This window comes from Marinimicrobium hydrolyticum (genome assembly GCF_030848505.1).
GTDB lineage: Bacteria > Pseudomonadota > Gammaproteobacteria > Pseudomonadales > Cellvibrionaceae > JAVDDU01.
The window spans coordinates 113237-170790 of the sequence record NZ_JAVDDU010000007.1; the positions used below are offsets into that span (position 1 = coordinate 113237).

Sequence of the window (57554 nt, forward strand, 5' to 3'; positions counted from 1 at the left end):
GCCTGAGCGCCGTGATCGTGGTCGTGATCATGAGGATCTTCGGGAGGCACTCGATCCAGTTCCGTGAAATTAGTACTGCTGCCACCGCAGGCGCTTAATAGCAAAGCGGATGAAAGCAATAAAGGGTAACTCAGTTTTTTAAATAAGCCTGAAGTTTCCATGTTGACCTCTGGGTTTTAAGGTTGGTGTCGAAGCGAGGAAAGGTAACCTTTCCGTTTTCGTGGTGTAGTTTGTCGATTATTAAAAAGTCGAACGAATTCCCGCGGCGAAAGAACGCCCCGGTAACGGCGCACGGTCTTTAAGGAACGATGTGTGTGGCCGCGCTTCCTGGTCGGTAAGGTTATTACCCCGAACGTACAGGGTGATGTTCTGCCGGCCGGCGGTAAAATCGTACCCCGCTTGAGCTTCCAGTAAGGTGTAGCCTTCGGTTTCTGTTTCCAGTGGCGCCGTTCGGCTTTGATCGAAGTAATGTGTGGCAGCCAGTTCGGCGCTGTAGTTGCCCGATGCGAAATTCAACTGAGCGCCCAGGCGCAGCGGTGGAATACGCGGCAGATCTTCACCGCCGCGCAGAGATGCGCGGGTGTAGTCGGCGAAACCTTTTAGGCGGAATTGATTGTTGATTTGCCATACGGCTTGGCCTTCAAAGCCATAGAGTCGGGCATCCTGTGCGGTAAACACATAAACCGGCAGGCCTTCGTCGTCGCCATGGTCGTGTCCGTGGTCGTGGCCATGACCATCGTCGGCGTGCAAGCCGGTTTCACTCAAATAGTAAAAATCGTCGATCTGGTTGTAGAAAGCATTCAAGGTGAAACCAAAGTCACCCTCAAATTTTTTCAGAGACACGTCGATGTTGTTTGATGTTTCCAGTTCAACCGGATCCATATTCAGGTCAACGTGAATGTCTCCGTCTGTACCCTCGTACACGTCAAATAGGGCGCCCACTTCAAAGGCACCTGTGCCAATGTGGGCACCGTACGACAAAAGCTCGGCGGCTGAAGGTGCCCGCTGTGAGTGGGAGATGGAGGCGGCGACATTGTAGCCCGGGGTGAAATCCCAAACCGCACCGGCAGAAAGGCTAACAGGCTCGAAAACACTTTTGACGCTGAGCACTGAGAGCAAACCATCCGTATCGTGATCATCCAGGTCCATAATGACTTCTGGAGCGCGGACTTCCACCCGCTCTATGCGCCCACCCAGTTGAACCTGTACGGGGCCAAAGTGCCTTTCCTCAACCAGTGCAAGGGCCAGACTCTCAGTGATCGAAGGAGGAGTAAATGCCTCAATACCTTCAGCCGCAAAGTCTTCATGCTTGTAGTGAACGCTCAGAGCACCACGCCAATGGGCTAAAGGGTGGTGCTGCAACTCAACCCGGGCTTCCGATACGGTGCTGTCAAAGGTCGTAAGCGCTTCACCGGCTTCGATTTCGTGATGTGTGTACTCGGTGTAGCCAAGGCGAGTGTTTAGAGAGCTGAAAATGTGGTGGTTCAGGGACAATTCACTGTGCAATTGAATACGGTCCTGGGTCAGATCCGCGTAAACGCCATCGTCATCGTCGTGGCCGTGACCATGGTCGTGTTCGTGGCCGGGAATCCCATAAGTCCGATCCAGCCGGCCATAGGAAATCCCAACAAAACCGTTGTCCAGCAAATAGCTGCCGCCCAGGTTGAAGCCACTGGCATCGTAGGCGGAATCATCCAGGCGATAGCCATGTCCGTGGCCATCGTCATGATCGTGATCATGGCCGTCGTCATCGTCGTGATGGCGCTCGGCGGGTACAGGAATGCGGTAATCGCTGGACTCGCGCCAGAAGCCGTCCGCATGAAAGGCAAAGTTGTCAAACCCGCTGGTCAGGCTACCCGAAATCATGTTTTCGTCTGCCACTGTATCGTGCTGAATTTGCCAGCTCCCCACCGTGGCGTTGTCTTGAGGTACGCGGCTGTCAACGACATTAACCACCCCGCCAATAGCCCCGCTGCCGTACAGCAAAGTGGCTGGGCCGCGTAGAATTTCGATTTGCTGGGCGGTGGAGGTTTCCGTGGCCACGGCGTGATCCGGCCCCACCCGGGAGGCGTCACCGGCGTCCAGGCCGTTTTGGGTAATCAGCACACGCGGGCCTTCCAGGCCGCGAATTACTGGGCTGCTGGCGACCGGGCCGTAATAATTGCTGTGCACGCCTAATTGCATTCTCAGCGTGTCGCCGAGGGTTGCCGCTTGTCGGTTACGCAGGGCATCACCAGCCAGCACATCCACGGGCATGGCGGATTCCAAGTCGGAGGCGTGCCAGGGCAGAGCGGTGACATCGATGATTTCCAAAGGACTGCGGGCCAAAGTAAATTCGACGGGTGTGTCGGCATCCACATTAATTCGACGGTTGAGATGGGTGTGGTAGGGGGCTTTGACGTGCAGTTCAACTTGATCGGTGCTCAAGTCACGCAGCACGAATTCACCTTGCGCATTGGCGGTGACCCTTTGGTTGGTGCCGACGACTTCCACAATGGCTCCGGGGATTGGTCGACCCTGGGAATCGTTGACGGAACCGGCTATCTCGCCAGCCAAAACGCTATGGCTGGCCAGTAGTAAGGAGCCCAGCCAAATATGGGGTTTGCGCATAATGCCTCCGCGTGTGCGTAGTCTTAGTATGGGTAAAAAGAGTTATACTATAACATAACAGGCGCGAATTAAAACATTGCAACAGTGATTGGTAAAGAAGGCAAAGGCGGGGCTGGTGCTTTTGGCTGGATTTGCGACTGAGCGTTTAGGGGTTGAGGTAGGCCTTGCCGTCCGTCAGTGTAAAGTCCACTGCTTCGAGGCAATCCCCCAGGCATGGGCCAGCGACACACTCACCGGTTTCAATGGTGAACAGCGCCCCGTGGTTGGCGCATTCGATCAGGGTGCCGCTGGTATCCATGAATTGGTCCGGTTCCCAGTTAAGGGGAATGTGGTCGTGGGGGCAATTGTTGCGGTACAGGTACAGTTGGTCGCCTTTGCGCACCGCAAACAACTCTTCGCCATTGCTATTGAGGCCAATGCTGCCCCCGTCAGGGATGTCTTCAAGTTGGCAAACCGGTTCCGATAGTGCCATGCCAGATTACTCCGGAGCAGCCAGGGTAAGGGTTCTTTGCAGGGTTTTGCCCTCGCGGATAAAGGTCAGGCGGATTTCATCACCCGCGTTGTACCTTTCCAGGGCCGTCATCAGCTCGTCGTAATTGCGGGTAGCGTGGTCGTCGATGGCGGTAATGACATCCCCCAGGATGGTGGCGCCACGACGGTTGCGTTGAACGCCTTGCAGCCCCGCCTTGTCCGCGGGCATCCCTTCGGCGACTCGCAGTATGGGCACGCCTTGAATCCCGATCCGCTGAGCCCAATGGTCGGGTGCAATATCGATTCCAATCACTGGGCGCACAATGCGCCCGTGCTCAATCAATTGCGGCACAATGTCCTTCACGGTATTAACCGGAATGGCGAAACCTATGCCCGCACTGGCGCCGCTGGGACTGAAAATCATGGTGTTTACACCCACCAGCTCGCCTCGGGAATTCAATAGCGGGCCACCAGAGTTACCGGGGTTAATGGCGGCGTCGGTTTGAATCACATTGCGAATCCGACGCCGGTTGGGCGCGTCGATCTCGCGGCCCAAGGCGCTGACCACCCCTGTTGTGAGTGTGGCGTCCAGGCCGAAGGGGTTGCCGATGGCGAGCACCTTGTGCCCCACGGACAGTTTGCTGGAGTCGCCACGCAGCAAGGGATGGAGTTGTTTTTCCGGAGCGTCGATACGCAGCACTGCCAAATCACGCTCGGGCGCCAAACCAACCACTTTAGCCGGCCAAGTGCTCTGATCGGGTAGGGTAATGATGATCTGCCGAGCACCTTCAATGACGTGGAAATTGGTAACGATATAGCCGTCCTCATTCCACACGAAACCGGTGCCTGCTCCGCGCGGTACGGTCTGCAGGTTGAACGAGCGTGGGTCGCGCACCAACTGTTGGTTGGTCACGTACACCACGCTCGGGCTCGCGTACTCGAAGATTTCGATGGTGTTGCGCTCGTCCTCGGTGGCGAAGTCGGGCAGGGTATCTGCCTGAGCCACCGGAATACACAACAGTAAACCGACCAGTAACGCGCGTACCGACATAAAGAACTCCGTCGTTTACTTAGCCCCGGCTGAGCGCCGCAATGCGGACGTCCAGCGGCGGATGGCTGGAGAACAGCTTGCTCATATTTTGCTTAAAGCCGCCACTGATGCCAAATGCTTTCATGCTGTCAGGCATGGGGCTTTCGGCGCCGGCCTGTACTTCCGCCTGCAAGCGCTTAAGGGCGCTGATCATTGAGTTTCGACCCGCCAAGTTGGCGCCAGCGGCATCGGCGCGGAATTCCCGGTAGCGGGAAAACGCCATGACGATCATGGAGGCGAGTACCGCCAGGACCATCTGAGCCACAATAGTGGTGACCCAGAAGCCGATGCCGTGGCCGCTCTGGCTTTTAAACACCAGTCGGTCCACGGTGTGGCCAATAATGCGGGCGAAGAACATCACAAAGGTGTTCACCACGCCCTGGACCAGGGTCAGCGTCACCATGTCCCCGTTGGCCACGTGGCCGATCTCATGGGCCATAACGGCGCGAATTTCTTCTTTGTCAAAACGTTGTAGCATCCCTTCACTCACCGCTACCAGGGCAGCATTGCGATTCCATCCGGTGGCAAAGGCATTTGCCTGGGCTGCCGGGAATATGCCCACCTCTGGCGGTTTAATGTTGGCTTTGCGCGCCAGGTCTTCCACGGTACGCACCAGCCACTGCTCGTCCGCGGTACGGGCCTGCTCGATGATCCGCGTGCCGGTGGTTTTTTTGGCAATGAACTTGGACATGAACAGGGAGATAAAGGATCCGGCAAAACCGAAAACGGCACAGAAAATCAGCAGAGTCGTCAGATCTATGGCCCCGGTTTCGTCCAGGTAGTGACCCACGCCAAGAATATTCAGAACTATGCCCGCCACCAGCAGTACGGCGAGGTTAGTCATTAAAAACAATCCAATTCGAAGCACTGTAGTGTTCTCCTGAGCAATTTTAGAATTGAGTAGACAGCATTATTGCAGGTTATATGCGTGCGCTGGCGGAAATTTCAATATCGGGGCGGCAAAATCGAGGTGCCTTGGGGGTGTACGAGCGGCCTGTCTCAGCTTAAGCCTTACTCTGAAGTGCCAGCATCTGCGCGTTTAATTGGTTGATTTTCGCGGCCATCTCTTCGATCAGACCGACACAGATTTGGGGCTGGAGGTCGACCAGATCGATAAATTCCTCCTTGCGCACCGCTAATACGGTACAGTCACTGGCCGCCACGACCGAGGCCATGCGCCGCTGACGGGTAAATACAGCCAAAGCGCCAAAAATCTCGTCCGCTCGAATATCGCCCACTTTCACTCCGTCGCACAACGCCTCCGCCTTGCCTTCCAATAGTGTGTACACCCGATCCGCCTCTGTCCCTTGCTGGATGATGGTTTCTCCGGCACTAAAGTGCATAAAGCCCGCGGAGGGCTGAAACTCGGCCCGAATTTCCTGGGCCAGGGCGGCTCGATAAAAACAGCTCGCGCACACCAAGTGGCGAGTCCACTCCTGGCACTGGGTGGGAGACTGTGCTGCCAGTTCCAGCAGGTGCGCCAGGGAGTAGGGGGTCAGCACCAAAGACTCGTCGGTGCCGTATTGACCGCCAGACAAGCCCAGTGCCTGACTTAGGCCGATTAAGTCCCCGGTATCCAGGCGCAGTACCAGCTTGCCGCCCTGGCGAAAGTAAGCCTGGCCCTGGGTGATCAGATACACTTGCTCGGTGGTTTGGGTAGCGAGTAAATCCTGGCTCTTTGAGAGCGTAATAGGTTCGCCTACGGGTGTGAGACGGGAGAGCAGGCGCCCGGTAGACTCGCGCAGCTGCATACCCAGGTCGGTGAGTAAGTTGGATTGTTTGTGGGGTAAATGCATGCGATCCTCTGCCTGTCGTGTAGGCATAGGAATATAACGGCTGTGGCCAGCGGCGCCAAGTGCGCTGGCTAAGTTGTTCGAATAATTAAGAGGTGGCGAGTTAGGCTTGATGCATGTTGGATCGCTCGGCCTCTTCCACCAGCTGACGTTTCATATCCGGGGGCAGGTCGTTCCAATGCACGTCCATTAAGGCTCCCTGCAGGGCGTACAGCATGACTTTGGAGACATTGATGTCGCGGGAGCGAATGCGCTGGTAGGCACCCACAGCACCGACTTGGCGCAGATCCGCGTAGGTGTTAATTCCAATGGCATGGAGAATGTTTACACTGGCCATGCCGAGGTTCTTCAGTTGGAGTAATTCGCTATGACTGGCGGTCATAAAAGTCCAGCTCCATGTGTCAGTTATCATTATAATATTGCGTCCAGCTAACCTCGCTGCCTATAGCTGTGGGTTATATTACATGCTTAGATGGTCAGCGCAAAATTTTGTGTACGCCGCACATATTCGTGACGCCAGCGGGCGTGTAGGGAACTGCCCTGCTAGAGGAGCAATCAGGTGACAATGAATGTACCCCCAGTAGACCGACTGTGTGGCCTGATTACCACAGATCTAGTGACGTTGGAACGCTGGTCTAGCCAGTTGCATTCGGCACTCCTCACCCCTCTACAAACCTTAGACGACGCAGCCACGGAAGCGGGTTTTCGCTTCGAGGTGGCCAGTGGTTTTCGCAGCTTTGAACGTCAACTGGGTATTTGGAATGCCAAAGCGCGGGGGGAGAGACCGGTCCTGAACGATCAAGGAGAGCCCTTGGATATCAGCCGGTTGAGCGAGCGCGAGTGTGTTTTCGCGATTTTGCGCTGGTCCGCCTTGCCGGGCACATCCCGCCACCATTGGGGGACGGATTTGGATGTGTATGACAGCTCCCGTTTCTCTCCCGGTTACCGGCTGCAACTGACGCTGGATGAGACGCAGGGGCAGGGTCCTTGCGCGGATTTTCATGCCTGGCTTAGTGACTATTTGTGCTCTCCAAGCAACCCCGGGTTCTTTCGACCTTACGATCGAGAGCGCGGCGGCGTGGCGCCGGAGCCCTGGCATTTGAGCTATGCCCCCGAGTCGGATTTACTGGCCGCGCATATGACGGCGGATGTGGTCAGGCCTTTGTTAGTGCGCAGTGAGTTGTTGTTGAAAAATGCAGTTTTGGACAATCTCGAAGAGATTGTCGAGCGTTTCGTGCGCGTGCCCGGCCCATCCGGCACCCGCTAAAAAGCAAGGAGTGAAATCAATGGCAGACGCTGCCAAAGAAGAAGATGTGAAACAATTCGGCTTGATGCGCGAACGGCGCTTTCTACCGTTTTTTATTACCCAGTTTGGGGGCGCATATAACGATAACTTTTACCGCAGTGCCCTGTTGGTTCTGTTCACCTATACCGATATCCATCTCATGGGTCTAAGTGTAGATGTCACTAACAATCTGGTGGCGGCCACACTGATTATTCCTTTTCTGCTCTTTGCCCCCCTCGCCGGACAGTACGCGGATAAATTTGAAAAGTCGTCGTTCATTCGCTCGATCAAAGTAGCCGAAATTATGATCATGCTGCTGGCAGCACTGGCGTTGTGGTTAAACAGCGCCACACTGCTATTGCTGGTGGTATTTTTAACCGGCACCCAGTCGGCCTGTTTCAGTCCACTAAAATACGCCATATTGCCGCAGCATATGCATAAGCGCGAGCTGGTGGGGGCCAACGGACTGGTACACAGCGGTACCTCGCTGGCTATTTTACTGGGGATGATCGGCGGTTCTCTGGCCATGGCGTTTGCGCCTGGCCGCTGGTTGGTGGCGGGTGGAGGCTTGCTGATAGCGCTCATTGGTTGGCGTGCCAGCGTGTACATTCCTCGCGCGGAGCCGGCCGATGCCGACATAACGCTCAAACTGAACCCCTATTCTCAAGGTATGCGCAGCATTGGTTACGCGCGCGAAAACGCCATGGTGTTCTGGAGTATTATCGGCGGTTCCTGGTATTGGTTTTTGGGCACTTTCTATCTGACGCAGCTGCCAAACTTTACGCGCAGTACCCTGTTCGGTGAGGCGCAGGTAATCAGTGTGCTGTTAGCCGTATTTATTGTAGGAATCGGTATTGGTGCGCTTTTATGCGAGCGACTGAGCCGGCGTCAGGTGGAACCCGGCGTAGCGCCTTTGGGGGCGCTGTTGGTGCTGGTGTTTGGCGTAGATTTGGCGTTCGCAGGCTTGTCCTTCGCAGCCACCCATGCCCCCTCCGATTCTGATCAGTTGTACAGTATCGCTGAATTGTTTGCGATGCCTCACTGGTGGCGAGTGGCGTTCGATGTGACTTTTCTGGGCGTAGGCGGTTCTCTTTACATGGTTCCTTTGTTCGCTTTAATGCAGAATCGCAGCCGGCCTGAGCGCCGCGCTCAAATCATCGGCGCTAACAACGTGCTCAACTCCTTGTTTATGATCGGCGCAGCCTTAACCGGTATGGTGGGCCTAGGTGTAATCGGCTTATCAATTCCGCAGCTTTTCTTGGTCGTAATGGGGCTGCACGTATTGGTGTGCGTGGGAATTTTTTTCCGGATGCGCGAGTTTTGGGAGCGATTCCGTCGACGTTTTTTGCCCGGTGGTGGGTGACGTTGGCTTCCTGTGCGACAATGAGGGTCATTTGAAGAGGGTTGGGTTTGAAAAAGTTGAGTGCAGTGGACGACATGTGGCAGACGATTCGGAGCGAAGCGGCTCAAGCCAGCTCGGAAGAGCCTGTGCTGGCGAGTTTTTTTCACGCCACGATTCTTAACCACGACAGCTTTGCTTCTGCCATCAGCTTTCACTTGTCGAACAAGCTCGACAGCCAAGCGGTACCGGCCATGATGATTCGCGAAGTGTTTGACGCGGCCATGGTGAAAGAGCCGAACATCGAAGCCGCCATGCGCGCGGATATTAGCGCCTACCGGGAGCGGGATCCCGCTTGCGATCGCTACTTCATGCCCTTTTTGTTTTTTAAAGGTTTCCACGCCCTGCAGGCGTATCGTTTCGCTCACTATCTCTGGGTGCGTGAGCGCCGCTCCCTGGCACTCTACTTACAGAATCAGATCTCCCAAACCTTTGGCGTGGATATTCATCCCGGCGCACGCATTGGCAGCGGCATTATGATCGATCATGCCACCGGTGTGGTGGTGGGGGAAACCGCGGTGGTGGATGACAACGTGTCTATGCTGCACGCGGTAACCTTGGGGGGCACAGGGCGTCAAAGCGGTGATCGACATCCGAAGATTCGCCAGGGCGTTTTAATCAGTGCCGGGGCAAAAATTCTTGGCAATATTGAGGTGGGTGAAGGCGCCAAAGTCGGCGCCGGTAGTGTGGTTTTGGATTCAGTGCCGCCCCACACCACGGTAGCGGGTGTGCCGGCGCGGATCGTGGGGCGCCCTCGGGGTGAAAGTCCGGCCCGGGATATGGATCACGACCTTAATGGGAATGACGATTGACGAGCTTAGGCCCCTATGGAATAAACGTTATGCTGTTTGTCAGCCCCTGCTCCTCGGCCATGCTGGAACCATTTGAGCACAGATAAACGGCTGTCCAGCATGGTTTGGTAGGTATCTATTACCACCCGGTTTGGTCTGGGTTGGCTTTTCAATGCGGCGATGCGGTCCGTCAGAAACTCAATATCTTGCTCCACTTTCGAACGCACCGCCTCGGTATTGGCCAGTCGCTCAGTCGCTTCAGCTTTGGGTATTTCGTACATTTTCTCCACCCCCTTTATCCTTGTGTGTAGTCAGGCCCCTTGTGTGTTCTCCGTTTTAACTATTGGCTTTTGGTCTCGTCCGGTAAAGTCAGTTTTCATAGTATGGAATGATGGAGCTGGGCTCGCCACCCCAGAACCATATTGTTTCGTAACTACCAGCGGCCTGCATATTGCGATGAAGTGCTATTATTTCCACAGTGGCGGCTGAATCATAGGTGAGGTATGGAACCAGAAAAATTTGATCTGATCTTTCGGGGTGATATTGTCCTGGGCCATGCTCTGGATGACGTCAAATCACGCTTGCAGCAGTTGTTTAAGGCCGATGCTCAGAAAATTGACGCACTTTTCACGGGCCGCCCAGTCGCGATTAAACGGAACCTGGACAAAGCCACCGCGGAAAAGTACAGCCAAGTGCTGTACAAAGCGGGCGCTCAGGTGCGCTTGGCACCTACCGATCACACCAAGGCGTCCGGTGGCCGAACTCAGGCCTCAAGCGGCCCTCAAGCCGCCGCCAAGACAAAAGCGCCAGCTCAAGGGCTCAGTCTGGCCCCAGCGGGCGGCTATTTGGTGAAGCCAGAGGAGCACCGGCGCTTGACCCCCGTCTCGGTGGATACCAGTGGTTTAAGTTTGCGTGCCCCCGAAGGCGAGCTTCTGGACGCTGAGGAGCGAGCGGCTGTACCGGATGCGGATCTAACCATTCCGGATTTCGATCTGGCGGAAGCGGGCGCCGACCTGCTGGGCCCAAATGAACGCCAGGAACTCCCTTTGGTGGCCGTAGAGCCGGAGGACTGGGGTTTGGCCGACGCAGGCGCGGACCTATTGTCGCCCTCCGAGCGACCCAAGGTCGAACCGGTTGTGCCCGCCAGTACAGATTTTGATTTAGCGCCAGTAGGCAGTGATATGGGGGAGAAGAAAGAAGAGGTGAATGCCCAGGTGCCGGATATCAGCGGTATTCGCCTGGTAGACCGGGATTGAGCTCATCAATCCCGGTCAGTGCAAAGTTTATTGGCCTTGCTGATAGCGCTGAGCGGATTCGGTAATTTCACGACGCGCCGCGTCGGCGTCCTCCCAGCCCTCAACCTTAACCCATTTGCCTTTCTCCAGATCCTTGTAGCGCTCAAAGAAATGGTTGATCTGTGCCAGGGTAATCTCTGGCAGGTCGGTGGCGTTTTTAATGTGGCTGTACAGGGGAGTGACCTTGTCCACGGGCACGGCAAGCACTTTGGCATCTTCGCCGGATTCGTCAGTCATTTTCAGTACGCCCACGGGGCGGCAGCGAATGACCGAACCCGGTGGCAGAGCATGGGGGAAAATCACCAGCACATCAACGGGATCACCGTCACCGCACAAGGTATGCGGCACGTAACCATAGTTGCAAGGGTAGTGCATGGAAGTGCTCAATAGGCGGTCAACAAAGATGGCGCCGCTGTCTTTATCAACTTCAAATTTTACTGGCTCGCCATTCATGGGGATTTCGATAATGACGTTGATATCATCGGGCAGGTTTTTGCCGGAGGCGACTTGATCTAGGCTCATGGTACGTTCCTGTAAACGGTGGGTGAAAAAATTGGCCGGAATTCTACCATAGCCCGGCGGGCAGCAGACAGGGAAAACCCTGGCGAGAAGCGGGCTCAACGAGGGCCTAAATCCAATACAGGCCGCCGATCAGCAAAATGGCGGTGACAATCAACACAACCCAGAGCCAGAGTTCCTGACGTTGATGGGGTTTGGGTTCCTCACGGTTACCGGGGGAGGTGGGGCGGGTCTTCCAGCGTTTGGGGGTGTGCACATCGGGTTTCACTCGTGCCAGAGGCTTGAGGTTCGCCAGCGGGGTAAACGTGGACTTGGGACGGGCTGCATGTTCGGGGCCCACAATCCGAAAGCTGTAAACGTCTATCCGCAGCCGGTCGCCGCTGCGAGCCGGGGTGCGGCTCGCCAACTGTTCGTTTACATAGGTGCCACTGACTGAGTCCAGGTCCTCAACCAGTAACTGGTCGCCTTGAACCTGCACCTGTGCGTGGCGACGGGATAAATGGGATCCGGGAATGACAATGTCGTTAACGTCGGCGCGGCCAATGGTCGCCGGCCGGTCCCGGGGAATGGCGTAGCTTTTTCCGGCCAGCCAGCCACCGTCGGCGACCAGGTGCCACTCGAGTGCTGGTGCTTCATTGGCCGCTTCGGTGGGTGCCAGTACTTCCAGCTCAATGCTTCCCAGTCGGATTACATCGCCCGGCTGAATTTCCTTTTGAGTGATTCGCTGTTCGTTAACATAGCAACCAAAGGGACTGTTGTTGTCCTTCAGGTAGACCTTGTTGGCTGTGGTAATCAGACGCGCATGCACTGGGGATATGCTCTCGTCCGGCAAAACGAGATGGTTGTCGGGAGCGCTGCCAATGCTGTACAGCTTCTCCGCGACCCAGACAGGGTCTTGTCGTCGATCCTTAAGTTGAAGCTTGAGCATGTCGTTTTCCATCGCCCGATGACACTCTCTGGCCCATAGTTTGTCTGAGGCTGGCCTGGAGTCACATGATTATATCGACATTGGCGAAATTGACACTACCATAGCTGCCAGCAACAGCTGCTAGTGCTTAAGCGCATAGGGTACACTATGCGCCACTACACCTCGGGAAGAATAAGGTTAATTTATGTTATCAGGTCTAGCCCGACTCTATCGGGCTGTTATTCTCAGGCATCCAGTGTTGGTTTTGACGCTAGTGGCACTGATCAGTGCGCTCGCCGCGTTTGGGTTACCTAACTTTAAGTTGGACGCTTCGGCGGACTCCTTGACACTGGAAAGCGATCGCTCTCTGGATTTTTTCCGCGAAATCAACCAACGCTACCGGACGGGCGATTTTCTGGTCGTCACCTACACGCCGCACGCGGAGATGTTTTCCGACCAGTCATTGGAGGTGCTTAAATCCCTGCACGATGACCTCGAGCAGGTGCAAGGTGTGGAGAGTGTGAATTCCATCCTCAACGTGCCCCTGTTGTACAGTCCCATGCGCAGTTTGGCTGAGCAGCAGGAGGAGACGCGTACCTTGCTGAGCGAGGATGTAGATCGGGAACAGGCCAAGCAGGAATTTCTGAACAGCCCCATTTATCGCGACATGATTTTGAGTGAGGATGGTCGCACCACAGCGCTACAGCTCAATTTGGCAGTGGACGATAAGTACTACGAGCTGGTCACTGAGCGGGACAGTCTGCGGGTCAAAGCGCGGGAAGAAGGTTTGACGGATAAAGAGCAGTCGCGCTTGGATGAAGTCAGCCAGGTGTTCCGGGACTACCGCACTGAAGTGACCGCTCGGGATCACGCCCGTGTCGAGGAAGTACGCGGCATCCTTGCTCAGTACGAGGACCACGCCGAACTGTTTTTGGGCGGCGTAAGCATGATCACCTCCGATATGATCGCCTTTATTCAAAGCGACCTAATGGTATTCGGAACGGCTATCTTGGTCTTTATCATTGCCATGCTGGCGTTTATCTTCCGTCAGTGGCGTTTTGTGTTGCTGCCTTTGGCGACCTGTGTGCTAGCCGTGGTGATCGTGTTGGGTTGGCTCAGCTGGATCGATTGGCGCCTTACGGTTATCTCATCAAATTTTGTTGCGCTATTACTGATCATGACTCTCGCGCTGACCATCCACCTAGTGGTGCGATACCGGGAGACTCACGCCCAACACCCGGACTGGAGCCAGGAAGAACTGGTCGCGGACACAACCCGTTTTATGGTCCGTCCATGCCTTTATACCGCACTGACAACGATTGTGGCCTTTGTGTCTTTGGTGGTCAGTGACATTCGGCCGGTAATCGATTTTGGCTGGATGATGACCATTGGGTTAAGTGTGGCGTTCGTACTGGCATTTGTGATTATCCCTGCCGGCTTGATGCTGTTGCCGAAAGGCGAACCAAAAGACAAAGGCGATCAGTCCGGTGCCGTAACGCTGAAGTTTTCCAAAGTGGCAGAAAACCACGGCGGCACGGTTGTAGCTGTAGCGTTGATCGCCGCTCTAATTAGTGCCTATGGCATGACGAAGCTGGAAGTGGATAACCGCTTTATCGACTACTTCCAGGAAGACACGGAAATCTATCAAGGTATGTCGGTGATCGACCGGCAACTGGGCGGCACCATCAACCTGGATATCATTCTGGATGCGCCAGAACACGTACGGGAGAGCGAATTTCACGGGGAAGACGATCCCTTTGCTGACCCCGAGGAAGACCCCTTCGCTGACGATGCCGCTTGGCACGACGAGGACGACCCTTTCGCCGATCCGGAAGACGGAGCAGGGGAAACTGCGGAAACCAGCTATTGGTTCACACGTGCTGGTTTGCAGGATATTCAGGCATTGCACCAATACCTGGAGTCCCTACCAGAAGTGGGTAAGGTTCAGTCACTCAGTATCGCTTATGACGTAGCGCGGGATATTAGCGGCTCAGCGCTCAACGATTTTGAACTGGCGGTTATGCGCCGTTCTATGCCCCCGGAGATCTCCGAGGTACTGATCGACCCCTATTTATCGGATCAGCATCAACAGGCGCGAATCACCCTGCGTGTGAAGGAAACCAGCCCTGAACTGGAACGTATGCAGCTGGTGGAAAAAATTCACACGCACGCTCATGAGGAGTTGGGTTTTGACCCGGATCAGGTGCGCTTTACCGGCATGCTGGTGCTGTACAACAATATGTTGCGCAGTCTGTTTAACTCGCAGATTGTCACTCTAGGGGCGGTGTTCGTGGGCATTATGCTCATGTTCCTGGTGCTGTTCCGTTCCTTCCGCATTGCCATTATCGCCATTCTCCCCAACATGTTGGCGGCTAGCGTGGTGCTCGGTGGCATGGGCCTGGCGGGTATACCGCTGGATATGATGACTATCACCATTGCCGCCATCACTGTCGGTGTTGGGGTGGACCACGCGATTCACTATCTGTACCGATTCCGCAAAGAGTTTTCAGAGCGACGCAATTATGTTGACGCCATGCACGCCTCCCACGCCTCTATTGGGAGAGCCATGTACTACACGGCCATCATCATCATCGTGGGTTTCTCCATACTGGCGTTATCGAGGTTTATTCCTTCCATCTACTTCGGACTGCTCACCGCTCTGGCCATGTTTACGGCGATTGTGGGCTCGTTAACGTTGTTGCCGAAGTTGGTGTTGATGACTAAGCCGTTTGGATCAGAGTCGAAGGATTGATTTAAATCCACGGATTGGGCTGGTGCAGTTAGCGTTAGTTAAGCTTTAGCCTTGGTATTGCGGTCTATTGGCTGTTCTTGCGTAGTCGTATCAAGGGTACTGCTGCCTAATCAGCTAAGACAGTGATGACGAAGATCGGCTACCGAAACTTGCATGCTTTGGTGTGTAGGAGGGGAGTTTCGTTCTTCAGAACAAGGCTTAGTGTGGTTGGCGAAGCTGGACTTGGTGTTCGATCCCACCGGAGTTTGTAGGAAAGGTAGACATAAAAAAACCCGGCATATAGCCGGGTTTTTTTATGTGATCCGCGCAGTGGCGGCGATTAACCGCCAACCGCATGGACCAGCTTAACGTTGTACGTAAACGCCATCGGCCATGTTGACTCTGAGGCGAGTAATAGTCACGGTGCCTTCGGGTGCGCCATTTGGTTGCATACCGAATTTGATGCCCGGAGCGTGATCTTCATCCGGGTCAACCGCATTCATATCGAAGCCTGAGGGCAGCGGGCCGCAATCGAACGAGATGACTTCCCCAGCACCGGCGTCAGCTATCGCACTGCCATCGATCCAGCAATCATGCCATGCCCAAGAACTATACGTCAGCTGTGCAATAGGCTGTAGAGCAGCTCCACTGTCGACGAACGCTTGGTCCACAAAAAACCTGATGGACAAGGTGGCGCCAGCGTAGTTCTGAACTCCCTCAACGTCGTAAACCATTTGCTGTCCACCTGCAGCGGGCGTCCACAAAATGCCGTCATCAACGTATTCGAAGGCGTTACCCTCTCCTTCGGTACGCCAGCCTTCTTCAAGGCTCGCAGTAATAGAAGTGGGCAGCTCAGGGAGGTAAACACCATCAGCCAGGTCAACAACCATACGCGTTACTGTAACGGTTCCACCGCCACTGCCGCCATTGGGTTGCATACCAAACTTGACTCCAGCGGCTTCTTCATCTCCTGGGGCGTGCTCTGTAAGATCGAAGCCACCTGGGAGCGGTCCACACTCGAAAACAATCGTTTCGCCCGCCTCAACTGCTGATATATCGCTGCTATCTATCCAGCAGTCATGCCATGCCCAGCTGCCATAGGTTTGCTGCGCAATTGGTTGAAGGGCGGCACCACTGTCGATAAAGTCTTGGTCTACAAAGAAGGACACAGTCAAGGTCGCGCCGGCCCAATTAATCTGACCCTCGACGTCGTACACGAGTTGCTCACCAGCAGCGGCAGGTGACCACAGAACGCCATCTTCGGTGTATTCAAACTCACCGTCGCCTTCAATGCGCCATCCACTTTCCATGGCCGCTCTGAATCTGGTTTCGCCTTGGGGCTCGTCATCCGGACAGTCATCCTCAACAGGGAAAGTCATGCGAACGCGCTTGACCAGGATCGGCTCCATGGTCTGGTTCGAGGGAATGTTAGAGATTTGGATGCCAAAGTGCGTGGCTCCAGCGGCGGCGCCAACGTTCCAGGTTATGGTATTGTCGCCCGCTTCAAGATCGGCCGAACCAGTCCAGCCGTTATCGGCGTAACCTTCGCCCTGAATGATTAACTGCATGCCCCAGCCGTCGTCTTCCAGGTATTCACCGGGAACATACAGATCTACACGGACGGTCACGCCGCTCATGTCTACGCTTTCTTCTTCTGGGTCTTCGACAAGCGCTACGCGTGCTTGACGGCGCCAGTTCTCTTCAGCGGTATCCCAGTGGATTGGCGTCATACTCATGGCGCCTTCTGCGTCCACGTAGTCGAGGACAACATTTTGTCCATCGCCGTTCATGAACCATTCGTCCACAGCTTCCTGGGAGTCAAAATTGTAATTGACGACTTCCGGAGCGGGCGGTACACATTCATCTTCTACTGCTGGTGGTGGTGGCAAGTCCCTGACCGTCTCCGATGAGGAGGAGCTGCTGCCACTACAAGCCGACAGCAAGGACACGGCAAATAAGGCTATGAGTAGTTTTTGTAACATTTTTCAACCCTCTATTTTATTGTAATCTTTCAGCGAATCATGACCGAATTCTGCTGCCCCTTAGGCACCGCCTTGTCGAAGTCGAGGGCCCACTGACGCAGATGATCTATTTTGGCAGCTGAGAGTGCGAGTAGCGCACTGCTGACGCGCGCTACGGCGTTTAACATAGCACAGATGTATTCCCGCTGACCATAACTAGAGTCGATTTTTTGAGGGGGTTAACTGAGGCTGGCCCCGTCTTTAAGAGACGAAAAGTGGAATAGGCGCCAGCTTTTTTATACCAAAAAAGTATTTGAGAGCCTCAACGTGGCTCGTGGAGTAAAGGCACTAGCGCTGGGGTAAGATGCTCTGCCCATATTCGGTAGCCGGCCTCCGAAAGATGTAGATAGTCAGGCATGATGTCTGGGCTGATATGGCCCTGATCGTCAACTAGCTGGGCGCCGATGTCGAGAAGGTGTACTCGCTCACGATCGGCCAGTCCGCGGATCATTGCGTTGGTACGTTCTAACCGGGCCCGGTCAGGATGTTCGGGGGATTCTTGGTAGGGAAAAATGGTGTGGACCAGTATGTCCGCTGTGGGAAATACGTCCAGAAGCTTTTCAACCAAGGCGCTCACACCCAGGTAGACATCTTCGGCCGGGTGATCCGCCAACCCAAAATTGTTGACGCCAATCAAAAGTGACACAGCCCGGGGCTGTAGCTGCCCAACAGCCCCATTTTCCAGTCGCCAGAGTACGTTTTCGGTCCGGTCACCGCCAATGCCAAAGTTGGCGATTCGGTAGGCGCCCAAGTATTCCTCCAATAAGGCTTCAGGCCAGCCCTCAGTGATTGAATCTCCCAGCAGCAACAGCTCAACATCCTCTGTCCTAGCAATGTCCGTATGGGCTGCATGCATGGATTGCCAACGCTCAATGGACATCCACTCATATTCCTGCAGCCGTGGTTGTGGATCAATGGAGGCAGGTTTGTGGCTACTGCAGGCAGCCAGGGCAGTGACCATAATAAGAGACAGCAATAGGGTGCGAGTGAAAATCATGGGCTTAGACCTACGATGAGGTGACACTTAATGGTCCAGCTTCAGACTCAACCGGTCGTTGCTGGGATGGAGGCTGCGCACGCCAGCCACGTTTAGCGTGAGATCCAGCAGTTCGTCCCAAGGGCTGGCATTGCGCATGCCCTTGATGGCTTTGTCGATGCCATTGGCCTTGCGCAGTAACTGTTGTGCTTGGGCCGGCTTCAGGCGTCGTAGGGCGGACTGGAGGAGTGGCTTTTGCTGCTCCCTGACGCGGGCCTGCTGTGCGGCTCGTTCAAAGGACACGCCTTGACTTACGGATTGACCAATTTGTACCAATAGCCGAATTTCTCGCGTCAGAGCCCAGAGTAGCGCAAGGGGTTCGGTGCCCTCGCCCCGTAGCCCCTGCAGAGTTTTTACGGCCCCGCGCGCGTCGCCGCGCAGGGCTTTGTCAGTGAGCGCAAACACATTGTAGCGCGCGCTGTCGGCCACCACTGAAGCCATCAGCTCGGCGCTGACGCTCTGGTCTGGCGCTAAAAGTTTCAGCTTTTCGATTTCCTGGGAGGCGGCCAGCAAGTTGCCCTCCACGCGTGAGGCCAGTAGGTCGATGGCGCTACTTTCTGCCTTGAGACCTGCGGCTTGTAGGCGTTGGCCGATCCAACGGGGTAGTTGCGCCGGGGGCAGGGGCCAGACTTGAATGTGAGTACCCACTTGCTCTAGAGCCTTGGCCCACTTGGTGTTCAGGGCGCTCCTGTCCAGTTTTCCGGCGACCAGCAGCAAGATGTTGTCGGGAGAGGGAGCCTTAGCGTATTCCTGCAAAACCTTACTGCCTTTGTCGCCGGGTTTGCCAGTGGGCAGGCGGACCTCCAATAGCTTTTGCTCCGCGAACAGTGACAGGCTGTTCGCGGCGCTGAGTACCTGCGTCCAGTCAAAGCCGGCGTCCGCGTGATACAGCTCCCGGTCTTTAAAGCCAGCTTGGCGGACAGCCTGGCGAATAGCGTCGCAAGCCTCCTGAACCAGCAGCGGCTCGTCGCCACTGACCAAGTAGATGGGGGCCAGGCCTTTGCTCAGGGCGGGGGCCAGTTGTTCGGGGCGCAGCCTGGCCATGGATCAGTCCGTAGCCGTGGGTTGGGCCGCTTCGGCGGCATTAATCTCGGCTTGCAGTCGGCGCAAAATCTGCTGAGCCAGCTCGGCCCGCATTTCACGCAGTAGCATGGCCTCCTCTCGGGCGCCGGCACCAGCAGCCACCACATCGGATTCATAGGAGCGGGTCACAATACTCGACAGATCTTCTGCGATGGGCTCTCCGAGTAGGCCAAGAATGTCATAGCGCACCTCGAGGGTGACTTCATAAGAGCTGGCTAGGGAATCCACCCCGACCCCGGCCACCCTTGAGTCCTGCAACTGCTCCGTGATGGCCAGAGTGTAGGGTGCACCCACTTGCGCCGGCGCCAGCTCTACCCCGCTGGCGATCAGGCGCTGTTGCAGTTCAGCCACCATGGGGCTGTAGGGGTCGTCCGCGCTTAAGTACAGCCGCTCAATCGTGCTGGGCAGGGTCACGGTGCCGCGCAGATGCCAACCGCAGGCGGTGGTCAGCAGTACCAACACAAAAATACACAGGTGTTTCATTTAACAGCCTCTTGTGCGCTTAACCGCTAGGTGTCCCTTGGGACTAGTTGGCGACAATGTTGACCAATTTATTCGGCACCACGATGACCTTGCGCACTGTGACGCCGTCCAGGAAGCGCTGCACATTGGGTTGCGCCAGGGCCAGCTTTTCCATCGCTTCTCGGGGCGCATCCACGGGTGCTTGAACCTTGTCCCGCACCTTGCCGTTGACTTGCAGTACCACTTCAATGCTGGAGCGTACCAGAGCAGTTTCGTCCACTTGGGGCCAGGGGCCGTTGAGGGGAATCTCACCATGGCCCAGGGCTTGCCACAGTGTCTGGGTAATGTGCGGGACAATGGGCGTCAGCAGCAATACGCAGGTTTCCAGTGCCTCGCGTTCTACGGCCAGGGTTTCCGGGGTGGACCGATCAGCCACTTTGCTGATGTCGTTGAGCAGTTCCATAACGGCCGCGATGGCAGTGTTGAAAGTCTGGCGGCGGCCGTAGTCATCACTCACTTTGGCAATGGTTTCATGGACTTTAAGGCGCAGCCCTTTCTGGGCGTCGTCCAGCTGGTCTGGGTTCAGCCCCCCAGGTTCGCCGGCCTGAATATGGCCGTGGACCGTCTTCCACAGACGGCGCAGGAAGCGGTTTGCTCCCTCAACACCTGAATCACTCCATTCCATGCTCTGTTCGGGCGGTGCTGCGAACATGGAGAACAAGCGCACGGTATCCGCGCCGTACTGCTCGATGAGCTGCTCCGGGTCTACGGTGTTGCCCTTGGATTTGCTCATTTTGACGCCGTCTTTGAGCACCATGCCCTGACAGAGCAGGCGATCGAAGGGTTCGTCGCTGTTTACCAAGCCCTCGTCGCGCATCAATTTGTGGAAAAAACGCGCGTAGAGCAAGTGCAAAATGGCGTGTTCAATCCCGCCCACATACTGGTCTACCGGCAACCAGTAGTTGGCGGCGTCCGGGTCCAGCATGCTCTGGTCGTAGTTGGGGCAGGTGTAACGGGCGTAATACCAGGAGGACTCCATAAAGGTGTCAAAGGTGTCGGTCTCCCGCTCCACCGCCTGGCCGTCCAGCTCGTCTTTACGCCAGTCGGGATCGGATTTTATGGGTGACTGGACGCCGTCCATCACTACGTCTTCGGGCAACAGGATAGGCAGTTTATGGGCCGGCACAGGGATCTCGCCCCCTTCCGGCAGGTTGTACATGGGAATGGGGGCACCCCAATAGCGCTGGCGGGACACGCCCCAATCTCGCAGGCGGTAATTGGTTTTCACCTGGCCCTGATTGGCGGCCTTCAGAGCCAGGGAAATCACTTCAAAAGCACCGTCAAAGTCCAGGCCGTCGTACTCGCCGGAGTTGACCAGAATGCCTTTGTCCGTAAATGCCTCTGTACTGATGTCGCAGGGCGAGCCATCAGCGGGCGCAATCACCTGTTTGATTGGCAGGTCGTACTTATGGGCAAATTCGTAATCCCGCTGGTCGTGGGCGGGTACCGCCATGACCGCGCCCGAGCCGTAATCCATAAGCACGTAGTTGCCTACCCACAGCGGCAGCGGTTCACCCGTAATGGGGTGCTTCACCTGGATGCCGGTATCCAGGCCTTTTTTCTCCATGTTGGCCATGTCCGCCTCAGCCACGGACTGGACTTTGCACTCCTTTATAAAGGAGGCAAGCGTGGGGTTGTCCTTGGCGAGCTCTGTGGCGATAGGATGTTCGGCGGCCAGGCTCAAATAGGTGATGCCCATCAGGGTGTCGGGGCGAGTGGTGTAGACGTCCAGGCTGTTGTGTCCGGCTACCGGCTCGACCAAGTCGAAGCGGATTTCCACCCCGCGGCTTTTGCCGATCCAGTTGCGCTGCATGGTTTTAACCTGCTCCGGCCAGTGGGGCAGTTTGTCCAGGTCGGCGAGCAGCTCTTCTGCATAATCGGTGATCTTGATAAACCACTGGGGGATCTCTTTACGTTCCACCAGGGCGCCGGAGCGCCAACCGCGGCCGTCGATGACCTGCTCATTGGCCAGTACGGTCTGGTCCACAGGGTCCCAGTTCACCGCGGACATTTTTTTGTACACCAGGCCTTTTTCATAAAGGCGAGTGAAAAACCATTGCTCCCATTTGTAGTAATCGGGCTTGCAAGTGGCCAGCTCTCGAGACCAATCAAAACCGAAACCCAGCTGCTTGAGCTGGTCACGCATATGGTCGCTGTTGGCGTATGTCCACTTGGCAGGCGCGGTCTTGTTCTTGATGGCGGCATTCTCGGCGGGTAGGCCGAAGGCGTCCCAACCCATGGGATGCAGGACATTCTTGCCCAGCATGCGCTGATAGCGGGCGATCACATCGGAAATGGTGTAATTGCGTACATGCCCCATGTGCAGCTTGCCGCTGGGGTAGGGGAACATGGCGAGGCAATAGAATTTTTCTCTGCCGGGCTCCTCGCGCGCTTTAAAGCTCTGGTGTTCATCCCAGTGGGCTTGGGCCTGAGATTCGACTTGCGCGGGGTGGTATTGGTCTTCCATTGTGTAAAACGGCCTGTATCGGGTAGGGAAAGGAAAAGCGGCAATTATAGAGCCTAGGGAGGGAGAAAGCGAAGCCTGCTGCGGGATGAGGGCCGCACTGCTGTCTGGAATAATTTGAGTAAAATAAGTGCAGTGCCACAATTTGCACGGTCTTTACTGCTAGAGACTCGAAAAGCCGAAGGTACAGGGTTATTTGCTTCGTAAGGTTAGTCCCAGGCGCTTCGCAGGAGGCATTTCGAAAACGCCGTAAACCCTTCCCTGGGGACTCTCCCAAAAGATCCCTCTTTTGAGAGTTTCGAAATGCCTCCTGCGAACCACCTTTGCAGCCTCAGCTAAGGCATTCTTACGCCCCAGAACTTCTGCTATGGGGCTGCTTACGGAAAAGAACTCGGTAGTTTGGGGTTACCAGGGACGTGCAGGGTGAGTGTTCAGCAAGCCTCAAAAGAGGGACCTTTTGAGGCAGTCCCCAGGGAGGGGTTCACGACGTTTGCTGAACAATCACCCTGTGCGGCCCGGAGGTTTGCTTACGAAGCCACAGCAGTGATGGCGGCCGGGGGTTTTTTACCCTTTTAATGGCTTCGGAAGCCAGTATTTGCTTGCCAGGCCCGGCTGCTTGTCTTACAATCGCGGCCCCTGAAAAACTGAACTATACGACGCAAGCCCTTCTAAAGCACGTTGGCTCCTGCCGAAAGCTGCTTCGTGTCGTCCAAGTGTGTATTTGGAGCAACTATGTACGCAATTTTTGAAAGTGGTGGCAAGCAGCACCGCGTCGTGGAAGGCGAAACCCTAAAGCTGGAGAAAATCGAGCTCGCTACCGGGGAATCCGTTGAATTCGACAAAGTTTACCTGGTTGCCGATGGCGACAAGGTAAAAGTAGGCGCACCGGTTGTGGATGGCGCTAAAGTTACTGCCGAGGTGATCAGCCACGGTCGCGGAGATAAGGTGAAAATCATCAAATTCCGTCGCCGTAAGCACTCCATGCGTCGCCAAGGCCATCGTCAGTGGTTCACCGAAGTGAAAATCACTGGTATCAAAGGTTAAGAGGAGTTTAGACAATGGCTCACAAGAAAGCTGGTGGTAGTACGCGCAACGGGCGCGATTCCGAAAGTAAACGCCTTGGCGTCAAGGTGTACGGTGGCCAGGCGATCCCCGCTGGTGGCATTATCGTACGTCAGCGCGGCACTCAATTTCACCCCGGCGTAAACGTGGGTATTGGCAAAGACCACACCCTGTTTGCCAAGGCTAACGGCCAGGTGAAGTTTGAGACCAAAGGTGACAAAGGTCGTAAGTTCGTCAGCGTTGTGACGGCCTAAGAGACCGCCGAAGCCCGCCGCGGCGCGGGCTTTAGCCAACGGAAAAGCCCTGTCGACGAGTCGATAGGGCTTTTTTTGTATGGGCAACTGGTAGTATGAGCGTTTGCTGATATTGGTTCGTGGGTTGCGCCGGATTTGAAGTCCTGGTGACCGGGAGAGAATTGTGAAATTTGTTGATGAAGCACCCATTCATGTCGAAGCGGGCAAGGGCGGCAATGGCTGTCTGAGCTTTCGGCGCGAAAAGTACATCGCCAAAGGCGGCCCCGACGGCGGGGACGGTGGCGATGGGGGTAGCGTTTACCTGCAGGCCGACGAAAATTTGAATACCCTGGTGGATTTCCGCTACCAGCCCCGCTACCGGGCACAGTCCGGGGAGAATGGTCGAGGCAAAGATTGCACCGGTCGCAAAGGCGAAGACCTGATTCTACAGGTACCCGTGGGCACCACCATTATTGATACCGACACAGAAGAAGTGCTGGGTGACCTGACCGAAGCGGGGCAAACTCTCAAGGTGGCCCAAGGCGGTTTCCACGGCCTGGGTAATGCTCGCTTTAAGTCCAGCACCAACCGGGCGCCTCGGCGTACCTCTCCCGGCAGTGAAGGCGAGGTGCGTAACCTCAAGCTGGAAATGAAAGTGCTGGCAGACGTGGGTCTGCTGGGTATGCCCAACGCGGGTAAGTCGAGCTTTATTCGCTCTGTGAGCTCTGCCAAGCCCCGGGTTGCCGATTATCCGTTTACGACTCTGGTGCCCAATCTCGGCGTGGTCAAGGTCCAGCAGCACCGCAGTTTTGTGGTGGCGGACATCCCCGGTCTGATTGAAGGTGCCGCTGAAGGTGCTGGTTTGGGGATACGCTTTCTCAAACACCTGACCCGTTGCCGGTTGTTGCTGCACATTGTCGATATGGCCCCACCGGACGGTTCAGACCCGGTGGAACACGCGCGCACGATTACCCGCGAGCTGAATAACTTTAGCCCGGCGCTGGCCCAGCGTGAGCGCTGGCTGCTGCTGAATAAAGTGGACTTGCTGCCTGCGGATGAAGTTGAACAGCGTTGCCAGGCTTTGGTCGAGGCGCTGGATTGGCAGTGGCCGGTGTTTCAGATTTCAGCATTGAACAAAACCGGTACCGCGCCCTTGTGCGGTAAGATCATGACGCATCTGGAGGACATCTGGGCCGAGGAAGAGGACCCTGAAGCGCAAGAGCGTGAGCAGGAGTTCCAGCGTCAATTGGCTCTGGAAGTGCGCGAGCGCACCGATGCGCTCAGGGAGCGGCGTCGTGCGGAACGCAAGAACGGTTCGGATGACGATGATTTCGACGATGACGACTTCGATGTAGATGTGGAGTACGTGCGTTAACCAGGATGCAAGTTCTGGACTCTATCTTTTCAATCATTTGCTGACCATGACAACAAAACGACTACAGATTCCCCAGGCTAAACGCTGGGTGGTAAAAATCGGCAGCGCGTTACTGACTAACGACGGTAAGGGGCTTGATGCCACGGCTATAGAGGGCTGGGTGGCGCAGATGGCCTCGCTGCGCAAGCAGGGCATTGATTTGGTGCTGGTGTCCTCCGGCGCTGTCGCTGCCGGTATGACTCGCCTTGGCTGGAGCCAAAGACCCACTGCCGTACACCAGTTGCAGGCCGCCGCTGCCGTGGGTCAGATGGGCCTGGTGCAAACCTATGAAGCCGCTTTTCAGGGTTACGGTTTGCAGACCGCGCAAGTGCTGCTCGACCACGACGATTTATCGTCCCGTCAGCGTTACCTCAACGCCCGCTCAACGCTGCGCACATTGTTGGATTTGGGTGTGGTACCGGTGGTTAATGAGAATGACACCGTGGTGACCGATGAAATCCGCTTTGGGGACAACGATACGTTGGGCGCGCTTGTGGCGAACCTGATCGAGGCGGACTTGCTGGTTATTCTTACCGATCAGGACGGTATGTATGATCGCGATCCCCGTGCCCACTCAGACGCACAACTGTTGAACGAAGTCGCTGCCGATGACCCGCGCCTGGAGCAAATGGCTGGCGGTGGCGGCGCTTTGGGGCGTGGCGGGATGATCACCAAAGTGCGCGCGGCCCGCGTTGCGGCGCGCTCTGGTGCGGACACGCTCATTCTCGGTGGACGCTTGGAGCGTGCACTGGAGCGAGCCGCTGCCGGTGAGGTAGTGGGGACTTTGTTATGCGCCAGTCAACAACCTCAAGCCGCTCGCAAACGCTGGATCTCAGGGCAACTACAAACTCGCGGCACTTTGGTGTTGGATGCTGGTGCGGTCCAGGTCTTGCGCGAACGCGGACGCAGCTTGCTGCCCGTGGGAGTGAAGTCGGTCTTGGGACAGTTTACGCGCGGTGATATGGTAGTGTGCGTGGATGCGGAAGGCCGAGAGGTTGCCCGCGGCTTGGTAAACTATAGTGCCGATGAAGCAGCCCGGATTAAAGGCCGGCCCAGTGCGGATATTCTCGGCCTATTGGGTTACAAAGACGATGATGAATTGATTCATCGGGATAATCTGGTTCTGATTTAAAGCGCCGTTGAAGAATACTTTCGGCCAACCTTTCAAGGCAAGGCGTTCACTATGCGTAAAAATATGGTGCGGCGGCTGGTAAATTTTTGGCCGCCGTTGTTTTTTGCCGGCATTAAAGCGACCCGCATTAGCAAGGACTTTCGCGAGATCGACATAGCCCTAAAGTTGCGTTGGTACAACCGCAACTACGTGGGCACCCAGTTCGGTGGCAGCCTGTTTTCCATGACCGACCCCTGGTACATGTTAATGCTCATGTACAACCTCGGCCGGGAATATTATGTCTGGGATCGCAGCGCCCATATTGATTTCAAGGCGCCGGGGCGCGGCGTAGTGCGGGCGGAATTTCGGCTCAATGAAGAGATCCTCGAGCGCATTCGTCGCCACACAGACAATGGTGAGAAGTATTTACCCGAGTTCACCATCGACATACTGGATGAAGACGACCAATTAGTCGCTCAGGTCGTTCGCACCCTGTACGTGCGCCACAAACCCCGTCGACGCCCACAAAGCAACTAATCTTTTTACCCGGAAGCTTATAAATCCATTATGCCGGTATAGTCCGCTCCGCCGCCCAGTGGCGGAGTTTATGGATCTCTTCAGACATAATGACTGACAGCGGACTGGTGTCGGACAATTCCCGCAATACATGCTCTGTATTCAAAACTTCCGATTCGCTGCGCGCGCAATAGCGTGCGGCAACAATGGCTTGCTCAATTTCAGCACCAGAGAAACCGTCACTGGCTGCGGCCAGCTGTTCCAGATCGAACTGAGACGGATCCAGGTCCCGTTTGCTCAAGTGAATACTGAAGATCGCTTGGCGTACTTTCTCATCCGGCAAATCCACAAAAAAGATCTCATCCATGCGGCCTTTTCGAATCAGCTCAGGCGGAAGCTTACTGATGTCGTTACTGGTGGCCGCCAAAAAAACCTGGCTTTTGCGTTCCGCCATCCAGGTGAGCAAAGTGCCCAACAACCGCCGCGAAGTGCCGCCATCGCTACTGCCCTGAGACATGGCTTTTTCAATTTCATCCAGCCAGAGTACGCAGGGCGACATGGCATCGGCCATGTCTAACGCTTCGCGCAGGTTGCGTTCGGTTTCGCCGTGGTACTTGTTGTAGAGCGCACCGACGTCCAGACGCAATAACGGTAAACCCCAAGCGCCAGCTACCGCCTTGGCGGCCAGGCTTTTTCCTCCCCCCTGAATACCCAGCAGCATAATGCCTTTGGGCGACTCCAAGTCACTGCCGTTGCCGGTAAACGCATCCTTACGTGCGAGTAACCAGCGCTTCAGGTTTTCCAGGCCCGCTACCTGAGAGAAGTCAGCGGTTTCGTACTCAAAACTCATGGCGCCCTCCATATCCATCAGGGCGAACTTCGCTTTGTTGACGGCCGGTATATCGGCTTGGGTAATGGCGCCGTCGTTCCAAATGGCCTGGCGAACCAGCCGACGTACATCGCTGGCGCTAAGCCCTTGCAGATTGACGACCAGCTTGCGCAATGTGGCATTGTCGGTTTTCAAACGTGCGTTGTTATTTTCCTTGGACCAGTGTCGGGCCTCCTCCCGAATGATCGCCATGATGCGCTCATCACTGGGTAGGGAGAGGCGAAACGAGGCTCCGTAACGGGAAATTTCTGGAGGCAACTGCAACCGATGACTGAGTAAAATAATTACATGGGGCACGGAAAGATGATTCAGGGCAATGTCCTTGATCAGTCGCACTATCTTGGGCTGCTCAGCGAGAAACGGGTGAAGATCGCACAACAGGTACAAGCCCGGCCGGTCTTGAGACTTGATGTGTTGCAGGACTTCTTCCGGCTCGGTGAGCTGCGAAGACTTGGGCTGCAATTCTAAGCCGAAGCTCATGGGGCGCAAACCATCAGTGATGGACCAACGATGCAACTCCCGATCTTTTTCCCGGGCCACTCTAAGCAACATGTCGACGGCTTTCTTTTCTTCGTGCGTCTCAATCACAATCAAGGGGATTCTGGAGTCCAGCATTAACTTCAGGTCGTTGGTATCTTGCATGGGTATGTCCTGCTTTAGGTGGTCAGCCGCCTAGCGGCAGTTATTGTTTTTATAGTGTATGGCTGGTCATTCAGAGCGCATAGGGAGACGCTGTTGTTGAAGGTGGAGGAAAGGATGCCCTGCGCTTTGGAGACACGCTGTGAATACGGCCCCTACGCGCTCCCGGCGCTTCGGGACACTCCTCGCTTCCCTGCGAGTCGTCCATGTCGCTCCGTGTCGGCTCCTGCCTCCGAGGGTCTCAAAAGCGCAGGGCATCCTTTCCGGGCAGCTCAGCAGAAGATTCGAACTTAAAAGTTCATCCGCGCGCCTATCGCAAAAGTCGTGCCGTTAGAGCTTAATGTCAGATCGGTGGTCGCAGCAAACTGCCGGTTAAACCAAAAGGCACCGCCAGCGGTAATGGTGGTTGAACCCGTGAAGACCGTATGGTGAGCCAGCTCCAGTTTTCCTTCAATATCCTGAGCGATAAACCCACGCATACCACCCACTATGATCAGTCCGGAATCGCTGCCGCCCACGTCGGGAGAAACGGTTTCGAAACTTAAGGTGCCGTACATATCGAACGTATCATCAAACGCTGTTCGATAGCCGCCGCCGGCAGAGATGGCCGTGGAGCCGCAGGCGCGGTCGCCGCTGGCATCGGCAAAGGAGGCAACGGCAAACCAGTCTCCGTCCAGATCTAGGCTGCCGTCTATCGCCAAACCATCCTGCCGGCAACGCAAGTCATCGAGCCGCTGGTTAAAGTATTGAATACCCGCTTGAGAGTATTGAGGCTCCTGACCGACCGCGGGTTGCAGGGCTAACAGCAAGGCATAGGAAAGAGCGCTAACAATAGAAATGACTTTGGCTTTCATGGTGGACTCCCGTTACTTCCATAATTGGGTACCGATCCTTCGCTCAGCGAAGGCGCATAGCAGCGATCAATGAGCTGTAGCTAAAATGTCAACTGCGTCACAGTTTGCGCTAACCACACCACCATAGGAAGGCGGCGGGTTGCATTGAACGTAGCATACAAGGGGGGTTGTGAATAAGTCCAGTAGCAAAAGTGCACCATCGGCATTTTTGCCAAACGGGTCGGGTTAGGAATCTGCTAAGGGCTTACAACGGAATCCAGATTAGTAATACTCCAGTTCGGTCGCTTTACCCCAAAAAACCCGGTAGGCGAAGAAGGTGTATCCCAAAATGGCAGGGAGCACAATGATGACCCCGACAAGAATAAAGCGCAGGGATTCGGGCGCGCTGGCGGCTTCCCAAATGGTCAATTGATCCGGTACGACATAGGGGTAAAAGCTGTAGGCGAGCGCGGAGAAAGAGAGTACAAAAATGCCCACGGCAGAGGCGAATGGAATCCAGCATCCGAAATCTTTTTCGAAGGGATACTTAGCCAAATATCGATCCGTGATCAAAAACAAGACCGCACATAAAGCGGGCAGCACTAGCAGGAAGAGCGCCAGCCCATCACCCAGCCAACGTTCGTATACCACATCACTTATGAGCGGGTTGACAATGGACACGGCGATAAGGCCAATGGCCGTCAGCCAGGCACTGCGGCGCGCCCAATAGGCAGCCCTGGCCTGCAGCTCGCCCTCGGTTTTCAAAACCAGCCAGGACGAGCCCATAAAACAGTAGCCTGCCGTAACGCAGATGGCACTCAGGCCGGCAAAAACATAGGCTACAGTTTCTTGGGCAAAGCCCATTACAAACAAACCGAGCATATAGCCTTGGGAAAGTGTGGCGAGCAGTGACCCACCTTTAAACGCCCAATCCCACAACGTCTTGTGATCAATGTGGGCTTTGGCGCGAAAATCAAACGCGACACCGCGCAATATCAAACCGGCCAGCATGAGTGTGACCGGCAGATACAGTTGGAACAGAATGATGTTGTGGGCCGCGGGGAAAGCGATGAGAATAATGCCGACGCCGAGCACCAGCCAGGTTTCATTGGCGTCCCAGAACGGCCCGATGGAGGCGATCATAATGTCACGCTGTTTCTCTGAGTTCCCGGGCAGAAGGATGCCTACACCCAGGTCATAACCATCCAGTGTGGCGTAGACCAGAAACGACAATCCCATCAAGCCCATGAATATGACCGGTAACCAGTATGCTTCGCCCGTGAGCATGGTTTTACCTCTCGCGCTGAGTAACAGGGTTAATGCGTTGCTGCAGAGTTTGCCCCTCATCTATCCGGTCCACCTCCACGGCCTTTCGTGCCATAAGAAATAGAGTGCGCATATAGGCGAACAGCAACAGCACATAAATCGTCAGGTAAATGGTTAGGGATGTGGCCACATTACCGGGTTCAATGTCCGTAACGGCCGATCGGGTTCTCAGTAAGCCAGTCACCAAATAGGGTTGGCGGCCAATCTCCGTAACATACCAGCCGGCCAATGTTCCCACCCAACCCGAGAAGCTCATGGCCACCAAGATTTTCAGCATGCGCGGGCTTAAGTCTTTTTTGTGCCACAGCTTCCACGTGCACGTCCAGGATATCGCCAACATCAGCAAACCGGTAAAGACCATGATTCGAAACGCCCAAAAAACCGGTGCAACCGGTGGGTGCTCGTCTTCGAAATCATTCAGACCTTGAACTTCGCCGAACCAATCATGGGTAAGGATGAAACTCGCGGCATTGGGGATTTCAATGGCGAACCGGTTGCGCCGCTCTGTTTCGTCTGGGAGAGCAAACAACACCAGCGGAGCACCTTCGCGGGTGTCCCAAAGCCCCTCCATGGCCGCCACTTTTGCGGGTTGGTGTTTAAAGGTGTTGAGGCCATGCAAGTCACCCATTACGATTTGCAAAGGAATCAACACCGCAGCCGCGAACACGCCGGCGCGGAGTGTCAACCGAGGTGCGGGTTTGTGATCCCCCTTGAGAATTCGGTATGCGGACAAACCCGCTATGAGAAAGGCTGCCGTTAACCCTGACGCTAGCAGCATGTGCATGAGCCGGTAGGGCATAGAGGGGTTGAAAATGATTTCCCACCAACTGACGGGAAACGCGACGCCGTCGCGCATTTCAAAACCGGTAGGCGTGTGCATCCAAGAGTTGAGTGCGAGAATCCAAAATGCGGAGAGACTGGTGCCCACAGCGACCAAAAAGGTTGCTAGTGTGTGTACCCGGTTCGATACTCGGTTGATGCCAAACAGCATGATGCCTAAAAAGGTGGCTTCCATGAAAAAGGCCGTTAGGACTTCGTAACCCAACAAGGGGCCGGCAATGTTTCCAATGGTATCCATGTAACCGGGCCAGTTGGTACCAAACTGGAACGACATGGTGACACCACTGACCACTCCTAGGGCGAAACTCAAGGCAAATATTTTGATCCAGAAGCGGTAGGCCCGCATCCAGACTTCATCGCCTGTGCGGTTGTATTGAATTTTAAAAAACAGCAAAAACCACGCAAGCGCAATGGTGATTGCGGGAAACAGTATGTGGAAACTGATATTGGCGGCGAACTGAATGCGAGAGAGCAGAAATGTGTCCATAGGGGCTCCCAACGAATGTCCATTGGCCAAAGACGATACGCAGATTGGGAGGAAAATTCCAGGGTCATCAATTCCAGTTTCACCAGGCGCTAAATGATTCCCTTCCTTCGAGTCATGGGGCGCCATTCACGTTGGCCCGAATCCTGCTAACCTTAGTAGAAACCAAAACTGGATGACGGAACGGGAGAATTTGTGAGCGACGCCCAACTGACTGAGCGGAATCCATGGCCCCCAGAACTCATGACCCGAGTAGGGCTGCATGCGGAGGCCACGGGTGATCGCGCCCACACTCTGATCAACGATTTGGCGCTTCCGGAACCGGTCGCCCGCCATTTGTGGCGAGCCTATTGGCCGTTAGCAGAGCTTATTGCCCGCCACTTGCGCAACGGACTTACGGAGCCGCTAGTCATGGGCATAAACGGCGCTCAGGGCACGGGTAAATCCACGGGCGCCTATATTCTAGCGCGTGCACTGAGTGCTCAAGGTTGGAAGGTTTGCCAGTTTTCCATTGACGATCTCTATCTGCGTCACGAGGAGCGGCAAGCGTTGGCGGAAGCGGTCCATCCGTTACTGGCTACGCGCGGCGTACCCGGTACTCACGATGTGGTCATGGGCAGGGAGCTGCTCGCGCAATTGCGCGCCGCCGAGTCGACGCAGGTAACACGGTTGCCGAGCTTTGATAAGGCAAAGGATGATCAAAAGCCGGAATCGATTTGGCCTACCTTTACCGGCCGCCCTGATTTGATTCTTTTTGAAGGGTGGTGTGTCGGAGCGCGACCTCAGGCAGAGTCCGCATTAGTGCGGCCTTGTAATGAGCTGGAAGAGCGCGAAGACCCGGATGGCCGATGGCGGACCTACGTCAACCAACGACTGGAAGATTATCAGGCACTTTTCGCGCAGCTGGACTTGCTGGTGATGCTGCAGGCGCCTTCATTTCAGCAGGTGTACGAATGGCGATCTCTTCAGGAAGAGAAATTGCGACAAACTCTGAGCGAGTCGGATTTAGCCGTGTCTAAGGTTATGTCGTCAACGGAGTTGGTGCGCTTCATTAGCCACTATGAACGACTAACGCGCTGGATGCTTGAGGAGATGCCGGCCAGAGCCAACGTGCTTTTGGCCCTTAATCCAGCCCATGAAATTGACCAGGTAGTCGTAAACTCCTGGCTTTGGGATCTCTGATATTTAACTGACGCAAGGGTGAGTTTATGCAACCAGTGGTGGTATTTTCCGATCTTGACGGCACCTTGCTCAACCATGCCGATTATAGTTTTCAAGCGGCCGAACCAGCGTTAGCTGAACTGAAAGAGCAGAAGATTCCCCTCGTTCTGGTCTCCAGTAAAACGGCGCCCGAGATGCTACGTGTGCGGGAGGCGCTCGGCAATACCCATCCCTTCGTGTGTGAGAACGGCAGTTTAGTAATGATTCCACAGGATCGTGTAGAAGAGTTGGGCGTAGAAGCCGACGACCGCTCTATGAGCGATGGCTATTATTATGATTATCGGGGGATCGATCGGGAGCAAATATTGCAGGTGTTAAATGGGTTGAAGTCGGATTACCAATTTACCGGCTTTGCCTGGATGACCGACGAAGAAATCGGTCACGTCACTGGCCTGTCATTGGAGGAAGCTGGCTTGGCGGGTCAACGTAAAGCATCGGAGCCCATTTTGTGGCGCGATGATCCGGAGCAGTTAGATAGCTTCACTGAGGTACTGGCGGAGAACAAACTGAGGCTCATCCAGGGTGGACGTTTTTACCACGTCCTGGGTCAGTGTGATAAAGGTAACGCGGTAAGCTCTTTGCTGGCGCGCTACGAACAGCTGTATCAGGAAAAGCCTTACTGTATCGCACTGGGAGACAGCCCCAACGATTTGGATATGCTGAAGTTTGCGGACGCCCCAGTACTCATACCCAATGAAAATGGTGCTTGCATGAACGGTGACGCACTGAAACACGTAACGCGCGCACCAAAAGAGGGCGCCGAAGGTTGGAATGCGGCGGTTCTGGAAATACTCGACAGCCTAAGGAACCGAGCATGAGTGATTTCTTTCAAAACGGGCGCATCGCGACCTTACACAACCTCGGGGATCGTCCCATTGAGGCATTGGAAGCGGAATTGTGTGAGTGGCGGGATAAAAAGCCCATGTGCCTGGTGCTGCCGTGTCTCTACTCAGAGCTGGAAGGGCCGGCACTGAGTCACATCATCGATGAATTGAGTAAAGTGCCGTTTCTCGACGAAATTATCATCGGTCTCGATCGTGCCGATCAACAGCAATTTGAACACGCGAAGGAATTTTTCTCTCGTTTGCCTCAGCGCCACTACATACTTTGGAACGATGGGCCGCGGCTGAAAGCGATCGACAAGGTTTTAGCAGACTATGGATTGGCGCCCGTGGAACTGGGGAAAGGCCGAAATGTTTGGTACTGCCTGGGTTATGCGCTCGCGTCCGGCCGGGCTAAGGCCGTGGCCCTGCATGACTGTGACATACTCACGTACAACCGGGATATAGTCGCCAAACTGTTTTATCCCGTGGTTCACCCCACGTTCAACTACGTATTTTGCAAGGGTTACTATTATCGCGCCGCTGAAGGCAAGCTCAACGGTCGCGTGAGTCGCTTATTGGTGTCACCTCTGGTGCGAGCCCTGAAGCAGGTGTTCGGTAGTGACGACTATCTGGAGTTTATTGACAGCTTTCGCTACCCGCTGGCGGGTGAGTTTTCAATGATTGTGGATGTGGTCAGTGGCATTCGCATTCCCAGCGATTGGGGCTTGGAAGTTGGGGTCCTGTCCGAAGTAAACCGGCGCTACTCGGACGAGCGGGTCTGCCAAGTGGATATCGCCGATGCCTACGATCATAAGCATCAGACATTGTCCCAAGATAACCCCGATGGCGGCCTGGCGAAAATGAGCACCGACATTTCCAAATCGTTATTCCGCAAGCTGGCGATCAAGGGCCAAGTGTTTACCCCCGAAGTCTTCCGCACCATAAAAGCGAGTTATTACCGACTGGCGCTTGACCTGGTGGACCGCTATCACAATGATGCGGTGATCAATGGCATGAGTCTTGACCGTAATCAGGAAGAAAGTACCGTGGAGCTGTTTACCAAATGCATCATGCGCGCGGGCGAACAATTTCTAAATGACCCTACCGAACGACCCTTTATGGCCAATTGGTCGCGTGTGCTCAGTGCCGTTCCCGATGTGTACGAGCGGTTGTTGGATGCGGTGGAAAAAGACCAGGGCTAACTCGAACTGGTGCGCTTACTTCTTTTCGTAGTTTGTCAGCCACAGGCACTGATAGGGCGCCAGGGTTAAGGTGCCATACAGGTCTTCGATTTCCTTGCCGGCGATCAGGTCACGCCACGTTTCCGTACTGATGAGGTTGAGGTCGGAAAGGTTTATCGGTTGAGGCTCGTCGCTTAAGTTGTTCAAGCAAAAAATACTCTGAGTGCGGCGCATGCTTTGGCGCCAGTAGGCAAACACCGCAGAGTTGATGTGCAGGGTGAACTGAGTGGCGTTTGGGTGAAACGCCGGCTGCGCGCAACGAATGCGGATAAGTCGGCGCAACTCGGTGAAGACCCTGTGTTGGGGAGAGTTTGCGTCCGCAAGCAAGGACTCCAATTCACCCGCATGCCAGTTCTTTCGATTGATGCAGCGGTTATGCTGTGTCGCTTCCAGTTTGTCGAGATCGTTGGGTGTGGCGAACAGGGTGTGAATGTAGAAGGCTGGGATCCCTTCCAGCGACAGCATAATGATTTGTGAGCACAGTAAACGGTGTTCTTGCCAGCGATCGGTGCCTTTGTAAGTGCCCTTGAACGCATCAAACAGACTGATATTGGCCTCGTACGGTTTGGTGGCTCCGGTGTCGTCCGTGCGGCTGGAAATACGCCCACCGAAAGAGCGCAAGGTGTCCAGGAAACGACTCAGCTCCTCATCGGATAAAAGTCCTTCGGCGGGCCGCAAACCGATGCCATCGTGAGAGGCGGTGAAATTTAAATAAGCGCAACCCATGGGGGAGGGTGGCATACTCATCAACCAGCTTTTCAAGTAGCGGTTGTCCCCGGACAAGAGTGCATGAATCACCAATGGCGGCAAACTAAAGTTATAGATGATGTGTGCTTCGTTACTGTTGCCAAAGTACGTCAGGTTTTCTTCGTTGGGAACATTGGTTTCACTGATCAGCAGCGCGTGCGGGTTTTTGTAGTCCATCAATAGGCGCAGCAATTTGATGACTTCGTGAGTTTGCGGGAGGTGAATACACGGTGTTCCGATTTCCTTCCAAAGAAAGGCCACGGCGTCTAAACGTAGCCACTGAATGCCGCGGTCCAGATAGCCACCAATAATCCGCAAATATTCTAAAAGCACTTTCGGATTACGGAAGTCCACGTCGATTTGGTCGTGGCTGAAGGTACACCAAACGTGCTTTACACCAGCGGTGGTTTCCACTCGGTGCAGTAGGGTGCTGGTGCGCGGCCGCACCACGCTTGATAGATCGAAGTGGGGGCTGGCCTCCACAAAGTAGTCGCGACCTGGGTCTCTGCCGTATTGGAAGTTTTTAAACCACCGGCTTTGACTGGAGACGTGGTTGATAACCAAGTCGCCCATAAGCTTGAAGTCCCGGCTCAGGGCCTCAATGTCCTCCCAGTCGCCCAGATCCGGATCTACCTGGGTATAATCGATCACGGCAAAGCCGCCGTCGGAGCTGTGGGGAAAGAAAGGCAAAACGTGCACGGCACTGAACACATCGCGCAGATGCTCGTGAAGGAAATCTTGAAGCGTGTCTAAGGGCTTGTGCCCTGGCGCACGAATAGAATTGCCATAGGTGATAAGCAGGCAGTCGTCTTCCGACCACAGTTGCTCCTGGGGCACTATCGCTGAGTCCAACCGTGGGCCCACGGCCTGCAGACAATCGTCCGTGAGCTGGTGGGGATCAGTCTCCGGGTAGAGTGGCCCCAGAAGTGCCGCCAGCTTACTCTTTAGCTCATCCAGGGAAATGAAATCGGTGGTCATGGTCCACTACCTCTTGGCCAAACAAACACTGCCCAAAGTGGGCAGTGTTTGTCGTTGCAAGTTCCGTTCCCTGGCGGTTCGGATTACACAAACAGACTGATAATACACACCGCGATTAAACCCACAACACCGACGATGGTTTCCATAACCGTCCAGGACGCCAGAGTTTGCTTCTCTGTTAGCCCCATAAACTGTTTGACCAGCCAGAAGCCGGAATCGTTTACGTGCGACAGTACAGTAGCACCACAAGCGGTGGCGATGACTACACAGGCCACCAGAGGCGCACTGTAATCACCCATTTGAATGATAGGTGCAACCAGTCCTGCGGCAGTCACCATTGCCACGGTAGCGGAGCCTTGAGATACCCGTATAACGGTGGCTACCAAGAATGCGAAGATGACCACTGGCAAGTTGGTAGCGGTCATGGCGGTCACCAGTGCGTCACCCACACCCGTGGTGATCAGTACTCGACCGAAGACGCCGCCCGCGCCAGTAAGCAGAATAATCATGCCCACAGGCTCCATGGAGCGGGTGGCTACACGTTGAATCTCCGCGCGGCTGAAACCCAAGCGCGTTCCCAGGAAATAAAACGCCAGCAGCGATGCCGTTAACAAAGCGGTAAAGGGGTGACCGACAAACGCCATGACCTCAACGAAGCGATTATCTTCTGGCAGCCAAACCCGGGCGGCGGTATTGAGCAGTATCATCACCAGGGGTACCAAAATAATGGATATCACCAGGCCGAAACTGGGCAGGGGGCGCTCGGGAGCGTCGCTCTCGGGCAGCTCAGGCATCAAATGTTCTGGCACTTCGGTGTGAATACGCGCACCGATGAATTTTCCCCACAGAACACCACCCACGATGGCGGCGGGAATGCCGGAAATGAGGCCGATAAAAATCACCCAGCCCAAGTCTGCTCCCAGAAGTGACGCCACGGCCACGGGGCCGGGTGTGGGAGGAATAAAAGCGTGCGCCACGGCAATACCGGCGACCAGAGGGATGCCGTAACAGAGCAGGGACTTGCCCGTGCGCTTGGCCAGGTTGTAAACCAGGGGTATGAACAGGATCAAAGCCACTTCGAAAAACACTGGGATGGCCACAATCAGGCCAATGCCGCTCAGTGCCCAAGGGGCTTTGGCTTCGCCCGCTCGGCGCATTAACGTGTTGGCAATGCGCTGGGCACCACCGGAGACCTGGAGAATCTCACCGATCATGGTGCCCAGGCCAATAACGATGGCGATGTAGCCCAGGGTGCTGCCCATGCCCTCCTGAATCAGTCCGGCAACTTCTGGCAGTGGGACACCGCCAATGATTGCCACACCCATACTGACCAGCAGCAGGGCGACAAAGGCTTGCATTTTTAGGCCCATGATAAGGACCAGGAGGGTGGCGATGCCGCCAGCGGTAAGCAATAGTAGAAATGTTGTAGACATTATTATAGGCCTCTACTCGGTGGTAAGTTGACTGCGGGAGCGTCTCTCCTTGATCACTGCGACGGCTTCGTCCAGCATTTCGGGAAGCGGTGGTGTTATGTCCAGCGCGTGCACGTCCGCTTCAGTGTCCGGCCGCTCAAGGCAGGCGAACTGGCTGTCCAGCAGACTGCTAGGCATAAAATGGCCAGTGCGCGCTTGCATGCGTGCGGAAATGGTTTCCCGGTCCCCGTCCAAAAACAGAAACTGCACCTGATAGCCACAATGACGCAATGGCTCCCGGTGAACTTTACGTAGGCCCGAAAACGCCAGTACCACATCGGTGTTGTTAGCGGCCAATTCACGCAAGTGCTGACAAATCGTCTCAATCCAGGGTTTGCGCATATCATCAGTAAGGGGCGTGCCAGCGGCCATGCGCGTGCGCGCTTCGACGCTGTGGAAGTCGTCGGCATCCAGGTAAAGGTATCCGCACTGCTCGGCCAGTGCTTGAGAAACGGTGGATTTTCCGGCGCCGGAGACCCCCATCACTACGACTAACACTGGGTTGGAGTCACCGCCTAAGTTCGCCGGATTTTTCATGGTAAGATTGGATCCTGTCGTGTTTTATTGAAACGGGGCACAGACTAACGCGTTTATAATGATAGCGCAAACATTGGGCCCTATTTAGGCCACTTTTTAATAAAAACAGCTTTGTAACAAAGAGGACGAATTTGTGGAAGCCCGCAAGCGTGGACAATCCGGAAGAAAAGCCACTTTGGTGGATGTGGCCGAACGAGCCAAGGTTAGTGCCATCACCGTTTCCCGAGTCATAAATCACCCCGACAAAGTTTCTGACGAGTTGCGCCGCCGTGTGCAGGAAGCCATTGATGCACTGGGTTATATACCCAATCAGTCCGCCAGCTCTCTGGCTTCGGCCCGCTCTGGGGTTATTGGGGTCGCTATCCCCTCGCTGTCCAACATCGTTTTTAACGATGTCCTGCGCGGTATCTACGACGTGGCGGGCGCCAGCGGCTACAAGGTACTGTTGGTCGATACCCATTATTCACCTTTGGAAGAAGAGAGCATGGTGCGCACTCTGCTCAGTCAATCCCCGGAAGCTATGATCATTACCGGTGGGGAGCAGACTGGAGCATGCCAGCGAATGCTCAAAAATGCCAATGTCCCGGTAGTACAAATGATGGAGCTGTTGGAAAATCCACTGGATATGAATGTGGGTTTCTCGCATCAGAAAGCCGGTTATTCGATGGCGGAGCAAATACTAAAAGCAGGCTACCAAAGGGTGGCTTTTATCGGCGCCCGTATGGACCAACGTGTTCAGCAACGGTTAGCGGGCTTTCGCGAAGCGCTGGAACAACAAAGTCGTTTTGACAATAAGCTGGTATTTACCACGCCCCAGCCTTCGTCCATCGCGTTGGGCGGCGAGTTGTTTCGCAGCATGATGGCTTCTACCAATGGTGCGGTTGATGCCGTTTTTTGCTGTAACGACGATTTGGCCCTGGGTGCGCTCTTCGAAAGCCAACGCATGAACATTAATGTTCCAACCGAGATGGGCTTGTGTGGTTTCAACGATTTCGAAGCCTCAGCCTTCGTCAATCCGTCACTGTCCAGTGTCTACGCCCCTCGCTACGACATGGGTGTTAAAGCCGCAACCATGATTGTTGAGGTGCTCAAAGACGAGTATCAGGGCGAGAAGATCGTGGACATCGGCTACGAAGTCAGGATGCGTCAGTCCACTCATCTCAAATAATGGAAGGCGCTTAACGCCCGATCTCGACCCTCACGCTATAGCGACGGCCGGCTTCCGGGTTGCGGATCAATGTGCCGTCGAGGGCCTCACCGTCCACGGTGACCGACAGGCCTTTGCGCTCGGGCATGCGGACCATTTCCACTTCGAATGTGGCTTCGCGAAAGCGTCGTGTGACCTTCGCTTCCTGCCAATCGTCGGGCAGCTGCGGCGCGATGCGCAGGCCGTCCCGCTCGCCGCGCAAACCGAATAACCCTTCTACCAAAGAGCGATAAACCCAACTCACGGTACCGGTGTTAAACAGCTGGCTGGACCGGCCCGCGGTGCGCGGATACTGGTAATAGGCCCCGCGATAATAATTGGGAATGTAAATGGGCATCTGGCCGCGCTGGCGATAGTCTTCCAGATCCGGGCCGGGAATCATTTGCCGCAGCAAACGATAGGCGCGATCCGACTCGCCGGTGGTGTACAGGCTAAAGATGTAGAACACCGCCGCGTGATTGTAAACGGATCCGTTCTCTGCCGAGCCGGGGTGCTTTTGGGTAACCCGGCCCACGTCATCACGCATGCTGGTGAAACTGGGAGCTAGCATCATCACGCCGTAAGGGGTTTCCAGCTGCGCTTCCACAGCGGCAAGCATTGATTGCCGCTGTTGTTCCGAGCAGGTGCCGGCGAGCATGGCCCAGCTTTGTGGGTTGAGAAAAATCCGACCTTCACTGTCTTTGCTGATGCCAAACACCACGTCGTCGTCGGTAATGCCGCGGCCGTACCATTCGCCATCCCACAGGTGCTCATTGACGGACTGATTGATGTCGTCCGCGCCCCGGCGAAACCGCTTGGCGTCGTCGGTCTTATGCTCCTGGTCGCACACATCCGCCCACAGATTCAAGGCGTAGGCAGTTGCCACCGATAACCAGCCGGATACGCCTTTACCTTTGTAGCCCACCATGTTCATGGGGTCACACCAATCGCCCTGGGCGATGTAGCTTAGTCCGCGGTGGTCGCGCGCCTGCAGCAACCAATCCATTGCCTTGCTGATTCGCTCAAGCACGGTCAAGGTCTGTCCTTCAGCGTCGGTAACCGGAGTGCTCAGCATGTCGTAATCGCCGGTCTCGTCCAAGTAGGCGCGCAGGCATACCGGCAGCCACACGCAGTGATCTGTATGCGGTACCTGGTTGATGTATTTTAGTTCAGCTTCTTCGTGCAAGAGGATGCCGTCTGGCATGGCTCCGGAGCTTTCTTGTTGGCTCAGGGCATGCACAAACGCCTGGCGGGTGACGCTGGGTTGGATATACGTCATGCCCATATTGTCTTGCAGATAGTTGCGCGTCTGCGGGTCGGTACTCAAACGGTTGACGTCGCCGTGGTAAAACACTTGTCGGGCCAGCCAATGGTTTACAAAGCCGTCCAGGTCCTTGTCGGGAGTCTGAATGTTTAACACGCCCTCGCCTTGAGCCACGTACTGAGCGTAGTTCGCTTGACTGATGGCAAACGAGTGGGGCGACAAGTAGCGCTTCTTAATAGCGAGTATTTCCTCGTCATCGAAGGCCGGGCCAAACACAAACCGATACGTCTCACTCGCGCCGGATTTCAGCTCCGCGCGATACTGCAGTGCGGCCAAGGGTGTTTCGTAGCGCGCGTCGTTACAATCCAATTGCTCTTGGGTCAAAGCGGTGGGGTTGTGCAGGCCGCCTTCGCCCTCAAAATTTTCACGCTGCACGTCCCAGGCAACTGGTGTCTGTTCGTGGAGAAGAAACGTCTTGTCTTTAAAGTATTTGTTTTTGAAGTAGTCTGGATACTTTTGATAGGGCGTGACGCAAGTGGCGACCACAGCGCCCAGATCGGATCGGTATTCCGCCGATTGATTCATCCAGCTCATATAACCGACGGTGAAGTAAGGGTAAATACTCAATCGACGAGTTTTTTCGGAGCGGTTTTTGACCGTGATTTGCCACAGTTCGGCCACGTCATCGGTGGGTAGGCTCAGTTGCATCTCCACGGTAATGCCCGCGCAGCGCACCTCCCAAATGATATCGCTCTGTCCAGCGGAGAAGTTGAAGCTTTCGTAAGCAGCGCGTACAGGTTCGTAGGGGGCGGAGAAAATTTCCCCCGTGTCTTCATCTTTAATGTAAACAAAGCGGCCTGGATGGTGGGCGTAATACGGCTGCTCCGGCTGCATAAAAGTTTTCGCTTCCAAGTTAGGCGCATAGGCGTACTTGGCGGGCTCCGGCTGCATAAACTGGGACACCGCGTAGCCTCGGCAATTGGCCTGGATCATCATCTTGCGATTCCACAAAAATGCTGAAGCTCTCGGCATTAACGTCGGGCTTTGCAGGTTAAAGCGAGTACCTTTGTTGGACGGAAACAGCATGAACATCTCCTGACAGTGCAATACGAGTATGGCGGTTTGGGTCTCGCGTGGAGGCCGGTGCCCGAGACAATAGTCGGGTCAGTGTTGCGTTAGCCTTACGATGCTAAACGGGTGCGGCCGGTTGGGGAGGCCGCTCGAGCACCAAGGAGCCCTTCATTATTGTATGGTTGCGCTATCATAGCGTTGGTGGCGTTGAAAATCCAGCGTGTGCGCTGGAATAGACTGCTTGTGAGTGGCACTCACTAGGCTGAGCCGTTGCTGGGAGGTTCCCGGTTGAAAATAGGGGCATGCGCGCCAGCAGAAACCCGAAAGAAGGGCACAAAAAAGCCGGCTTGAAGCCGGCTTTTGACAATCCTGCAATCCCTGAAGGATTGGCGCGCTTAGGCAGCCAGAGCTTTGATGCGGCTGTTCAAGCGGCTCTTATGACGTGCGGCCTTGTTTTTGTGCATCAGGCCTTTGTCGGCAATACGATCGATTACCGGCACAGCGGCGATGTAAGCGGCTTTGGCAGCTTCCGCGTCGCCAGCTTCAATAGCATTAACAACTTTCTTCACGTAAGTGCGCGCCATGGAGCGCAGGCTGGCGTTATGCTTGCGAGCCTTTTCGTTCTGGCGTGCACGCTTTTTGGATTGTGGGGTATTGGCCACCGTGGTGCTCCTATCTAAATCTGGCTGAATCTGGAATTTGGGTTCGAAAACCGGTCTGGAATCAAGGACGCGACATTATGCCCAATTAAACCCCCGTGTCAACTCCTGGCGTGCCTTTCTGCGGCTGGGAACCTGATTCTGGGCCTATGGCATCCAGTGGGGGGAGTATTAGGGTAAACACCACACCGCTGCCGTCCGGCAAGTTAGCGGCGCGCACCTCACCGCTGTGATAATGGGCAATCAAGCGCGCGATATGGAGCCCCAAGCCTAAGTGCGCCCGCTCTTGGCCCAAGGGGCGCACGGAGACCAGGGAATCAAACAGCTGCGACTCCATGGCTTCGGGCAACAACGGCCCCTGATTGGCGACGCTCAAGTGCAGGTCCCCGGAGTTTGGGGCGCGGGTGAGCGTTAAGCGGATCTCTTCGCCCTCCGGGCAGAAGTCGACGGCGTTATCCATCAATTTGTCGAGCAGCTGGACAATCAAATCCGGCGCCAACTCTTGGGTGTAGGCATGTGGGGTGGATGGCGGCGCTATCTCTAATTCAATACGGTGCTGGCGGTGCAGGTCCCGATAGGCGGCGGTCATGTCACGCAGCAACTGATCCAGGGGCAGGGGTTCGCGTTCGGCTCGGGCAATGCTGGCCTCCACCCGGCTGGCCTCGCTCATGGCGGTTACAAGACCGCTGAGGCGATTGACGCCGCTCTGGGCTCGCTCGGTGTACTCCCTGGCGGCGCTGGGGAGCGCTTGGTGTTCAAGGTTGTCCAGGGAGCTGCGCACCACCGCCAGGGGAGTGCGCAGCTCGTGGGAGAGCTTCGCGGCGAGCGTCTTCAAGTAACCGGTATAGGCCTGCAGGCGCTGATGCAGCGCTTCGTAGTTGCGCGCCAAGTCGCCGATTTCGTCGGGTGCCCGCGACCCGCGTGCCTGGGCGCGTCCAACTCGGCCTTCGGAGTCGAACAAGTTTTTTACCGACTGGTTCAGTCGACGAATGCGCCAGGACAGCCAACTGGCGTATCCCAGCAAGGTCAGAATCAGCAGAACCATGGTGCCAAGGCCGATACTCAGAAGCCGGACAAAGGCCGTTTCGGTCAACGCCTGCATGGCGTCGCTGGACTGCTCCACCAAAATGGCTCCCAGCATGATGTCTTCTACGGCGCTCACCTTGGCGGGGTCCTGCTGGATCATGGTGGCGGCGGCGCCTATTCGCTGAGTGCCCCGCTGATGCCACTGGCGGGTGGTTTCTCCGCCCAGTGCATTGATCAGGGCTGGATGATGGTTGAGGCCGGTACGACTGACGGGCAGCTCGGGCAGCTCTCCAGTGGGCAGAGCCGCGCGATAGATGTGCCTGAGCAGCCAGTGGACTTGCGGCTGTTGTTCCGCCGTCTGATTCAGGTCGCCCACACTGGCGAGTTCCCAGCCGAGGGGGTCGGTGAGGGTCAAGCGCACGCCCGGTTGAGCGAATACGGCCAGCGCCGCTTCAATGTCCTTGGAGGGGTAAATCAGCTTCCCGCTAACCGGCGGCAGCAAGCCGGGGTCTTGAGCTTGGCCCGCGAGCAGGGCTTCTTCCGAGAGGGTGCCGAGCATGCGCGGGGTGCCGTCGCGCGTCACCGCCGCCAGGGCCAGGCTGTCGCCGGCCAGATTGAGAGGCATCTGCAGTTCCACGCGGTAGCCGTTGTCCGTTTCCTGCCAGTGACCGCGGATACGATGCTCGCGCTGGATCTGCCCCTGAGCATCTCGGAACGTGACATTGATCGGGCCAGGAGCCTCAGCGCTGATCACATAATAACGGCTTAGCCCCACGTCGGCGCCGGACGCCAATACCAGATGATCGCCACTGGCCAGCTCGGGCTGCCCGGGGTCGTGGTAAGAGAGTTTGGGAGTGCTTACTTCCGCCAATAGGTACAGGTAGGCCGCATCGCTTGCCAGGGAAAATTGGGCTCGAAAGGCTGGGTCGTCCCGGTGACGAAAGCGCCTAGGAGTGAGTGCCAACTCGCGCCAGTCCCCCGTATAGCCATCCACCACAAGGGGGAAGGATAGGGGATGAACGTAGAGTTGGCTCTCCAGGCCAGCGCTGCGGCTGCCGGAGATTAAAAGGTCGGGCTCGGCGCTCAGACGAGCCGCAATTGCCTGGGCAGTGGCGGCCAGTGCCGAGGCCTGGCCGGTCCTGAGCGCGCGATCCACTTCTTGAATGTACTGACACCCGGCCCAGGGCAGGGCCAGGGTTAAAAGGCTGAGCAGCAGCAGTTGCAGGCGCAGGCGCACCTAGGCCTCGCCGTGCCAGCGGTAACCCATGCCGTAGGCGGTTTCGATAGCGTTGAATTCCGGATCCAGGGCGGCGAATTTACGGCGGATTCTCTTGATGTGCGAGGTAATGGTGTTGTCGTCCAGCACGACATTGGCGGCATCCATCAATTGCTGCCGATTTTTCACGTGGCCGGGATGTTTGGCCAGCGCGTGCAAAATCCACAGCTCGGTAATGGTCAGCTCCAGGGGTTGATCCCGCCAGAGGGCGGACATACGGGCCATATTCAGGCTCAAGGGGCCTCGCTCCAGCACTTCCTCGGCCGCAACCGGGCGCCGCAGGGCGTCTACGCGTCGAAACAGCGCGACGATGCGGGCCAGCATCTGGGCCTGGCTGATGTCCTTGGTTAGGTAGTCGTCGGCGCCCAAGCGCAATCCGGATATGACGTCAAAGTCATCGTTGCGGGCCGTCAGAAACACGATCGGCAGTTCTGGGGCACGGCTGCGCAGCTCACGGCATAAGTCGAAGCCGCCTTCCACCTCATCCCCCAGGCCTACGTCAATAACGGCCAGGTCCGGCAGCCGCTGGGCAAAGGCGTCCATGGCGGAAGGGCGGTCCGGGTAGTGCGATACTTTATAGCCGAGTCGCTGAAAGGCATCCCGATAATTGGCAGCGATGGCTGGCTCGTCTTCCACGATGGCGATATGGCGCTGCATTCAAAATTCCTCATTTAAGTGCTCTTTGGAGGCGAGAATGGTGAAAAATATCCCTTCCGCTGCCACATTAGCGACTCAAGCCACTTTTTTTGACGTGAAATTGGGCATAATAGCCAAGAATACGGCCCGTCAGTAGGCCGCAGTTGGTCTGAATGCGCCGTGGAGGGATGTATGAGTCACTCTGAACCAGGTCCCCTCAGTCCCGGCGAAGAGCTAGCCCGGGACCTCGTAAGCGGTGAATTCGAAGAGCGCCGCCTGTCCGCTCTTAATGCCTACAAAATTCTCGATACGCTGCCTGAATCAGCCTTTGACGAGCTGGTGCAAGTCGCCGCCTATGTCTGCGATGTGCCTATGGCTGTCATTAATTTTATTGACCGTGATCGCCAATGGTTTAAGTCAGAGTTGGGCTTGGGAGCGCAGGATGCGCATTTGGAGCTTTCCATGTGCTCTCACGCCATCAAACAGCGAAATTTATTCGTAATTCCCGATACGCTCCAAGATCCACGCTTTGCCGATAACCCGTTGGTGACCGGCCCGCCGTATTTGCGTTTTTACGCTGGGGCGTTGCTGGAAACTGCGCAGGGTTATCCGCTGGGCACATTGTGTGTGTTGGACGACAAGCCTCGCGAACTGAACGAGCGCCAAACCGAGCTACTGCCGGCTCTAGCGCGCCAGGTGATGGGACAGCTGGAATTGCTCTGGGCGAACGCCCGCCAGGAGGAAATGCTCTCTGAATTGGAGCAGACCCGGCGTCGGCTGGCCGCTTTGGCATCTACCGATGAGTTGACTGGGCTCACCAATCGGCGGGTGTTCAACCAACATCTGGACCAGGCGCTAGCACTTGGCCGACGCGGCGCGCCAGTCGCGAGTTTGCTTATGGCGGATCTGGACCACTTTAAACGCATTAACGACAGCTTGGGTCATCATGTGGGGGACGAAGTGCTGCGCACTTTTGCTCGCATCTGTCGCGATGTGTTTCGGACCACCGATGTGGTCGGCCGCTGGGGCGGCGAGGAGTTTGTGGCGTTGTTGCCGGATACCAGCGTGAATCAAGCCTATTCTGTTGCTGAGCGCTTGCACAAGCGGTTAGCCCAAGTGCCGGTCCATTGCGGAGAGGCTCGGGTTGAAGTCAGCGTCAGTGTTGGTATTGTGGCGCTGGACCCTGACGCCAGCGCTGACGCAAACTTTCAGCGTTTGGATGCCGCCATGTACGAAGCCAAGGCGCAGGGAAGAAACTGTACCGTAGCCAAGAGCCCATGATCTGCAAGCCTTACCAGGTGCTAGCGAACTCCTGCGAGTACCGTTACGAAGAAAAACGCAGCATTTTTACGGCGCTGCTGATTCCGGTCGTTAATCGCGAACAGGCACTAGCCGCTGTGGCGGATACGCGCCGAGCCCACCCGGGCGCCAGCCACTACTGTTGGGCGTATATTTTGGGTGACTCGGAGCAGCCTCAAGCCCAAGCCTTTAGTGATGACGGGGAGCCCGCGGGCACTGCGGGCAAACCCATACTGAATGTCTTAGGGCACCGGCGCGCCGGTGATTGTCTGGCCGTGGTGGTGCGCATCTTTGGTGGCGTCAAGTTGGGCAGCGGCGGCCTTGTGCGCGCGTACAGCCAGTCCGTTTCCCAGGCCTTGGATGAGGCTCAATGGCGGCTGATTACCCCCGCGTCGACGGTGTCCATTCAAGTGGATTTTGCTCAGGAGGAGCGAGTTCGCCACTGTTTAACCCAGGCTGGTTTGCAAGTTGAGCACGCTGATTATCAGCAGAGCGTACGCTTGCGCGTCTCCGTTCCTCAGAACCAATTACAAGGGCTGGAAAACAGCGTGCGGGAAGTGACCGGTGGTCAGGCCAGTATGAGCATTGAGTGAGTTAATACGCGCGCGCACAATTTGCCACAATTGATCATTTGTCGAGCATACTTTCGCCCCGGCGCGGCCTCATCCGTTTGTTGTAATCACCTCAACGTCATTCACGCTTAGAGGTGTACTTATGTTTGGTCAACGCAGAATTCCTAGACATTTATTGTTGGACGAAACCGGCCAACGCAGCGCTTTTTGGCAGCGTTTAGGGGTAATTATATTGATTGCCAGCCTGGGGTTTGGCGCAGGGCTCAGTCTCGCGGACGCTCGGCCAGGCTGGTCGGTGGAGTGCATGCGCACGCTCGATTAAGCGAGTAGCGTCGAGCGGAACGGTTCCGGAATTTCTTGCGCGCCCTAATGGGCTTCGTTATCCTGTAGCCCGTTTATCCGTCCGCCATCTTATAACGTGGCGCAGCGGATGCTGCTGCCCCAGCTTGGTGCGAGCGGAACCGTATAAAATAAGGAGCTGCCTGCTACGATGCTATTCGCCGTGTTTTCGGGTTTTGTCCTGGCTGCCTTGACTCCCTGGTTAATAGGGTTGGTTAAGGACCGTATTGGATGGCTGCTGGCGCTCCTACCACTCGGGCTTACTTTCTACTTCGTCAGTCACATCCCCGCCGTCAGCAACGGCGAAGTTATCCTGCAATCATGGGACTGGATGCCGGGACTGGACATAAACCTCAGCTTTATGCTGGATGGTTTGTCTTTAATGTTCGCGCTGCTGATCAGTTTTATCGGCACTTTCATTCTAATCTACGCCGGAAGTTATTTACGCGGACACCGCTACCTGGGTCGTTTTTACGTCACCATGTTGTGCTTCATGGCCTCCATGTTGGGCGTGGTGCTTTCCGACAACCTGATTAGCTTGTTTGTGTTCTGGGAACTTACCAGTATCACCTCCTATTTATTGATCGGGTTTAATCACGAAGACAAAGACGCGCGCAAGTGTGCACTACAGGGTTTGTTAGTTACTGTCGGTGGCGGTCTTGCTTTGATGGCCGGCTTAATCATGTTGGGCATGGCCGGTGGCAGTTTTGAGCTTTCCGAGATTCTTAACAGCGACAATGATCTGCTCACCAGCAGTTTCACCGTCGGTATGATTCTGTGTATTCTCGCCGGCACTTTCACCAAGTCCGCTCAGTTTCCGTTTCATTTCTGGTTGCCGAATGCTATGGCAGCGCCCACTCCGGTGTCCGCCTATTTGCATTCGGCAACTATGGTTAAAGCGGGCGTGTATTTGATGGCGCGCTTGAATCCCGGTTTGGGTGAACACCCTCTGTGGACCGCACTGCTGTGTTCCGCCGGTGCCGTTACCATGGTGCTGGGTGCTTATTTGGCGTACAGCGCTACGGGCGTTAAAAAAGTGCTCGCCTATTCCACCATTATGGCGCTCGGAACACTGACCATGTTAATTGGCATTGGTACTGACCATGCCATGATCGCTTTCGCCACCTTCTTGCTGGCGCATTCTCTCTACAAAGGGGCGCTGTTTATGATCGCGGGGATCCTCGATCACGAAACCGGCACCAAGGATCTGACGGTAATGGGAGGCTTGCGCAGCGCCATGCCAATAACGGCCGTGGCGGCCACGGTGGCGGGCCTGTCGCTGGCAGGCATGCCGCCGCTGTTTGGCTTTGTTGCCAAAGAAGCCTTGTTTGAAGCGGTTCTCGGCGCGCCCTGGCAGGGCGCAGTGCTGATTGTCGCAGCCGTGGCTTCTGCAATATTGGTCATTGCTGTGGCCGGTGCAATCGCCGTGAAGCCCTTTTGGGGCGCACTGGGCAATACACCTAAAAAGCCTCATGAAGCGCCGATTGGTATGTTGTTGGGGCCGATTGTTTTGGCGTTCACCTCGCTGCTGTTCGGGGTTGTACTTTACGCACCCGATACCTTGTTGGTGGCCGCAGCCGTTACCTCTGTTAAAGGCGCGCCCGTGGATTTCTATCTGAGCCTTTGGCATGGCGTAAACTGGCCGCTCATTCTGTCCATCGGCAGTGTAGTGGCCGGTGTCACTCTCTATCTGCTGTGGAATGCCAATCGCCGTATTCTGATCAAAGTGAACGGTGCGGTAAGCCGCTTTGGGCCCGAAGCCGGCTACTTCAAAATGATGGATGGCTTCGTGGGTATCGCCAACTGGCATACTCGCGTATTGCAAAACGGTGTCATGGGCAACTATATGATTGTGCTGGTCATGACTACGGTGATACTGACTGGCTACACGTTGCTCAGTCAGCACGGCTTTTATCTGGCCCTGAACTTGAGTGACATGAATTTTTACGAGGGCGCCATAGCCCTGTTGCTGACCATCGCCGCGATCTATGTCATTCTGACCCGTTCGCGCCTCGGGGCGGTTGCTACGCTGGGGGTGCTGGGCTTCTCTGTGGCCCTAATATTTATTTTGTTCAGTGCACCGGATTTAGGCATTACCCAGGTATTGGTTGAAACTCTGACCGTTATCTTGCTGGTTTTGGTTCTGTTCAAACTTCCGGGCTTTTCCCATTACTCCACTCGCTTCGAGATTTGGCGTGACGGCACCGTGGCCGTCTTCTTCGGTGTGCTTATGACACTGCTGGTGCATGCCGCCATCGACGTGCGCTACTTTGAAAGTATTTCATCTTACTTCGTGCAAGCCAGCTATCCGGACGCTCAGGGGCGCAACATTGTCAACGTCATTCTGGTGGACTTCCGGGCGTTGGATACCCTCGGTGAACTGTTTGTACTGGCGATTGCAGCGCTTGGCGTTTTCTCCATGCTGAACCTGCGGGCGGAGGTAAAGAAATCGTGATTGACAAGAAAAGTGGCGTCGTGAAAGCCAATACAGTGATCTTGCATACGGCGGCGTTGTTTTTATTGCCGCTGCAAATACTGTTTTCGGTATTTCTGTTGCTGCGTGGACACGATGAACCCGGCGGTGGTTTTATCGCTGGCCTAGTGGCTTCGGGTGCTGTGGTGCTGTATTTGTTCGCCCATGGTGTTGAGTCCACACGCCGGATCATGCGTTTTGATCCCCGGGATATCTTGGGGCTCGGGTTGTTGTTCGGTGTGATTTCGGGGCTGATTGCGCCGTTTATGGGCGAACCCTTCTTTACAGCTCAGTGGTGGACCTTGTATCTGGGCGCAGAAACAGAAATCAAATTATCGACCGTACTGTTGTTTGACATAGGTGTGTATTTTGCCGTGCTGGGTACCATTCTGACGGTTGTGGTATCCCTGACCGAGGCGGAGGAATAAGTTGTGGAAACACTAATGGCCTACGTAATCGGCGTCCTGTTTGCATCCGCGGTGTACATGATGTTGCGCCGCTCTATCGTCAAGCTGGTGATTGGTTTGATGATCTTAAGTAATGCCGCCAACTTGCTGATTTTCACCGTCTCCGGCATGACTCGCGGCTCGCCGCCGTTAATCCCGGAAGGCTTGACCGAGCCGGCCGGTGTAGTTGCCGACCCTTTGCCTCAGGCGCTGGTTTTGACCGCTATTGTGATCGCCTTTGGCGTTTTGGCTTTTGCGGTAGTACTGATCCACCGTGCCTACGAAGTGGTGGGCACCGATGATCTGGATAAGATGAAGGATACTGATACTTGAGTCATTTGGTTCTCATTCCGATACTGATTCCGCTGCTGGCGGGCGCGCTATCTCTGGTCAGTTGGCGCTCCCTGTTGTTGCAGCGCTGGATTGCCGTCGTCGCCACCGGATTGCTGTTGCTGGTAAGCATTGGGTTGCTGCAGCTAACCCGTGAGGAAGGCTTTGTGGTCATGCATGTGGGTGGCTGGGCGGCACCCTTTGGTATCACCATAGTGGCTGATTTGCTCAGCGCCATAATGATCGTAATGACCGGGGTCATCGGCTTTACCATTGCCATTTATTCCATGGCCATGACACCGGAGCGGCATGAACGTTTTGGATACTACCCGTTGATGCATCTGCTGCTGGCGGGTGTTTCGGGCGCGTTTTTGACCGGGGATATTTTTAACCTCTATGTCTGGTTTGAGGTCATGCTGTTGGCGTCCTTCGCGCTGCTCACGTTGGGTGGTGAGCGGGCGCAAATGGAAGGTGCCATTAAGTATGTGACCCTCAATCTGTTTTCGTCGGCGATTTTCCTTTCGGCCATCGGTTTGGTATACGGCACCGTAGGCACCCTGAATATGGCTGACCTGGCCTACAAGCTAGGGCAGGTGGAACACAGCGGCATGGTGAACGTTTTGGCGCTGATGTTTATGGTGGCGTTCGGCATTAAGGCGGCGGCGTTTCCGCTGTTTTTCTGGTTGCCTGCCTCTTACCACACACCCCTGGTGGGTATCTCGGCGTTGTTTGCGGGGCTGTTGACCAAGGTGGGGGTCTACGCGCTGTATCGCTTTTTCACTTTGATCTTTAACGGTGATGTGGACTACACCCACAACATTTTGTTGTGGGGTGCGGGCCTGACCATGGTGAGTGGTGTGCTCGGGGCAGCCGCGCAGTTTGAGTTCCGTCGTCTTTTGTCTTTCCACATTGTCAGTCAGATTGGTTACATGATTCTGGGCTTAGCCCTGTTTACTCCCCTGGCTATCATTGGTGGAATCTTTGTTATCGTGCACAACATTGTTGTGAAGACCAATTTGTTTTTGGTGAGTGGTCTCGTTTATCGGTTGCTGGGTAGCTACGATTTGAAAAAACTGGGTGGGGTCTATCGTCACCGTCCCGGTATCGCGCTTTTGTTCTTGGTATCGGCACTGTCTTTGGCGGGGCTGCCGCCCTTGTCCGGGTTTGTTGCCAAGTTTTTGCTGATCCGAGCCGGTCTTGAAGTGGGCGCCTGGACGGTTACTGGCGTGGCGTTGCTGGTCAGCGTGATTACACTTTATTCGATGTTGAAGATTTGGGCTGAGGTTTTCTGGAAGCCTGTGCCAGAGGGCGTGAACACGGAACGACTGACCGGAGAGAAGCCCGATTCACAATTGTGGCTATTGCTGTTGCCCATTGCCGGTTTGGCGGCCTGCGCTGTGCTTATCGGTGTGAACGGACAACCTATCTACGAGGTACTGGAAGCCGCCGCAGAGCAGTTACTGAATCCGGCGCTTTATATTGAAGCCGTGTTGGGAGACCAGCCATGATCGGATTTTTCTGGAATGTTCTTCTGGCGCTGGCCTGGGCAGCGTTATCAGGCAACTTCTCCGGTTTAAACTTTCTGTTCGGCTTTGTGCTGGGCTACGGCGCTCTGGCGCTGTTGCAGCGGGAGTTGCCCATACTGCACGGTTATAGTCAGCGAGTGCCGCGCTTCTTCATGTTTATGGGGTTCTTCGCCAAAGAGTTGCTCAGGGCCAACTTGAAGGTGGCCTTTGACGTGCTTACGCCGCCTTGGCATATGCAGCCGGGCGTGATCGCACTGCCGATCAAGGCGGAGACGGATCTGGAAATTACCATGCTGGCCAATTTTATCTCGCTTACGCCCGGGACTTTAAGTTTGGATGTGTCTACAGACCGGCGGGTGCTGTTTATTCATGCCATGTTCTTGAACGACGAAGAAGAGCTTTTGACGGAACTGCGGGAAATTGAACGCCGCATCCTGGAAATAATGCGCTAGGAGAACGATTTGTGATTAATCCATTGGTCATCAATATCACCTATCTGATGTTGACGTCCGCCCTATTGTTGTCGTTTGTGCGCCTGGCCAAGGGGCCCTCTTTGCCGGACAGGGTGGTAGCGCTGGAATTGGTGGCGACCATTGTGGCGGGTATTGTGGGCACCCACGCTATTGATACCGGGGTGGCCAGTTTTCTTGATATTGCGATTGTATTGGCTCTAACGGCGTTTTTGGCGGCCATTGGTTTTGCCCGCTTCTTGGAGCGGGGAGGTCCGCGCGATGATTGAGTGGATACTGTCGACGTTTATGATTGTCGGGGCAGCACTCATGCTCCTGGCGGCCATAGGGATCATCCGCCTCCCGGATCTGCCGACCCGTATGCATGCCTCCACTAAATCAGGCGCTCTCGGTACCAGCTTGATAATGATTGCCGTGGCCCTGGCCTTTATGGATACGGCCGTCTCGGCGCGAGCTTTCGCCATTATCAGTTTTATCATTCTCACCGCTCCAGTGGCCGCGCATGTGATTGGCCGGGCCGGCTATTTTGTGGGCGTACCACTGTGGGAGGGAACGGTTAAAGATGCTCTAAAGGAAAGCTACGATCCCGAAACTCACCAATTACACAGTGGCCTGGAAGGAAAAGAGCCGCGGAAGTCGGTCACGTATGGCGTGGCTGAAAGCCCCGCTACAAAGGATCTGGAAGAGCCCGAGCCTAAGAAGCCTGAGTAGCGAACCGTTGTTAGCCTGATTGCCCTGCTAGAGAGCGGTAGACTTGGTCCAGTTGCTGGATTTGAGGCTGCAAGTCGTCCAGGCCTTGATGGTTGCGAATCACATCTTGCGCTCGCGCCAGACGCTCCTGACGCGGCATCTGGCGTGCCATAATGGCTTCAATCTGAAGCTCTTCCACTCCATCCCTGCGCGTGACTCGTGCAACCTGTTCCGCCTCCGGAGCATCCACCACCAGCACCCGATCCACCAGTTGGTCTTGACCGGTTTCCAGTAGCAGCGGTGACACCAGAACGGCATAAGGGCTTTCCGCCTGCGCCAAATGTTGTTGTATTCGAGTATTGATCAATGGATGCAGGAGCTTTTCCAACCACTCCCGGGCGGGTGGGTCGGCAAATACGATGTCACGTAGCTTGCGCCGGTCCAGAGCGCCGGAGGGAGTTAATACCAGAGGCCCAAAGTGAGCGCTTATATCCGCCAGGGCTGGTTCGCCAAGTTCGACCACTTCACGGGCCACATCGTCTGCGTCCACCACCGTGATTCCCAAAGCGCGAAAACGACGCCCCACTTCTGATTTACCACTGCCGATTCCGCCAGTCAGTCCCACGAGCAATTTTGGCCGGCCTGCCAATGACATGGTGTTTTCCTTGAAAGCGAGCTTCTAGGGTGTAGGGGCCGCAAACTGCAAATACTGAGTAATCAGCATATCGCCCCACAGCAGGGAGAGCCAGCCGGCGATCGCCAAGTAAGGGCCGAAGGGAATGGGAATGTTCCGGTCGCGGCCGCGAATCAGGATCATGCCAATGCCAATGGCGGCGCCGACAAAGGAGGACATCAGCACAATCAACGGCAGCATCTGCCAGCCCATCCAGGCGCCCAGAGCGGCGAGCAGTTTAAAGTCCCCAAAACCCATACCTTCCTTGCCGGTGAGCAGCTTAAACAGCCAATAAATGCTCCACAGGGACAGGTAGCCCGCCACAGCGCCCCAGAGCGCGTCAGTGAGTGATGTGAAAACGCCAAAAGAATTGACGATCAAACCCAGCCATAGCAGGGGCAGGGTAATGTTGTCCGGCAACAGTTGGGTGTCGATATCGATCATGGTTAGGGCAATCAGAGCCCAGGTAAACACCAGCACCGAAAGCCCCGTGAGGTTGGCCCCGAAGTGGTAAATCACAAAAAAGGACAATACGCCCGTGACCAGCTCAATAATGGGATAGCGCGCAGAAATGGAAGCGCCACAGGCGGAGCACCGGCCTTTGAGGAACAGATAGCTGACGATCGGGATATTTTCCCAGGGCTTGATGCCGTGACCGCAGTGGGGGCAGGTGGAGTTGGGGACTACCAGGTTAAAGGGCTTGTCACTGCCCGTTTTGGGTTCCTGCTCAAGCAGCTCGCAACACTGCTCGTGCCACTCTCGTTCGAGCATCTTGGGTACGCGGTAAATGACCACGTTCAGGAAGCTGCCCACCAGCAGACCCAGAATGGCAGCGCCGATTAGGGCGCTGGCGGGGTAGAGGACAAAAACTTCTGGAATCGACAACATCTACACCACGGCGCCAAGCTGGAAGATGGGCAGGTACATAGCAATCAACAAGCCGCCTACCAAAACCCCCAAAACAGACATAATGATCGGTTCCAGCAACGAGGTCAGGCTGTCTACCTGATTGTCCACGGCCTCCTCATAGTAAACAGCGACTTTCTCCAGCATAGCATCCAGTGCGCCCGATTCTTCACCGATGGCGGACATTTGGACTAGAAGGATAGGGAAAAGCCCCTTGGAGCGTAGGGCGGCGTTAAGCTGAATACCTGTGGAAACATCATCCCGTACTTTCAGAATGGCATCACGATAAATAAGGTTCCCAGCCGCACCGGCCACGGAGGTCAGGGCGTCAATTAGCGGTACCCCTGCCGCAAACGTGGTGGACAAGGTGCGCCCGAAGCGAGCCATGATAGAAAGATAAATAATATTGCCGATGACGGGCATCTTCAGCATGTATTTGTCCACCGCGTAAGCAAAGGCAGTTGAGCGCTTTTTTAGCTCTTTAAACCCGAATACGAAACCGACCATACCGATCACGGCGACAAACCAGCGATCCTGGGCCAAATCAGACAGTCCCACGACGAACAACGTGAAGGCGGGCAAGTCGGCACCGAAGCCGGCAAACGTCTCGGCAAACTGGGGCACTACCTTCACCAGTAGGATCCCGGTGACCACTATAGCCACGAGAACTACCGCAATGGGGTAGGTCATGGCCTTTTTGATCTTTGCTTTGAGCGCTTCGGTCTTTTCTTTATAGGTGGCGATCCGATCCAGCATGACTTCCAGGGCGCCGGATTGCTCGCCTGCTTCCACTAGGTTACAGAACAGATCGTCGAAATATTTTGGGTGTTTGCGCAGCGAAGGTGCGAAACCGCCGCCGGCGGCTACATCTTCTCGGATGGTCAGAAGCAAAGTACGGAAGCGTGGATTTTCAAGCCCGTCGGCGACGATGTCAAAGGCCTGCACCAGAGGTACGCCAGCCTTCATCATAGTGGCCATCTGCCGCGAGAACACAGCAATATCGGAGGGTTTTATGGCCTTGCCACCGCCGCCGAAGAGAGGCTTGGGTTTTTTGCGTACGCTGTTTGCGCGAATCCCCTGTTTTAGCAATTGCGCTTTAACCAGAGCCGGGCTGGTGCCGTCCACCTCGCCTTCGATTTTATTGCCCTTTTTATCCAAACCTTTGTAAACGAAGACCGAGGACGTTGGACCTTTGGGTTTGGTTTTTTTAGCGGGCGCTTGTTTTGTTGCTGTTGCAGTGGCCATAGGGATTAATCCTTGGTGACACGGTTGGCTTCTTCAAGGCTGGTAAGCCCTTGGGCCGCTTTACGTAAGGCGGAAATGCGCAGGTTGTTAAAACCTGCCTCCTGGGCGGCTTTGGCAATCTGCAGAGAGTTGCCACCTTCCATTATAAGGTTAGCAATGGCGGGGGTGTTGCGAACCACTTCATAAACGCCCACTCGGCCCTTATAACCTTTATTGCACTGACTGCAGCCAACTGGATGAAACAGTTTTATGTCTTTGCGATCAATGCCTATGTTATCGAACCCTTCCTCAGTGAGGATATCATCCGGTATGTCCGTGGCGGGCTTCTTACAGTTGCTGCACAACCGACGCGCCAGCCGCTGAGCAATAATCAAGCTGACACTGGTAGCGACGTTAAACGCGGGTACACCCATGTTCAGCAAACGGGTCAGCGTTTCCGGGGCGCTGTTGGTGTGCAGAGTGGAGAGCACCAAGTGCCCTGTCTGGGCGGCCTTAATGGCGATCTCAGCAGTTTCCAGGTCCCGAATCTCCCCGACCATCACGATGTCCGGGTCCTGCCGTAGGAAGGAGCGCAGGGACTCGGCGAAGGTTAATCCCACCCGGTTGTTCACTTGTACCTGGTTGATACCTTCCAGGTTAATCTCCACCGGGTCTTCGGCGGTGGAGATGTTGCGCTCCTGGGTGTTGAGAATATTCAAGCCCGTATAAAGGGAAACCGTCTTACCGCTACCCGTGGGCCCGGTAACCAGAATCATGCCCTGCGGCTGATTGAGGGCGTCCATAAAGAGCTTCTTCTGGATGTCCTCATAGCCCAGGGCGTCGATGCCCATTTTGGCGGAACCGGGGTCGAGAATCCGCAACACCACCTTTTCCCCGAACAGGGTCGGTAAAGTGTTTACCCGGAAGTCGATAGCCCGGTTTTTGGAAATCTTCATTTTAATCCGGCCATCCTGGGGGACACGCCGCTCGGAAATATCCATTTGGGACATAACCTTCAAGCGCGCCGCCATGCGGGTGGCCAGATTAATAGGAGGCTTGGCCATCTCCTGCAGAATCCCGTCGGTACGAAAGCGCACCCGAAAG

The 57554-nt window shown here is 55.5% G+C and carries 54 protein-coding genes (2 of these 54 running past the window's edge); 24 read left to right on the top strand and 30 right to left on the bottom strand.

Annotated features, from left to right (window positions below):
- The 7 genes from RBH33_RS13260 to RBH33_RS13290 all read right to left on the bottom strand — a co-directional run.
- On the bottom strand, positions 1-161 hold the beginning of the coding sequence (locus RBH33_RS13260) for a hypothetical protein (RefSeq protein ID WP_306732685.1). Its footprint begins 1261 nt before the window's first position; only the first 161 of its 1422 coding nucleotides appear in the window; it begins with the start codon at positions 159-161; its stop codon lies off the left edge, out of view.
- 79 nt (positions 162-240) lie between these two features.
- Positions 241-2610 carry a TonB-dependent receptor gene (locus RBH33_RS13265; RefSeq protein ID WP_306732686.1) on the bottom strand — a complete coding sequence of 790 codons (2370 nt, stop codon included), beginning with the start codon at positions 2608-2610 and terminating at the stop codon, positions 241-243.
- A 145-nt stretch (positions 2611-2755) separates the two neighbouring features.
- Positions 2756-3082, bottom strand: coding sequence for a Rieske (2Fe-2S) protein (locus RBH33_RS13270; RefSeq protein WP_306732687.1), 327 nt, complete (start codon positions 3080-3082; stop codon positions 2756-2758).
- Between the two features lie 6 nt (positions 3083-3088).
- Positions 3089-4132: a S1C family serine protease gene (locus RBH33_RS13275; protein ID WP_306732688.1), complete on the bottom strand. Its 1044-nt coding sequence runs from the start codon at positions 4130-4132 to the stop codon at positions 3089-3091.
- Between the two features lie 19 nt (positions 4133-4151).
- Positions 4152-5039: a protease HtpX gene (gene htpX, locus RBH33_RS13280; protein ID WP_306732689.1), complete on the bottom strand. Its 888-nt coding sequence runs from the start codon at positions 5037-5039 to the stop codon at positions 4152-4154.
- A 136-nt stretch (positions 5040-5175) separates the two neighbouring features.
- The gene (locus RBH33_RS13285) at positions 5176-5967 is read right to left on the bottom strand and encodes a Crp/Fnr family transcriptional regulator (protein WP_306732690.1); all 792 of its coding nucleotides are present in this window, start codon (positions 5965-5967) and stop codon (positions 5176-5178) included.
- A gap of 100 nt (positions 5968-6067) precedes the next feature.
- Entirely contained in the window at positions 6068-6346 is a 279-nt protein-coding gene (locus tag RBH33_RS13290; RefSeq protein ID WP_306732691.1) for a TfoX/Sxy family protein, read from the bottom strand.
- 183 nt (positions 6347-6529) lie between these two features.
- On the opposite strand from RBH33_RS13290, the gene RBH33_RS13295 reads away from it, so the two are divergent.
- From RBH33_RS13295 to cysE, 3 genes are all read left to right on the top strand, one after another.
- Positions 6530-7231: a M15 family metallopeptidase gene (locus RBH33_RS13295; protein WP_306732692.1), complete on the top strand. Its 702-nt coding sequence runs from the start codon at positions 6530-6532 to the stop codon at positions 7229-7231.
- A gap of 19 nt (positions 7232-7250) precedes the next feature.
- Positions 7251-8612, top strand: a complete 1362-nt coding sequence (locus RBH33_RS13300; RefSeq protein WP_306732693.1) for an MFS transporter — start codon at positions 7251-7253, stop codon at positions 8610-8612.
- A 74-nt stretch (positions 8613-8686) separates the two neighbouring features.
- Entirely contained in the window at positions 8687-9460 is a 774-nt protein-coding gene (gene cysE, locus RBH33_RS13305; RefSeq protein WP_306732744.1) for a serine O-acetyltransferase, read from the top strand.
- A 5-nt stretch (positions 9461-9465) separates the two neighbouring features.
- Here the strand turns inward: cysE and RBH33_RS13310 are convergent, their stop codons facing one another.
- Positions 9466-9720, bottom strand: a complete 255-nt coding sequence (locus RBH33_RS13310) for a hypothetical protein (protein WP_306732694.1) — start codon at positions 9718-9720, stop codon at positions 9466-9468.
- A gap of 222 nt (positions 9721-9942) precedes the next feature.
- Between RBH33_RS13310 and RBH33_RS13315 the strand changes: the two genes are divergently transcribed.
- Complete coding sequence (locus RBH33_RS13315; protein ID WP_306732695.1) at positions 9943-10695, top strand: hypothetical protein; 753 nt, start codon at positions 9943-9945, stop codon at positions 10693-10695.
- Positions 10696-10722: 27 nt separating this feature from the next.
- Here the strand turns inward: RBH33_RS13315 and ppa are convergent, their stop codons facing one another.
- Both ppa and RBH33_RS13325 read right to left on the bottom strand, forming a co-directional pair.
- Positions 10723-11256: an inorganic diphosphatase gene (ppa, locus tag RBH33_RS13320; protein WP_306732696.1), complete on the bottom strand. Its 534-nt coding sequence runs from the start codon at positions 11254-11256 to the stop codon at positions 10723-10725.
- A 106-nt stretch (positions 11257-11362) separates the two neighbouring features.
- Complete coding sequence (locus RBH33_RS13325) at positions 11363-12181, bottom strand: FHA domain-containing protein (protein WP_306732697.1); 819 nt, start codon at positions 12179-12181, stop codon at positions 11363-11365.
- 184 nt (positions 12182-12365) lie between these two features.
- On the opposite strand from RBH33_RS13325, the gene RBH33_RS13330 reads away from it, so the two are divergent.
- On the top strand, positions 12366-14912 hold the full coding sequence (locus RBH33_RS13330) for an efflux RND transporter permease subunit (RefSeq protein WP_306732698.1): 2547 nt from the start codon (positions 12366-12368) through the stop codon (positions 14910-14912).
- A 344-nt stretch (positions 14913-15256) separates the two neighbouring features.
- Here RBH33_RS13330 and RBH33_RS13335 read toward each other — a convergent pair whose 3' ends face one another.
- The 5 genes from RBH33_RS13335 to leuS all read right to left on the bottom strand — a co-directional run bounded on the left by RBH33_RS13335 (position 15257) and on the right by leuS (position 22020).
- The gene (locus RBH33_RS13335) at positions 15257-16873 is read right to left on the bottom strand and encodes a family 15 carbohydrate-binding domain-containing protein (protein ID WP_306732699.1); all 1617 of its coding nucleotides are present in this window, start codon (positions 16871-16873) and stop codon (positions 15257-15259) included.
- A 301-nt stretch (positions 16874-17174) separates the two neighbouring features.
- Positions 17175-17909 carry a GDSL-type esterase/lipase family protein gene (locus RBH33_RS13340; RefSeq protein WP_306732700.1) on the bottom strand — a complete coding sequence of 245 codons (735 nt, stop codon included), beginning with the start codon at positions 17907-17909 and terminating at the stop codon, positions 17175-17177.
- A gap of 27 nt (positions 17910-17936) precedes the next feature.
- Entirely contained in the window at positions 17937-18992 is a 1056-nt protein-coding gene (gene holA / locus RBH33_RS13345; RefSeq protein ID WP_306732701.1) for a DNA polymerase III subunit delta, read from the bottom strand.
- Between the two features lie 3 nt (positions 18993-18995).
- Positions 18996-19514: an LPS-assembly lipoprotein LptE gene (locus RBH33_RS13350; protein ID WP_306732702.1), complete on the bottom strand. Its 519-nt coding sequence runs from the start codon at positions 19512-19514 to the stop codon at positions 18996-18998.
- 43 nt (positions 19515-19557) lie between these two features.
- The gene (leuS, locus tag RBH33_RS13355; RefSeq protein WP_306732703.1) at positions 19558-22020 is read right to left on the bottom strand and encodes a leucine--tRNA ligase; all 2463 of its coding nucleotides are present in this window, start codon (positions 22018-22020) and stop codon (positions 19558-19560) included.
- Positions 22021-22749: 729 nt separating this feature from the next.
- Here leuS and rplU point away from each other — a divergent pair.
- The 5 genes from rplU to RBH33_RS13380 all read left to right on the top strand — a co-directional run bounded on the left by rplU (position 22750) and on the right by RBH33_RS13380 (position 26374).
- Positions 22750-23061 (top strand): 50S ribosomal protein L21, encoded by a 312-nt coding sequence (gene rplU / locus RBH33_RS13360; protein ID WP_306732704.1) that lies wholly within the window; start codon positions 22750-22752, stop codon positions 23059-23061.
- A 14-nt stretch (positions 23062-23075) separates the two neighbouring features.
- Entirely contained in the window at positions 23076-23333 is a 258-nt protein-coding gene (gene rpmA, locus RBH33_RS13365; RefSeq protein ID WP_306732705.1) for a 50S ribosomal protein L27, read from the top strand.
- A gap of 163 nt (positions 23334-23496) precedes the next feature.
- Positions 23497-24687 (top strand): Obg family GTPase CgtA, encoded by a 1191-nt coding sequence (gene cgtA / locus RBH33_RS13370; protein WP_306732706.1) that lies wholly within the window; start codon positions 23497-23499, stop codon positions 24685-24687.
- A gap of 46 nt (positions 24688-24733) precedes the next feature.
- Entirely contained in the window at positions 24734-25858 is a 1125-nt protein-coding gene (proB, locus tag RBH33_RS13375; protein ID WP_306732707.1) for a glutamate 5-kinase, read from the top strand.
- A gap of 51 nt (positions 25859-25909) precedes the next feature.
- On the top strand, positions 25910-26374 hold the full coding sequence (locus RBH33_RS13380; protein WP_306732708.1) for a DUF4442 domain-containing protein: 465 nt from the start codon (positions 25910-25912) through the stop codon (positions 26372-26374).
- 28 nt (positions 26375-26402) lie between these two features.
- On the opposite strand, the gene RBH33_RS13385 is transcribed toward RBH33_RS13380, so the two are convergent.
- The 4 genes from RBH33_RS13385 to RBH33_RS13400 form a co-directional block, all read right to left on the bottom strand.
- Positions 26403-27884 (bottom strand): AAA family ATPase, encoded by a 1482-nt coding sequence (locus tag RBH33_RS13385; RefSeq protein WP_306732709.1) that lies wholly within the window; start codon positions 27882-27884, stop codon positions 26403-26405.
- Between the two features lie 287 nt (positions 27885-28171).
- Positions 28172-28735: a hypothetical protein gene (locus RBH33_RS13390; RefSeq protein ID WP_306732710.1), complete on the bottom strand. Its 564-nt coding sequence runs from the start codon at positions 28733-28735 to the stop codon at positions 28172-28174.
- A 261-nt stretch (positions 28736-28996) separates the two neighbouring features.
- Positions 28997-30001, bottom strand: coding sequence for a cytochrome d ubiquinol oxidase subunit II (gene cydB, locus RBH33_RS13395; RefSeq protein ID WP_306732745.1), 1005 nt, complete (start codon positions 29999-30001; stop codon positions 28997-28999).
- Positions 30002-30005: 4 nt separating this feature from the next.
- Positions 30006-31367, bottom strand: coding sequence for a cytochrome ubiquinol oxidase subunit I (locus RBH33_RS13400; RefSeq protein ID WP_306732711.1), 1362 nt, complete (start codon positions 31365-31367; stop codon positions 30006-30008).
- 192 nt (positions 31368-31559) lie between these two features.
- Between RBH33_RS13400 and RBH33_RS13405 the strand changes: the two genes are divergently transcribed.
- From RBH33_RS13405 to RBH33_RS13415, 3 genes are read left to right on the top strand one after another with little or no spacing between them, the layout of a single operon-like run.
- On the top strand, positions 31560-32546 hold the full coding sequence (locus RBH33_RS13405; RefSeq protein WP_306732712.1) for a phosphoribulokinase: 987 nt from the start codon (positions 31560-31562) through the stop codon (positions 32544-32546).
- A 26-nt stretch (positions 32547-32572) separates the two neighbouring features.
- Positions 32573-33403, top strand: a complete 831-nt coding sequence (locus tag RBH33_RS13410; RefSeq protein ID WP_306732713.1) for an HAD-IIB family hydrolase — start codon at positions 32573-32575, stop codon at positions 33401-33403.
- Positions 33400-34611 (top strand): glycosyltransferase family protein, encoded by a 1212-nt coding sequence (locus RBH33_RS13415; protein WP_306732714.1) that lies wholly within the window; start codon positions 33400-33402, stop codon positions 34609-34611. The genes RBH33_RS13410 and RBH33_RS13415 overlap by 4 nt, the downstream gene beginning before the upstream one ends.
- A 15-nt stretch (positions 34612-34626) precedes the next feature.
- Here RBH33_RS13415 and RBH33_RS13420 read toward each other — a convergent pair whose 3' ends face one another.
- The 3 genes from RBH33_RS13420 to RBH33_RS13430 form a co-directional block, all read right to left on the bottom strand.
- Positions 34627-36375, bottom strand: coding sequence for an alpha-amylase family glycosyl hydrolase (locus RBH33_RS13420; RefSeq protein WP_306732715.1), 1749 nt, complete (start codon positions 36373-36375; stop codon positions 34627-34629).
- An 83-nt stretch (positions 36376-36458) separates the two neighbouring features.
- Positions 36459-37808 (bottom strand): GntP family permease, encoded by a 1350-nt coding sequence (locus RBH33_RS13425; protein ID WP_306732716.1) that lies wholly within the window; start codon positions 37806-37808, stop codon positions 36459-36461.
- A 12-nt stretch (positions 37809-37820) separates the two neighbouring features.
- A complete protein-coding gene (locus RBH33_RS13430; protein WP_306732717.1) occupies positions 37821-38384 on the bottom strand; it encodes a gluconokinase in 564 nt (187 codons plus the stop codon).
- 133 nt (positions 38385-38517) lie between these two features.
- Between RBH33_RS13430 and gntR the strand changes: the two genes are divergently transcribed.
- On the top strand, positions 38518-39552 hold the full coding sequence (gene gntR / locus RBH33_RS13435) for an HTH-type transcriptional regulator GntR (RefSeq protein ID WP_306732718.1): 1035 nt from the start codon (positions 38518-38520) through the stop codon (positions 39550-39552).
- Between the two features lie 10 nt (positions 39553-39562).
- On the opposite strand, the gene RBH33_RS13440 is transcribed toward gntR, so the two are convergent.
- The 4 genes from RBH33_RS13440 to pdsR all read right to left on the bottom strand — a co-directional run bounded on the left by RBH33_RS13440 (position 39563) and on the right by pdsR (position 45523).
- Positions 39563-41920: a GH36-type glycosyl hydrolase domain-containing protein gene (locus tag RBH33_RS13440; protein ID WP_306732719.1), complete on the bottom strand. Its 2358-nt coding sequence runs from the start codon at positions 41918-41920 to the stop codon at positions 39563-39565.
- A 380-nt stretch (positions 41921-42300) separates the two neighbouring features.
- Complete coding sequence (gene rpsT, locus RBH33_RS13445; RefSeq protein ID WP_306732720.1) at positions 42301-42567, bottom strand: 30S ribosomal protein S20; 267 nt, start codon at positions 42565-42567, stop codon at positions 42301-42303.
- Positions 42568-42652: 85 nt separating this feature from the next.
- A complete protein-coding gene (locus tag RBH33_RS13450; RefSeq protein WP_306732721.1) occupies positions 42653-44827 on the bottom strand; it encodes an ATP-binding protein in 2175 nt (724 codons plus the stop codon).
- Positions 44828-45523: a proteobacterial dedicated sortase system response regulator gene (pdsR, locus tag RBH33_RS13455; RefSeq protein WP_306732722.1), complete on the bottom strand. Its 696-nt coding sequence runs from the start codon at positions 45521-45523 to the stop codon at positions 44828-44830.
- A 171-nt stretch (positions 45524-45694) separates the two neighbouring features.
- Here pdsR and RBH33_RS13460 point away from each other — a divergent pair, with 171 nt between their 5' ends.
- The 10 genes from RBH33_RS13460 (at position 45695) to mnhG (ending at position 53668) form a co-directional block, all read left to right on the top strand.
- Positions 45695-46783 carry a sensor domain-containing diguanylate cyclase gene (locus tag RBH33_RS13460; protein WP_306732723.1) on the top strand — a complete coding sequence of 363 codons (1089 nt, stop codon included), beginning with the start codon at positions 45695-45697 and terminating at the stop codon, positions 46781-46783.
- On the top strand, positions 46780-47394 hold the full coding sequence (locus RBH33_RS13465; protein WP_306732724.1) for an IMPACT family protein: 615 nt from the start codon (positions 46780-46782) through the stop codon (positions 47392-47394). The genes RBH33_RS13460 and RBH33_RS13465 overlap by 4 nt, the downstream gene beginning before the upstream one ends.
- Positions 47395-47515: 121 nt before the next feature.
- Complete coding sequence (locus RBH33_RS13470) at positions 47516-47695, top strand: hypothetical protein (protein ID WP_306732725.1); 180 nt, start codon at positions 47516-47518, stop codon at positions 47693-47695.
- 168 nt (positions 47696-47863) lie between these two features.
- Positions 47864-50167 carry a putative monovalent cation/H+ antiporter subunit A gene (locus RBH33_RS13475; RefSeq protein ID WP_306732726.1) on the top strand — a complete coding sequence of 768 codons (2304 nt, stop codon included), beginning with the start codon at positions 47864-47866 and terminating at the stop codon, positions 50165-50167.
- Positions 50164-50613, top strand: coding sequence for a Na+/H+ antiporter subunit B (locus RBH33_RS13480; protein WP_306732727.1), 450 nt, complete (start codon positions 50164-50166; stop codon positions 50611-50613). Before RBH33_RS13475 ends, RBH33_RS13480 begins: the two co-directional genes overlap by 4 nt.
- 3 nt (positions 50614-50616) lie before the next feature.
- A complete protein-coding gene (locus RBH33_RS13485; protein WP_306732728.1) occupies positions 50617-50964 on the top strand; it encodes a Na+/H+ antiporter subunit C in 348 nt (115 codons plus the stop codon).
- The gene (locus tag RBH33_RS13490) at positions 50961-52469 is read left to right on the top strand and encodes a Na+/H+ antiporter subunit D (RefSeq protein ID WP_306732729.1); all 1509 of its coding nucleotides are present in this window, start codon (positions 50961-50963) and stop codon (positions 52467-52469) included. The genes RBH33_RS13485 and RBH33_RS13490 overlap by 4 nt, the downstream gene beginning before the upstream one ends.
- Positions 52466-52939, top strand: coding sequence for a Na+/H+ antiporter subunit E (locus RBH33_RS13495; RefSeq protein WP_306732730.1), 474 nt, complete (start codon positions 52466-52468; stop codon positions 52937-52939). Before RBH33_RS13490 ends, RBH33_RS13495 begins: the two co-directional genes overlap by 4 nt.
- 11 nt (positions 52940-52950) lie before the next feature.
- Entirely contained in the window at positions 52951-53226 is a 276-nt protein-coding gene (locus tag RBH33_RS13500) for an MrpF/PhaF family protein (RefSeq protein WP_306732731.1), read from the top strand.
- Complete coding sequence (gene mnhG / locus RBH33_RS13505) at positions 53219-53668, top strand: monovalent cation/H(+) antiporter subunit G (RefSeq protein ID WP_306732732.1); 450 nt, start codon at positions 53219-53221, stop codon at positions 53666-53668. Before RBH33_RS13500 ends, mnhG begins: the two co-directional genes overlap by 8 nt.
- Before the next feature lie 10 nt (positions 53669-53678).
- On the opposite strand, the gene coaE is transcribed toward mnhG, so the two are convergent.
- The 4 genes in view from coaE to pilB are tightly spaced (at most 24 nt apart) and all read right to left on the bottom strand, a layout consistent with a single transcriptional unit that may run on beyond the window.
- Positions 53679-54302, bottom strand: a complete 624-nt coding sequence (gene coaE, locus RBH33_RS13510) for a dephospho-CoA kinase (RefSeq protein WP_306732733.1) — start codon at positions 54300-54302, stop codon at positions 53679-53681.
- Positions 54303-54326: 24 nt separating this feature from the next.
- The gene (locus RBH33_RS13515) at positions 54327-55208 is read right to left on the bottom strand and encodes a prepilin peptidase (protein ID WP_306732734.1); all 882 of its coding nucleotides are present in this window, start codon (positions 55206-55208) and stop codon (positions 54327-54329) included.
- Entirely contained in the window at positions 55209-56471 is a 1263-nt protein-coding gene (locus RBH33_RS13520; protein ID WP_306732735.1) for a type II secretion system F family protein, read from the bottom strand.
- A gap of 5 nt (positions 56472-56476) precedes the next feature.
- Positions 56477-57554 carry the 3' portion of a type IV-A pilus assembly ATPase PilB gene (gene pilB, locus RBH33_RS13525; RefSeq protein ID WP_306732736.1) on the bottom strand. 653 nt of this gene lie beyond the right edge of the window, so 1078 of the gene's 1731 nt are visible here — the last part of the coding sequence; its start codon lies off the right edge, out of view — the gene reads right to left on this strand; its stop codon occupies positions 56477-56479.

Excerpts from the sequence above, each read along its gene's own strand:
- RBH33_RS13465 (WP_306732724.1), top strand. The coding sequence starts at position 46,780 with ATGATCTGCAAGCCTTACCAGGTGCTAGCGAACTCCTGCGAGTACCGT.
- RBH33_RS13420 (WP_306732715.1), bottom strand. The coding sequence starts at position 36,375 with ATGACCACCGATTTCATTTCCCTGGATGAGCTAAAGAGTAAGCTGGCG.
- RBH33_RS13310 (WP_306732694.1), bottom strand. The coding sequence starts at position 9,720 with ATGTACGAAATACCCAAAGCTGAAGCGACTGAGCGACTGGCCAATACC.
- RBH33_RS13475 (WP_306732726.1), top strand. The coding sequence starts at position 47,864 with ATGCTATTCGCCGTGTTTTCGGGTTTTGTCCTGGCTGCCTTGACTCCC.
- RBH33_RS13495 (WP_306732730.1), top strand. The coding sequence starts at position 52,466 with ATGATCGGATTTTTCTGGAATGTTCTTCTGGCGCTGGCCTGGGCAGCG.
- RBH33_RS13300 (WP_306732693.1), top strand. The coding sequence starts at position 7,251 with ATGGCAGACGCTGCCAAAGAAGAAGATGTGAAACAATTCGGCTTGATG.
- leuS (WP_306732703.1), bottom strand. The coding sequence starts at position 22,020 with ATGGAAGACCAATACCACCCCGCGCAAGTCGAATCTCAGGCCCAAGCC.
- coaE (WP_306732733.1), bottom strand. The coding sequence starts at position 54,302 with ATGTCATTGGCAGGCCGGCCAAAATTGCTCGTGGGACTGACTGGCGGA.
- RBH33_RS13470 (WP_306732725.1), top strand. The coding sequence starts at position 47,516 with ATGTTTGGTCAACGCAGAATTCCTAGACATTTATTGTTGGACGAAACC.
- RBH33_RS13350 (WP_306732702.1), bottom strand. The coding sequence starts at position 19,514 with ATGAAACACCTGTGTATTTTTGTGTTGGTACTGCTGACCACCGCCTGC.
- RBH33_RS13415 (WP_306732714.1), top strand. The coding sequence starts at position 33,400 with ATGAGTGATTTCTTTCAAAACGGGCGCATCGCGACCTTACACAACCTC.
- RBH33_RS13390 (WP_306732710.1), bottom strand. The coding sequence starts at position 28,735 with ATGAAAGCCAAAGTCATTTCTATTGTTAGCGCTCTTTCCTATGCCTTG.
- RBH33_RS13285 (WP_306732690.1), bottom strand. The coding sequence starts at position 5,967 with ATGCATTTACCCCACAAACAATCCAACTTACTCACCGACCTGGGTATG.
- rplU (WP_306732704.1), top strand. The coding sequence starts at position 22,750 with ATGTACGCAATTTTTGAAAGTGGTGGCAAGCAGCACCGCGTCGTGGAA.
- RBH33_RS13315 (WP_306732695.1), top strand. The coding sequence starts at position 9,943 with ATGGAACCAGAAAAATTTGATCTGATCTTTCGGGGTGATATTGTCCTG.
- RBH33_RS13430 (WP_306732717.1), bottom strand. The coding sequence starts at position 38,384 with ATGAAAAATCCGGCGAACTTAGGCGGTGACTCCAACCCAGTGTTAGTC.
- RBH33_RS13270 (WP_306732687.1), bottom strand. The coding sequence starts at position 3,082 with ATGGCACTATCGGAACCGGTTTGCCAACTTGAAGACATCCCTGACGGG.
- RBH33_RS13515 (WP_306732734.1), bottom strand. The coding sequence starts at position 55,208 with ATGTTGTCGATTCCAGAAGTTTTTGTCCTCTACCCCGCCAGCGCCCTA.
- RBH33_RS13440 (WP_306732719.1), bottom strand. The coding sequence starts at position 41,920 with ATGCTGTTTCCGTCCAACAAAGGTACTCGCTTTAACCTGCAAAGCCCG.
- RBH33_RS13275 (WP_306732688.1), bottom strand. The coding sequence starts at position 4,132 with ATGTCGGTACGCGCGTTACTGGTCGGTTTACTGTTGTGTATTCCGGTG.
- proB (WP_306732707.1), top strand. The coding sequence starts at position 24,734 with ATGACAACAAAACGACTACAGATTCCCCAGGCTAAACGCTGGGTGGTA.
- RBH33_RS13425 (WP_306732716.1), bottom strand. The coding sequence starts at position 37,808 with ATGTCTACAACATTTCTACTATTGCTTACCGCTGGCGGCATCGCCACC.
- RBH33_RS13385 (WP_306732709.1), bottom strand. The coding sequence starts at position 27,884 with ATGCAAGATACCAACGACCTGAAGTTAATGCTGGACTCCAGAATCCCC.
- RBH33_RS13380 (WP_306732708.1), top strand. The coding sequence starts at position 25,910 with ATGCGTAAAAATATGGTGCGGCGGCTGGTAAATTTTTGGCCGCCGTTG.
- rpmA (WP_306732705.1), top strand. The coding sequence starts at position 23,076 with ATGGCTCACAAGAAAGCTGGTGGTAGTACGCGCAACGGGCGCGATTCC.
- RBH33_RS13265 (WP_306732686.1), bottom strand. The coding sequence starts at position 2,610 with ATGCGCAAACCCCATATTTGGCTGGGCTCCTTACTACTGGCCAGCCAT.
- RBH33_RS13340 (WP_306732700.1), bottom strand. The coding sequence starts at position 17,909 with ATGATTTTCACTCGCACCCTATTGCTGTCTCTTATTATGGTCACTGCC.
- ppa (WP_306732696.1), bottom strand. The coding sequence starts at position 11,256 with ATGAGCCTAGATCAAGTCGCCTCCGGCAAAAACCTGCCCGATGATATC.
- RBH33_RS13325 (WP_306732697.1), bottom strand. The coding sequence starts at position 12,181 with ATGCTCAAGCTTCAACTTAAGGATCGACGACAAGACCCTGTCTGGGTC.
- mnhG (WP_306732732.1), top strand. The coding sequence starts at position 53,219 with ATGATTGAGTGGATACTGTCGACGTTTATGATTGTCGGGGCAGCACTC.
- RBH33_RS13290 (WP_306732691.1), bottom strand. The coding sequence starts at position 6,346 with ATGACCGCCAGTCATAGCGAATTACTCCAACTGAAGAACCTCGGCATG.
- RBH33_RS13330 (WP_306732698.1), top strand. The coding sequence starts at position 12,366 with ATGTTATCAGGTCTAGCCCGACTCTATCGGGCTGTTATTCTCAGGCAT.
- RBH33_RS13460 (WP_306732723.1), top strand. The coding sequence starts at position 45,695 with ATGAGTCACTCTGAACCAGGTCCCCTCAGTCCCGGCGAAGAGCTAGCC.
- RBH33_RS13335 (WP_306732699.1), bottom strand. The coding sequence starts at position 16,873 with ATGTTACAAAAACTACTCATAGCCTTATTTGCCGTGTCCTTGCTGTCG.
- holA (WP_306732701.1), bottom strand. The coding sequence starts at position 18,992 with ATGGCCAGGCTGCGCCCCGAACAACTGGCCCCCGCCCTGAGCAAAGGC.
- pdsR (WP_306732722.1), bottom strand. The coding sequence starts at position 45,523 with ATGCAGCGCCATATCGCCATCGTGGAAGACGAGCCAGCCATCGCTGCC.
- RBH33_RS13400 (WP_306732711.1), bottom strand. The coding sequence starts at position 31,367 with ATGGACACATTTCTGCTCTCTCGCATTCAGTTCGCCGCCAATATCAGT.
- RBH33_RS13295 (WP_306732692.1), top strand. The coding sequence starts at position 6,530 with ATGAATGTACCCCCAGTAGACCGACTGTGTGGCCTGATTACCACAGAT.
- cysE (WP_306732744.1), top strand. The coding sequence starts at position 8,687 with ATGTGGCAGACGATTCGGAGCGAAGCGGCTCAAGCCAGCTCGGAAGAG.
- RBH33_RS13410 (WP_306732713.1), top strand. The coding sequence starts at position 32,573 with ATGCAACCAGTGGTGGTATTTTCCGATCTTGACGGCACCTTGCTCAAC.
- cydB (WP_306732745.1), bottom strand. The coding sequence starts at position 30,001 with ATGCTCACGGGCGAAGCATACTGGTTACCGGTCATATTCATGGGCTTG.
- RBH33_RS13520 (WP_306732735.1), bottom strand. The coding sequence starts at position 56,471 with ATGGCCACTGCAACAGCAACAAAACAAGCGCCCGCTAAAAAAACCAAA.